Below are 57671 nucleotides of genomic sequence, written 5' to 3'. Positions count from 1 at the left end.
GTACCCTTAGTTTATGTATATAGGTAGGTATAAATTATGGTGTCGAATAGCTCCTATTTCAGTTGTCTATAATTACTTATGTGCACTCAAAGCATTGTATTTCTATGATTGTGAATTAGGCTACAAGTTGTTCGATTGGAAAAATTTAGTAAATTAAATGAAATTCTATTGGTACCTATCAGGTCATATTACGCAAGTCCGCTATGTTACCTTTTGGTATCAACGATTTTATAATTTTATTAAGAGAGGGAAGAGATATGAGTTCTGTTAAAAAGACTGCAGTTGCAGCTGCACTAGGTACTGTTGTAATGGGTTCTGCTTTTGCAGCTCAAGCTGGTCAAGCTGGAACTTTTGGCTTTGAAGAACTTCAACAAGGTTACCAAATTGTAGCTGCTGATGAAGGTAAGTGTGGTACTGGCAAATGTGGCAGCAAAGCTGAAAAGAAAACCCACGAAGGTAAGTGCGGCGAAGGCAAGTGTGGTGGTTCTGATGCTAAGAAACAGCACGAAGGCAAATGTGGCGAAGGTAAATGCGGCACTAAAGCTGATAAGAAAGCACACGAAGGCAAGTGTGGTGAAGGTAAGTGCGGCGGCAAAGCTGAAAAGAAAGCCCACGAAGGCAAATGTGGTGAAGGTAAATGCGGCGAAGGTAAGTGCGGTTCTAAAGCTGACAAAAAAGCCCACGAAGGTAAATGTGGTGAAGGTAAATGCGGTACTAAATAACTTGTACCTATCCTAGGGCACGCCCTAATGTTTACCCAAGGCCGGCATTTGCTGGCCTTATTTTTCTCAAAAAGTATTATTCTGAATGAAGAGCATTCAAAATAGTGCTAAGGAAGAGATGATGTCTATACAAAGTCATAATTTAGTGGGATTAGGTCTTCGTCGAGAAATGCTTGACGAATTTTGTGAGGCTACCCCAGAGCAAATAAACTTTTTTGAAGTTGCACCTGAAAATTGGATGACAATGGGAGGGAAGTTCGGTCGTCAGTTCCGTGAACTCACGGAAAAACACACTTTTTATTGTCACGGTTTATCGCTTTCAATTGGCAGCCCTGAGCCGTTAGACACTCAGTTTGTTCAAAATGTAAAAAGCTTCTTAGATCTCCATAATATCGATATTTACTCTGAACACTTAAGCTATTGTTCTGGCACAGGACATATGTATGACTTGATGCCTATCCCATTTACAGAAGAAGCCGTTCGTCACGTGGCTGCTCGTATTAAGCAAGTTGAAGACATTACAGAGCGTCCTTTTATTTTAGAAAATGTTTCTTACTACGCTGCACCTGGCTCTGAAATGACTGAGCTGGAATTCGTCAACGCAGTACTCAATGAAGCCGACTGTAAACTGCTACTGGATGTGAATAATATCTATGTAAACTCCATTAATCATGGTTATGACGCGAAAACCTTTTTAAGAAACATGCCAACAGAGCGCATCGCATATTTGCATGTGGCGGGTCATTATGTCGAAGATGTCGACCTTATTGTTGATACCCATGGTGCTGATATTATTCAACCTGTGTGGAAGTTACTGCAAGAGTGTTATGCCATTCATGGCGTCCACCCAACACTGCTAGAACGTGACTTTAATATTCCTTCAACCGAAACCTTGCTTAAAGAAATAGATCAAATTCATGCCATTCAGCAAGCAACGACAGAGCAAAGAAGGAGTGCATGATGCAGTTTATCGATGTGCAAAATGAATTTATGGCATTTATTCGTGATCCTTCACGTCCGTTACCAGAAGGTATGACGGAAAAACGGATGAAGGTGTATAGCGATTTATTTTTTAATAATGTTCACGGTTTTGTGAGCAATGGGTTTCCAGTTCTTCGAACCTTATATAGTGAAGACGATTGGAATGAAATCGTACGAGATTTCTTTATCAATCACGATTGTCATACTCCTATATTTGCTGAAATCGCCGAAGAGTTTTTAGTCTTTCTGCAAACCGAATATCAGATGAAAGACAGAGATCCCGTTTTTATGTTAGAGCTGGCTCATTATGAGTGGCTTGAATTAGTCGTATCGATTGCTCAGTCACAAAGAAGTCTTCAACACTTAGCATCTGAAAGTATTCAACAATTGCCACTGTGTTTGTCCGATTTTGCTCGAATCGCTCAATATTCCTATGATGTTCAGCATATCGACGAAGATTATCAGCCTACAGAACCGTTAGAAGTACCTTCGTTTTTCTGTGTTTATCGAGACTTGGAAGAACAAGTAAAGTTTCTTACGTTAACACCGTTAACTGCACAGGTGCTTTCCTATATTCAGCAAGCTGAAACCACCAACTTCACAGAGCTTGTGAATTGGCTTTCGGAAATTTACCCACAAATGTCACCAGAAAGTATTGAGCAAGGTTGTTTACAGTTATTAGGGCAAATGGCTGAAAAAGATATTGTTATGACTCGATAACTTTCCTTCTTCTGATGGATAAAAATAAAACCCTACTTTCTGTGGGTTTTTGGGGGGAGGATTAACAGGTAGAATGCGGCAAAAATTGATCTAGATCATAAAAATAAGCATTCTGGGAAGCATTATGAGCAGTAACGAGCCGTTTAAAGATCCATTTAATATTCTTCACTTCATTGGTTTCTTATGTGTGTTGTTATTACCAACACTGCCAGCGTCATTAACTTGGTTAAAGATGTCAGGCATTTTGTAAGTGCAATGAAAGGCTAGACCTAAAAGCTCACGCATGTCGTGAGCTTTTTTGTGATTTAGCCCCCCGAAAAAATATGAGAGTAGGCAGTAACCCCGCGCTCCCGCTATAATTCCCCCTTTGTCTATGATGTACAGTGGTTAGACGTTACATGGATTCTTTACTCGAAAAAATATATCACGATGTCACTCCCTTAATTGGCAAAGGCAAGGTTGCAGACTATATTCCTGCTTTGGCTAATGTTGATCCCAACCAGTTTGGAATCGCCATTTGCAGCAATGATGGCACAATAGATACCTTAGGTGATGCTCATAAACCATTTTCGATTCAAAGTATTTCCAAAGTGTTTAACTTAATTCTTGCTCTTGAGTTGAAAGGAGAAGAATTATGGACACGGATAGGACGTGAGCCTTCAGGTTTGCCATTTAATTCATTGGTTCAGCTTGAGTATGAACATGGTATTCCCAAAAATCCGTTTATCAATGCGGGTGCGCTGGTGGTTTCTGATGTAAACCAAACCCACTTTGCATCACCAAGAATTGCGGTAAGAGAGTTTGTAAAAAAGCTATCGGGTAATCCAAGTATTCAAATTGATAAAGTAGTTGCCGATTCTGAGTTTGAATATCGAGCCCGAAATGCGGCGATGGCGTATCTGATGAAATCATACGGTAATTTCAATAACGACGTTGAAAATGTGCTTTACAGCTATTTTTGTAATTGTGCCATTACCATGTCCTGTGTCGATTTAGCGAAAGCGGTAAACTTTTTAGCCAATAGAGGGTACAGTAATATTCTGAAAAAGCAGGTGCTTACTGAAAACCAAACTCGGCAAGTAAACTCGCTTTTGGCTACTAGCGGTATGTATGATGAAGCGGGCAGCTTTGCTTACAAAGTAGGCCTGCCTGGTAAAAGTGGCGTAGGTGGTGGCATTATTGCTATTGTTCCGGGTAAGTTTTCGATTTGTGTCTGGTCGCCAGCATTGAATGATGCGGGTAACTCTTTAGCAGGTGGTGCTGCTCTTGAATCTATGACCAAGCATATTGGCTGGTCCATTTATTAAAGTAAAAGGAAACAAGGTGCTAAAACGAGGATTATTTGCAGCCGTAGGTTTGCTCTCTGTGGCTTTAGGTGTTTTAGGGATTTTTCTGCCCTTACTGCCGACTGTGCCGTTTATTTTATTCGCCTTGTATTGTTTTGCTCGTTCAAGCCAAAGACTGCATAATTGGTTATTGAATCATCCTTGGTTCAGAGAGGCGATAGCCGACTGGCAGCAACACAAGGGGCTAAGGAAAAGCATTAAGAAGCGCGCACTGGTGTTATCAGCTCTTAGCTTTATGGTGAGCATTATTATCGTTCCGTTGCTTTGGGTTAAAGGCTTGTTATTGATTATGGCAACGTGCTTACTGACTTATCTGTGGCGTTTGCCGACACTGCCCGAGCGTTAAATAACCGATAATCACTCATTTTGTGACCTATTCCGATTAATATTGAGTGAGGTGAGTTGCAATACACATCGATCCACACTAACATTTGTCGGCAATTGAGGCCCTGTTCAAAATCTTATTCTGCGAAAAGCAAAAATAATAAGATGATTGCATAGGGCTTTTTTATTTTGTTTCATGGAAACAACCAAAAGAGAATTTAAGTGAAGTTGCTATGACTACTGAAACCTTAGCCTATATAAAGCAAAGCATTAAAACCATTCCTGATTATCCAAAAGTGGGCATCATGTTCCGTGATGTAACTAGTCTTCTTGAAGACGCTAAAGCGTATCAGGCTACCATCGCCTTACTGGTAGAAAAATACAAGTCAATGGGCTTTACCAAGGTTGTAGGTACAGAAGCTCGTGGCTTCTTGTTTGGTGCTCCTTTAGCACTTGAGCTAGGTATTGGTTTTGTACCCGTTCGTAAGCCAGGTAAACTTCCTCGCGCCACCATCTCTCAAGATTATGAACTAGAATACGGTACAGATACGCTAGAAATTCACACTGATGCTATCGTTGAAGGTGATAAAGTATTAGTGATTGATGATCTACTAGCCACTGGTGGTACGATTGAAGCGACCGTTAAGTTGATCCGTGAGCTAGGTGGTGAAGCCAAGCACGCTGCGTTTGTTATTTCATTGCCAGATCTTGGTGGTGAGCAGCGTTTAGAAGCGCTTGATTTAGAAATCTACAAATTGTGTGATTTCGACGGCGAGTAATTCGTCCAATAGATTTAAAATACTTCAAAGGATTGAAGGCTGTGATCGTCGAGGGTGTTAAAAATGAGCATCCTCGTTGATTACGAGTTACGACTCTGGTTTACGCATTAATAGCATGTTATCTTGCCCATAATAGTAAACCAGAGGATTTGCCTTAATCAAAAGGGCAAGTAGGGAGATACATGTCATATCAGGTGTTAGCCAGAAAATGGCGCCCTGCCACATTTGAGCAAGTCGTGGGTCAAGCTCATGTACTTAACGCATTAGTCAATGCGCTCACCCAGCAACGTCTTCACCATGCCTATTTATTTACAGGAACTCGCGGAGTGGGTAAAACCAGTCTGGCTCGCCTGTTTGCTAAAGGTTTGAACTGTGAAACAGGCGTAACGGCAACTCCGTGTGGACAGTGCGACAGCTGTGTTGAAATCGCTCAAGGACGTTTCGTTGACTTGATTGAAGTGGATGCCGCTTCAAGAACCAAAGTCGATGATACCCGTGAGATCTTAGATAATGTGCAGTATCGACCAACCCGAGGTCGTTATAAAGTTTATCTTATCGATGAAGTTCACATGCTTTCTCGTAGCAGTTTTAATGCGCTACTAAAAACGCTAGAAGAACCACCAGAGCACGTGAAGTTCTTATTAGCGACCACAGACCCTCAAAAGTTACCCATCACTGTTCTGTCTCGTTGCTTGCAGTTCAATTTGAAGAGTTTGACTCAGGATGACATCAGTAATCAGCTGAAATATGTGCTTGAGCAAGAGCAACTCAAACATGAGCAAGAAGCGTTAACACTACTAGCTAAAGCCGCAAATGGCAGTATGCGTGATGCTCTTAGCTTAACCGACCAAGCCATAGCATTTGGCGGTGGCGAAGTGATGTTAACACAAGTTCAAACTATGCTAGGCAGCATAGACGAACGTCATGTCATTGGTTTGCTTCAAGCTTTATGCAAAGCTGATGTCACCGAATTAATGACAGCCACAGCTAAGGTCATCAGCTTTGGTGCAGAGCCAGAAGAAGTGCTTAGAAGTCTGTTGGAACTGTTACATCAAATAACGCTTACTCAATTTGCGCCAGCTGCCTCTCAGCTTTCACTGTACGCGGAGCAAATTAAAGCCTTTGCTGAGCAATTGTCGCCAGAGCAAGTACAGCTTTATTATCAGATCTTACTTTCTGGTCGAAAAGAATTACCTTATGCTCCAGACCCTAAATCGGGTTTAGAGATGGCGCTACTCAGAGCAATTGCCTTTGTACCGCAGGCGCCAGTGACGAAATGGGAAGCTAAGCAAGCTGATGATTCACAGGTTTCTATTCCAGAGCCTGTAAAAGTTGAAGTTTCCAAAACTCCAGCGGTTCCAACGCAAACTGAATCAACAGTTGTTGCCCAACAGCAACAAACTAAGGTTAAAGTTGAAGCTCACGAGTTAGAAGCCGAGCAAGCTTTATTGATTAGCCAAGCAGAAAGCCAAGGTTATCAGTCTCAAATGGCTGATGTACCTCCGATTGAACTTGAAGCTGTAAATGCGGCTATGCAATCAATGGAGACAATGCAAGATGATGGTTTTGTTCCAGTTAATGAGCAGCCTCAAGGTATTATCGAGCCAACTATAGTTGACTCTAATCAAGCTAATACGGTACTCGTACCAGAACAGTCTCAAGAACAAAGTTCGGTAGAGTCATCCTGTGATGATCCGCTAGATCAAATATTGTCATCACGAGACGCTTTATTGTTTGATCTAAAGTCGGAACAAGAAGAAGAGGACGCTTCAGCAAAAAAGGCTGAACCTCGAAGCAAACGCAGTTTGTCTGTGGAGAGGAAACCTGTAGCCAAAACGCAAGAAACACCGAGTGAAGTAATACCTGAGCCAGTAGCTAAGGCAATACCTGAAGATACTCCCCTTGGGAAGAGCCTGTTGTAGAGCAGGCAAACGTTGAAACTGTAGAACCGGAATCGATTGCCCCTAAAGAGCCTGAAGTTGTTGAACAGCCTCAATACCAAGTGACAGAAGTGACTGGTGATGCTACAGACTTATACTGGTATAAATTAATGTCAGTACTAGAGCTCGGTGGGCGAATTAGGCAGTTAGCGGTAAATTCTGTGTGTCTCGACTTTTCAGAAAACCTGCAACTATTACTCAAACCTGATCAAAAGCACCTTGCGGCTCCAGTAGCCATAGAACAACTGAAGACAGAGTTGGAAAAGTATTTAGACCAAGCTGTTACTTTGAATGTTGAAGTTGGGGTTGATGATAAAAGAGAGACACCACTGGAAATTCGTAAACGTTTTCATCAGTCATTGCTGCAGGAAACTGAACAGTTGCTCAACCAAGACGAACATGTTTCTTGGTTAAAACAGAACATGGGAGCAAGTTTAAACATTGATAGCTTAGGCTTTCCACGAGAAAAAATGCTGGCGAAAGCTGAGAGCATAGCCAAATTAGATTTTAATAGTGCCAAAAATTAAGTAACATTGGCGCCAATATATCAACAGACCTTAGAGAAGAATTGTATGTTTGGAAAAGGTGGAATGGGCAACTTAATGAAGCAAGCCCAAATGATGCAAGACAAAATGGCAAAAATGCAGGAAGAAATCGCACGTATGGAAATTACGGGTGAATCTGGTGCAGGTCTTGTAAAAGTAACCATGACAGGTAACCACAACGTTCGTAAAGTTGAAATCGATCCTAGCCTTCTAGAAGATGACGACAAAGAAATGCTAGAAGATTTGATTGCCGCTGCTTGTAACGATGCAGCTCGCCGTGTTGAAGAAAATCAAAAAAGCAAAATGGCAGAAGTAACAGGTGGCATGCAGATGCCTCCGGGCATGAAAATGCCGTTTTAAAGCTTTTCTGCAACGACAGTTATACTTTTTTATCATGTTTTTAAGCCCACATTGTGGGCTTTGTTATGTAAGGCTATCTCTTAATGATGAAATTCAGCCCTCTTGTTGATGAGCTTATACAATCTTTACGTTGTTTACCGGGTGTCGGCCCTAAGTCGGCACAGCGCATGGCGTTTCAGTTACTTGAGCGCGAACGTTCTTCTGGTGCGCATCTAGCCGATACGTTGGCAAAGGCGATGCGTGAAGTAGGGCATTGTCAGTCTTGCCGTACATTTACTGAAGAAGAAAAATGTACCATTTGCGCCAGTAACAAACGTGGTAATTCAGAAACCATCTGTGTGGTAGAAACACCTGCTGATGTATTAGCGGTTGAGTCGGGTGGACATTACTCTGGTCGTTATTTTGTTTTACTTGGGCATTTATCCCCTCTTGATGGTGTTGGGCCTGATGAGTTAGGACTGGATTTACTCGAGCAGCATTTAGCTTCAGGTGATATAAAAGAGCTTATTTTGGCGACCAATCCAACGGTAGAGGGTGATGCAACAGCACATTTTATTGGTGACATAGCTGCAAGATATGAAGTGAAAGTCAGCCGAATTGCTCACGGTGTTCCTGTTGGTGGTGAGCTGGAATATGTAGATAGCACAACATTAGCATTATCATTTACTGGGCGAAGAAGTTTGTAAGTGATCAAGGAGTTAAATTTACTTAATTTGGCTTAATTTTGGTTTTTGCTGAGTTATATTTATGGTGAGTTTAAATTATGGTTTAAAGCAATGATTTGTTCAGAAAGAGCTTCGGAGGCTCGCTTCCACTTTTATGTCGATGAAAAGTGGGAGTTTATTCCAGAAAATGATCCTGTCGGTGTATTTAAAACCCTCCCGCCTGAAGCTGTAGATGACGGTGTTATATTCGTTTTTGAAGGTGTTGTCACTGATGGAGCTGAAAGAGTTTACACTCTCATGCTACCTGAGTTCTATGAATATCAAACATATTTTAGAAGTGAATTGCTTACCTATTTTTTAAACGACATTGAAGTTCGAAATGTTCATATTCAAAGAGAGTCTAAGCCACAATATTATCATTTTAGTGACTTTGTAATAGCCCCCACTCTTACAGAACAAAATACCAGTAAAGACATTCAAGACGTCCAATTTGAGTCTAAGTTAGCTGAGTTTGTAAAAAAACTGTAGACTAATACTTCAACTTTGAACGACTCGATAGGAGAGTTAGAAGATTCAATTACAGGGTTCCATCATAGATGCATTTGCAAGTTTTACGATATGAACTTAAAAGATCAAAGTAAACAGTTTCTCAATGATTTGATCTAGTTACTTTAATTAGATGCATTTATTTAGAAAAACTCACCAATCATCTTTATTCTTAATTTTTCCTCTTGAAATGAAAAAAACATCCCCCATCTATTAATTATTAGATTTTTAGAGCGGCTGTAGCCGTATAGTTTTTAGTTTCAAAAGGGTTTATTCATGTCTCAGCAAGAAACTCATGGTTTTCAAACCGAAGTAAAACAGTTACTCCAACTCATGATCCACTCTTTGTATTCAAACAAAGAGATCTTCTTACGTGAGCTTGTCTCAAACGCGGCGGATGCAGCAGATAAATTACGTTATAACGCTTTAACCAATGATGCTTTATATGAAGGCAACGGAGAGTTACGTGTTCGTGTAAGTGCGAACAAAGAGTTAGGTACAGTTACCATTGAAGATAACGGTATTGGTATGACTCGCGATGGTGTGATTGAGCACTTAGGTACCATTGCTAAATCAGGTACTGCTGAGTTCTTCTCTAACTTATCGGGTGATGCCGCTAAAGATTCACAACTGATCGGTCAGTTTGGTGTTGGTTTCTATTCCGCTTTTATCGTTGCTAAGAAAGTAACGGTTGAGACTCGTGCCGCTGGTCATGGCGCTGACGAAGGCGTTAAGTGGGAGTCAGAAGGTGAAGGTGAGTTTTCGGTAGAGAACATCTCTAAAGAAGATCGTGGTACTAAGATCACTCTTTTCCTACGTGACGAAGAAAAAGAATTTGCTGATGACTGGCGTTTGAAGTCTATCATCACCAAGTACTCAGATCATATCTCAATCCCTGTTGAAATGTGGGAAGAAGGTCAGCCTGAATCTGAAGGTCCTGACGGTGAAAAAATTGCTGCCACCGAAGGTGAGTGGAAAGGCATGAACAAAGCCACTGCGCTTTGGACTCGCAATAAATCGGACATCACTGACGAAGAGTACAACGAATTCTACAAGCATGTATCTCATGACTTTACTGATCCACTATTATGGGCGCACAACCGTGTAGAAGGTAAGCACGAGTATACAAGCCTGCTATATATTCCATCTAAAGCCCCTTGGGATTTATGGAATCGTGACGCTAAGCAAGGGCTAAAACTGTTTGTTCAGCGCGTATTTATTATGGATGACGCTGAATCATTCATGCCTTCATACCTTCGTTTTGTTAAAGGCTTGATTGACTCAAATGATTTACCACTAAACGTGTCTCGTGAAATCTTGCAAGACAACAAAGTGACTCAATCTATGCGAAGCGGTATCACTAAGCGTGTATTGGGTATGCTTGAAAAACTAGCGAAAAATGACGCTGAAAAGTACCAACAGTTCTACGCTGAATTTGGTCAAGTGCTGAAAGAAGGCCCTGCTGAAGATTTCGCTAACAAAGAGCGCATCGCTGGCTTACTTCGTTTCTCTTCTACCAACGAAGATTCATCAGCGCCAACCACATCGCTTGAGCAGTACATCGAGCGTATGAAAGAAGGTCAGGACAAGATTTACTATATTGTTGCGGATAGCTATGAAGCTGCGGCTCACAGTCCACACCTTGAGCTACTTCGTAAGAAAGGCATCGAAGTTATCTTGATGCACGATCGCATTGATGAGTGGTTAGTAAATCACTTAAATGAGTTTAAAGAGAAGAAACTGCACTCTGTAACTCAGGGCGATCTAGAACTGGGTGACTTAGAAGACAAAGAAGAAAAAGAAGCTGCTGAAAAGCTTGCTGCTGATTCTGAAGCGTTAGTTAAGCGCGTTAAAGACGTACTTGCTGATAAAGTGAGTGATGTAAAAGTGACGACTCGTCTAACTGATACTCCTGCTTGTGTGGTTACTGGTGAGGGCGAAATGTCTACTCAGATGATCAAATTAATGGAAGCTGCTGGTCAAGAAGTACCTGAAGTTAAGCCATTATTTGAGATCAATCCAGAACACCCTCTAATGGAGCGTCTGGATCAAGAGCAAGACGAGCAAGCCTTTGCTGATTGGGCGAACTTGTTACTGCAACAAGCTCAACTTTCTGAAAAAGGCAGCCTAGCCGATCCATCAAACTTCATTAAGTTGATGAACCAAATGCTAGTTGCTAGCTTGAAATAGTTGGCAATAGAGTGAGGCGGGATTTCCCGCCTTATTTTTTATCCGAAATTAGATTCGGTGTATAAATGGGATCGTTATGTCAAACATCATTGCCCTAACTAAAGAAAACATTCAACAAGTTGTCGATGCTTCTAAAGAGCATTTGGTCGTGATGGTCTTTACCTCACAACAGCAACAGGAAACCTTGGCATTTCAACAAGAAATGCAAACCATTGCCACTGAAAATAGCAGTCGTTTCATTTTGGCGACCGTAGATTGCGATACCCAAATTGAAATTGCACAGTATTTTCAAATTCAATCACTGCCGACAACCTTGCTGTTAAGCAAAGGTCAGCCAATTGACGGTTTTGCGGGTATTAAGCCTCGTCCTGAAGTTCTTGAAGTACTGGAAAAGCATTTACCGGCACAGTGGCAACTGAACTTGGCGCAGGCTAAGCAAATTTTGGCGAATGAAGCTCGTAGTACAGAAGACGTGACTCAAGCTTTAGAATTGCTAAAAGCGGCATATCAAGATTCGCAGGTTGCAGAAGTTGCTTTAGCTTTCGCAGATGCGTCATTGCTTGTTGGTGAAGTGGCACAAGCTGAAACTCTACTAGCAAGTATCGGTTTAGCCGATCAAGACAGTTACTACCATAGTTTGATGGCGAAATTAGATTTGGCTAAAGATGCGGCTGATACGCCAGAGATCAGAGAGCTTCAACAAGCTTTTGAATCTAACCCTACAGATTTAGCGGTTTTGATGAATCTAGCCAAAGCATTACATCAAGTGAATCGTAATGAAGAAGCGCTGGATTTACTATTTGCTGTGCTTCAGAAAGATATATCGGCTCAAGATGGTGAAGTTAAGCATGTGTTTATGGAAATCTTAACGGCGATTGGTCAAGGAAACACATTGGCTAACCAATATCGTCGTCAACTGTATACCTTGTTGTACTAGTTTCCGACTGACTAGTTATGTTCAAAAAGTGGGTGACTCTTCTCATATGAGGTCAGATGTGCGAAGATCACCGTTTCTTAATATTCACATGCCCGTTTTTAACTAGGGGCTGTTTATCTTTAAGGATGAAAAACCATCTCGAAAGATAAACAGCCCCTAATACAAATTCAAATTGTCACGGGTATCAATGCGAAAGAGGATTCTTGCAATGCGCATTATTCTATTAGGCGCTCCAGGTGCCGGTAAGGGAACGCAGGCTCAGTTCATCATGGAAAAGTATGGTATTCCACAAATTTCGACTGGAGACATGCTGCGTGCTGCGATTAAAGCTGGAACAGAGCTTGGCTTAGAAGCAAAAAAAGTGATGGATGCAGGTCAACTGGTGTCTGATGATTTGATCATTGGCTTAGTAAAAGAGCGTATTGCTCAAGATGACTGTGCAAAAGGTTTCTTACTTGATGGTTTCCCTCGTACTATTCCACAAGCTGATGCGATGACGGAAAATGGCATTGATGTTGATTACGTTATTGAAATTGACGTGCCTGACGAAGAAATCGTTAAACGTATGGGCGGACGTCGTGTTCACCCAGGTTCTGGTCGTGTTTACCACGTGGTTTACAATCCACCTAAGCAAGAAGGTAAAGATGACGTAACGGGTGAAGACCTAGTGATTCGTCCTGATGACGAAGAAGCAACAGTTCGCAAGCGTTTGACCATTTATCATGATCAAACTAAGCCACTGGTTGACTACTACACCAAAGTTGCTGAAACAACCAAAACTGAATACCACAAGTTTGACGGTACTAAGTCAGTTTCTGATGTAAGCACTGAATTGGCTACAGTTTTAAAATAAACGTTTTAAAATGTTGAATGAAAAGCCTGCCATTGAGCAGGCTTTTTTGATCTATTAAATGTCCCGTCCTGAAATGTGTTTACACATTTAGGACTTATTATGACAAACCCAGATCCTACCTATATAAAACGTACACAACGTGATTATTCATTAGGCTTTAAATTGCAGGTTGTTGCAGCTGTTGAAAAAGGTGATATGACCTATAAGCAAGCTCAAAAAATCTATGGTATCCAAGGTCGCTCAACAGTACTTACATGGTTGAGAAAACACGGTAAGCTAGATTGGTGTCAACCACCGAAAATAACCATGTCTAAATCACCTAAAGCCAAAGAAACACCAGCTCAAAAGATTAAGCGCTTAGAGCGAGAGTTGAAGGATGAAAAGTTACGTAACCTATTACTTAATGAAGTCGTCGATATTATTGATGCTGAACATGGTATAGGGTTGCGAAAAAAGCTTATAGCCAAGGAGCAAGAAACCTTCAGGTACAAAAGCAAGTAAGTTTAAGCAAGGCTTGTAAGCTTCTTGGCATGACGAGGCAATCAATTTATCAAAGGGAATATAGAGATAAAAAACGGGCTATCATGTTAGCTCCAGTAAAAAATATGGTGCTAGCGTTACGGCGATTTATGCCACGATTAGGCGGTAGGAAACTGTACTATCTTCTGAAGCCTCAACTTATGGAGGAAGGCATAAAGCTCGGGCGAGATGGCCTATTCGACTATCTGAGGGAAGAACACCTGCTAATTCAACCCAAGCGTAGTTATAGGAAAACGACTAACAGTAAGCATTGGATGAAAAAGCATCCGAATTTGTTAAAGGATTACACGCCACAAAGAGCTGAAGAAGTCTTGGTAAGTGATATCACTTATGTGGAAAGTGATGATGGTGTGCATTATCTCTCGCTTGTCACTGATGCTTATAGTCGAAAAATAATGGGCTATGAATTAAGTGATGGAATGAAAGCGACAGACGTGGTTAAAGCGCTAGATATGGCTGTTAGCCATAGGTGTTATAGACGTAACGCAATTCATCACTCAGACAGAGGGTTACAATATTGCTCTGCTATTTATCAGAATAAACTTAAGCAAAATAATATAATACCCTCAATGACTGATGGTTATGACTGCTATCAAAATGCACTCGCAGAGAGGGTGAATGGTATACTGAAGCAGGAGTTCCTTGTATATCAATGTAAAAATATTGATGAATTAAAGTTGCTCATCGATGAATCAATAGCGATATACAACGATATGAGACCGCATTTAAGTTTAGAGATGAAAACACCGAACCAAGTGCATAAAAAAATCCAAGAGCAAATGCTCTTGGATTTACATTAAAACCGTCAACGTATTTTAGGACGAGACAAAAAATGAAAAATTAGCCATGAATTATCTTTAATTAGGTGCGTTTAGATGTGGTGCTAGAGTTATTAATAACATTCATTTATTTTTTAATAATATGACTACCCGAGTAGAGTCAGTACAACAGTTAGACAACGCATATCTTGAACAGCAGTATTACCTTAGCATTGTGCGCGAGGGATTTGATCAAACTCATGATGCTTTAAAGTTGGGTGAAGCTAGCATTCATATAACATCTGAAATGTCTGTTGCAGAAAGAATGGCTATGAAAGATGACATATTTTTATTTAGAATGCCTTACCTTTCCACTGTGCCTGAAAAAGAAGGTAGCCCGAATCGATTAGGCGCATTTTTTATTGAAGACTCTGGTGATGTACCTATTAAATATGATCAAATACTTGAGCGGTTTGTTTGTATTATCAATCACCCTAATGTGAGAAATAATGCTTACCACTTTCAAGAGTTTCAACGATTACATCCCGAAGCCCAATGTGCTGAATTATGTGGTTTAATTAACGAATTACCTTCCAGTGTTTCTGTGATCGTTTGTCCTGATAGAGAAGATTTAATTGCTGCGTATATACAATCGCTGAAAATTAAAGGTGAAGAAACCAACAAATTTTTCTTCTGCAAAGGGATGTACTTCAAAATTGAACGTCAAGATAATCAGTATCAGGTACAGGTACTCAACCCTGGTTTGTTCTCAAAAGAGGAAGAAGCACAAGCAATCAAAGATCTTTCTGAATGGCTAAATGACGAAGGTACAGAAATTATTTTACGTCGAGCGAAAGTTCAACATAGGCATACTCTATTGATTGATACTAGCTGTTCAATTACGTCTGATGGTAAAGACGTAGCTATGTCAGATACATTTGAATTGATTAACATGGACGATTACCCTGATCTACCAACTGATAGTTTTGAATGGCAAACTAATGTAACCCCCGAGCACTCCGAATGACAATTGTGTTTGTTAGCGGAATAATTAAAACAACCCTTTACCGTTTCATCATTAATTGCCAGTTATGTTTCTGGACATTTTTGAGTAAAGACCTCGAGGGCAGCTACAAATTCTAATTGAAGATATACCGTTAGCTTGCTTTCGTGAATTTGAGTGTGAGTTGAACAAGTTAAGTGTTTTAATTGAAAGGTCTACTATCGAACAGGCTTTGTATATTAGAGTTAATTACTTTATAAGTCAGCGATGAATTATCTTTAATTAGGTGTACTAAATTTCAGTGCTAAACTATTGATAAAAATCACTTTATTAGTTTAGTTATGGCAACATGTTCTGAGTTAACTCAAGCTGTTGATAACACAGAATTTGAGCGAAGCTATTACCATAGTATTATTCACAACGGCCTTGAAAAAACACATGAATCATTAAAAGTTGGTGATGCTTATTTGTGTATAAAACCCAACTTGAAACAAGTTGGACAGCAACTGACTATTTTTGTAGAGGGCTTTGAAACTTCTCCAAGTGCTGTAAGTAGGCGTTTACACCCTCATAAAGCAGAGCGCTATGATCGTTTTAAGCTATCAGAAAGTGCGAAACTCCTTGATCAATATACCTGTATCATCAATCATCCGAATGTAAGAGCCAATGCGCTTCAATTTCAAGCTTTTCACTTACAACACCAATCTAAAAAATGTTCTGAACTGTGTCGTATGGTGAATGAACTTCCATCCAGTGTTAGTCAATCTTTATGCCCTAGTAAAGAAGAGTTAGGTTCTGCTTATTTAGTGTCGCTTAGAGTGAAAGGTGCGGCTAAGACAAGTCAGGCGTTTTATTGTAAAGGCATGCACTTTACTATTAAGCAACAAGGAAGTCGTTACCATGCTACTTTAATAAGTTCTCAACTATCAATTGAGACCGCTAATGAGCAAGCAACTAAAAATTTAATACAGTGGTTAAATGACGAATCATCGTCTGCTTCAATTAAACTAGCTGAACTTGAACATCAACGAGCGTTTTTATTAGATTGCCGCAGTGCTGTCACCACTGCTGATATAGAACCAGCGGGAGCAAACGTATGTACTACTGATGTCGGTGACTTTGAAATTATTAATATGGGAGGAGTGCCTCCATGTGAAGATTGTGTTTTCCCCCAGAGACAAAATTCAGATCATAGAGGCTCGAGTAATGGATTTCCTCCTCTTCTATCTTTCCTTCTCAATAATCAAAGGCAAGAAAGCGGTAGAAGAGACAGAACTTCAAGAATGACTACTCAGTCTCAGGTTCCCCCTCAGCAAAGGCGTACACGTCAAACTAGGAATATAGGTTTTTTATTGGGGCCATTATTACTAGGTGATAGTGGAGGAATGATGGGAGAGGTTCTAACTGCCTCATTAAATTTTTCTTTTCCACAACGAACTCATCCTACTGATAGAGAATTTTCGATAAGTTATATAGGGCGCGATGGGCGTTCAACAATTACAGAAAAGCGAAGCTTGCAGGGATTTATACGGTTAATTGATTCCTATAAGAATGAACACCCACAAGTTGCATTAGAGATAGTATTAAAAATTAAAGGAGAGTTACCGAGACAGCAATATCAAGAGTCGCACTTGGCTGAACTAGAACAAAGTCTTGAGAAAACTGTTGCAGAAAAAATAAAAATACCAGCCTTATTAGTGTATGTTAATAGTATTCCTAATACTGATTTTACACGAGTTCCTGTAGATAGTGAGTGCTGCATACTTTTTCATGATTTAGTAGGAGCTAAAGTGACTGATATCATTGAAATGAGAACTGGTAGCCAAGATGATAACTGGAAACTGACAACAAAAGATAGTGTTGAAAAAATGCTCAGTACTTGGAAGAAAATAACCAATCCATTTTATATGGAAGAAATGACCACGGATCACTTTAGAAAAGTCACGCTCAAAAAGCACTTACGCTAATAGCAATAGCAAAACTGACTTTTCATGTGATAAAATTCGGCAAATTTCACTTTAGGATAGCTTGCTATCACTACAGCTGCATGGATGCATAGATAAGAGAACCGAATATGAAGTTTCCTGGTCAGCGAAAATCCAAACACTACTTTCCCGTTACAACAAGAGATCCACTATTAAAGCAACTCAACCATCAAGCAAACACTGTTAGAACATACATCTGTGGTATCGATCAAACCTTAGTTGATATAGAAGCAAAAGTCGGGGATGAGCTCATTCAGCGTTATGGGTTACCAAAAGGAAATTCGACGCTGATTGACGATGAAAAAGCGGAGCGCTTGTACCAAGAGCTTAAAGCTCAAGATTTGATTAGCGATGAATTTGCAGGTGGGACCATAGGTAATACGGTTCATAACTATTCTATCTTAGCTGATGATCGCTCAGTGTTATTCGGTGTGATGAGTAAGAACATCGAAGTGGGCAGTTACTCTTATCGTTATTTATGCGATACCTCTTCAAAAGTTGACCTTAACTTTCTGCAACCTGTAGAAGGTTCAATGGGCAGATGCTTTACTTTGATTTCAGATTGCGGTGAGCGAACCTTTGCTATCAGTAAAGGGGTAATGGATAAACTTAGCCCTGAATACATCAATAAAGAAATGATCCAAAACAGTTCTGCGCTTGTTTTGACGGCTTACCTTATGAGAGCCAGCAAAGAAGATAGAATGACGGAATCTGCAATGGCGGCGATTGAATACGCCAAAGCAGCAGATGTACCTGTAGTATTGACGTTGGGGACTAAATTTCTAATTGCTGAAGATCCTCTGTGGTGGCAAGACTTTATTAAAGAACATGTCACCATACTTGCGATGAATGAAGATGAAGGCGAAGCATTAACAGGCCACGCTGATCCATTATTGGCAAGTGACGCTGCTCTTGAATGGTGCGATATGGTACTCACTACTGCAGGGCCTGTAGGGCTTTACACTGGTGGTTATACTGAAGAATCACAAAAGCGCGAAACTCGTCACACACTATTGCCGGGCGCTATCCCTGAGTTTAATCGCTATGAGTTTTCTCGCCCTAAGCGTAAACAAGATTGTGAGACGCCGATCAAAGTCTTCGCTCACATCTCTCCTTATATGGGGGGACCAGAGAAAATCCGCAACACCAACGGTGCGGGTGATGGTGCACTTGCTGCATTGCTCCATGATTTGTCTGCAAATGAGTATCACAAAGAGAACGTACCGGGTTCAAGTAAGCACGACACCAACGGATTATGCTACTCCTCATTCTCACAAATTTGTAAGTATGCAAACCGTGTAGCGTTTGAAGTGTTAGCACAACATAGCCCACGTTTATCAAGAGCGTTACCAGAAAGGGAAGACAGCTTAGAAGAAGCGTATTGGGAAAGGTAAGCAGCCACAAAACGTTTATGCGCCCATTATGGGCGCATTTTTATATCAATATAAAGCAAAATAGCGTGATAAGGACAGATAACAGCAGGCTAAACATAACCCCATTTTTTATCATATCTTTCATTTTTACCCTTCCAGAACCAAAGACAATGGCATTGGGTGGCGTGCCAACAGGTAACATAAAAGCCGTACTCGCTGCCATAGCAGCTGGCGCCATCAATAGCTCTGGATTACTTTCAGTTGCGATTGCAGCAGAGGCCATTACTGGCATGAGAAGAGTTGCTGTAGCTGTATTACTGGCAACTTCAGTGAAAAGAGTAACGGCCAGACAGATAATTAAAATCATAACCAATGGGTTTAGATGTGTTAGAGAGTGTAACCATAACGCTAAAGAGTGACTAAGCCCTGAAGTATGAAAGGCATAAGCAATGCAAAGGCCGCTAGCGATGAGTAATAAGACATCCCAAGGGATATCTTTTGCTGTTTTCCAGTTCATGAGTTTGCCATTTTTACCATCAGAAATTACAAACATTGCGATGACAGCGACTAACAAAACTGAGCTTTCTCCTATGTTTGGTAACTTAAGCCAATGGCTCCAGCCACCAAAAGGTGTATGAGTTGTTATCCAAGCAATAATGGTAATACTGAATATCAATAGAGTACGTTTTTCTGCTTTGCTCCAATTCATTGGTTTAATCATGTTCAATCGGATTTCATCATTTATTGTTTTAGTTAACCAATATGCTCCTATGGGAAGTGCGATAAGAACAATTGGCAACCCCATTTTTAGCCAATCGAAGAAATCAAATTCATTGCCCGTTTGCTGCCTGAACATTCCATCGAAGATGATATTTGTTGGCGAACCTAAGATGGTTCCAATGCCACCAATGCTTGCAGCATAAGCAATAGCGATGAGTAATACAGAGTCGCATTTTTTGTTATTTAAGGTATTTAAAATAGCTAAAGTAACAGGAAGCATAACCAAGGTCGCCGCGGTATTTGAAACCCATAAACTTAAAAATGCCGTTGCTGACATAAACCCAAGAACCAGCCCTCTGAAATTATTGGGATTTATTAGTTTAAGAATGAAAAAAGCCATTTTTTCATGAACACCACTCTTCTCTAGTGACTTTGAAAGCATAAATGCAGCCATTAATAACAATACAATGTCATTTCCTAGGAAACTTGCAGCTTGTTGGTGGTCCATAACGTCAAAAGTGGGAAATAAAACAAGTGGAATAAGTGCTGTTATTGGGATAGGAAGCGCGTTAGTCATCCATAGTATTAAGGTAAGAAACGTTATCGAGGCGACAATAGTCGCTTGGTGCTGTAACCCGAGAGTGGTTAACAAAAAATAACATGAGATAGAAAATATTGGTGCACTAATAATTGCCCAAGACTTTAATGTCATTTGAAGTTTGTGGTGGTTGGGGAATTGATAAAATTAAGATTGGTACATAAGTAATCAGTTAGCAAACCAGTCTGATTAAGAAAAGCTGTTAGGGAAGCAAGATGACGAAAAGGGAAGTTTGTCTGAGTGGAAAAACATTTTCCACTCAGACAACATGTGTTACGAATTAACTTGGTCAGTCAGGTTGCCTTTCAGCTTGCCTGCTTCAGGGTTATGGAAGGTTTCTGAGTCAAACTCGCCTTCGGATTTCGCAACAATCAAGGTAACAACACTATCACCCGTTACATTAACCGCAGTTCGAACCATATCGAGTAAACGGTCTACACCAATAATTAACGCAATACCTTCAACAGGAAGACCTACTTGGTTAAGTACCATTGCTAACATGATCAAACCTACTCCCGGAACACCTGCTGTACCAATTGAGGCAAGAGTCGCAGTTAAAATAACCGTTAGGTAGTCAGTAAGCGTTAAATCAATACCAAACACTTGAGCGATAAATACCGTCGCAACGCCTTGCATGATTGCCGTTCCATCCATATTGATGGTGGCTCCAAGCGGCAATGTAAAAGAAGCAATTTTGTTGCTCACACCCATGCGGTGTTCAGCTGTTTCGACCGTTACAGGTAAGGTTGCATTAGAACTTGCTGTACTGAACGCAAATAATTGAACGTCGCGAAGTTTTCTCAGGAAGATAATTGGGTTTAGCCCTGAAAGCAGCTTTAGCAGAGTAGGGTACACAATTAATCCATGTACGATTAACGCACCTAAAACGACGAGGAAATACATCAGCACTGATTTGAAAGCACTTGCATCAACTGTGAGCGCTAATTTCGCTATCAATGCGAAAACACCATACGGCGCTAACTGCATCACTAAGGTTACCACTTTCATGATCACTTCATTGAGATCTTCAAATAACGCTGCAACACGTTTTCCACGCTCGCCTAAGTGAGAGATTGCAAAACCAACTACTACGGCAAAGATAATGATCTGCAGCATCTTGCCTTCGGTCATCGCCTTAATTGGGTTGGTTGGAACCATATCAATTAGTACTTGGCTCAAGCTTGGTGCCGTTTTAGCCGCAAACTCCATATGTTCGCTGGCTAAAGATGCATTGCCAGGGTGAATCATTACCGCAGCAAAGATGGCTAATGAGATCGCAATCGCGGTTGTTGTCAGATAAAACGCAATGGTTTTTCCGCCTAAGCGCCCCAAGCTACTAGGATCGCTTAACGAGCAAGTACCACAAACCAGTGAAACTAAAACAAGAGGAACAACAAGCATTTTCAGCGCACTGACAAAAATGGCGCCTATGACGTGAAATAATCCGTTTGATAAATAATCGGTTACCCATTGGCTTTCAGGGAAGGCCGTTCGCAACGCAAAGCCGATTAGAAAACCAAGCACCATACCGATTAAGATTTTAGACGTAAGTCCAAGTTTTTTTGATTGACTCAAAATTCAGCCCCTTATTTTAAAAATTTGTTAAGGCATCGAAGTTATTGCGAGAGATGCTATCAAGAAACTTATAAAATTGAAATCTACGTCTAAAAAATACTCAACACAAAAGGTGGTATTTTTTGTTGAAAAATGTACTCTAAAGGTTGATTTTGGTTTTCAATCTGATCACAAAAAATCAATAGACTTTACAATAATACATTGACAGGGAGTCTGACATGAAGTCAGGTTACAAATTAATAATTACATTATTAAGTTCATTTCTTCTTTTCGCCTGTGGTGGCGGGGGAGATATAAAAGATGAGCCAGGAAATGGGGGAGGCAGTGGTGGTGGCACTCCACCACCTGTCAAAACAATTACGCTGGATATTTCAAATCAGGATATAACCAAAGACACTCCTGCAACATTGACTGTCACGGTTAAAGACTCATCCGGCAATCTTGTTAAGGATGAGCTTGTTTCATTCTCCCTAGAGCCATCTGAGATTGGAACTTTCCTTAATAATGAAACAGGAAAGAAAAGAACCAATGAACAGGGTGTAGCGATAGTTCAACTTGCGGCGAAAACTCTGGAAGGGGATGGCCAAGTAACCGCTTCTATTGTTGATGGAACAGAAACAAAAACGGTAACCAAAAACTTTTCGATGGTACACCTGATTTCGCTTTTCTCTTTAGAGCTTCAAGTTCAAGATAATCAAGGTGATGAATTACGTAATATCTCTCTCGATAAACCTGGGAGAGTCGTTGCTACCCTTCAAAAAAATAATGAGCCAATTTCAAACGAAATTATTAAGTTTGAGTTAGATGGAGAAGGGAATATTAACCCGTCTACAGGGACTGCATTAACAAATGGTGATGGCAAAGCTATTATCACTCTTTTAACTGGAACTCAGGCTGGTGCGGGGACAATTACAGCCAAATACCTGTTAGACACAAAGGAAAAAGCAGAGCAATTTAATTACCAAGTTGCGGGTGATGCACCGAAAAATGATGGAAATACCAACAAGCTATCTATAGGGCTTGTGAACAATAATACAGACCAGCAAACAAGCCACATTTCTGAAGCACAGCCCGGTAAAGTCATCGTTAATCTTACGGATGAAAACTCTCAGCCATTAGTAGGTAAAGTGGTCAGTTTTTCTTCTACGTTAGGTGACTTTATTCCAAACAGAGCAACCGCCTTAACCGATGCAAATGGTCGTGCATCTATAACAATAACTGCAGGTAGCATTGAAGGTGCTGGTGAAATTACTGCAACTTATGGTGATAGCAGTGTTCTGGTTGGTTTTACTACTGCAGGTGATGACATAGATCCAATCGCTGCAAGACCAGTGGTTAGCTTTAAACTGTATAACTGTAACGGTGTTTCTGCTTGGGATAGAAGTATTAAGAACTTTGAAGTTTGTACTGAAACCAATAACGTGACGAACAAAGAACCTGCAATTGTTGGAGTTACAGTTCGACATTCAGGAAGTAATCAGCCTATTAAACAAGTGCTTGTTTCTGGTACATCGACATTAGGAACCATAAGCCCAGAAACAGGGACTGCACTTACTAACGATGATGGTAAGGCAATTTTAGATTTACTTTCTGGTGAAAAAGTTGGAGCCGGTGAGTTAACAGTTACGGTTAAAGATATTTCCTCTAGCAAAGCTTTCGAGGTTGGGCGTTCTGATATCAGACTCAGGTTGACTCGTCATCAAGGCTCAGGAAGCTTACCAGCAGGTTCATCTACAGTACTTGCGGTACTCGTAGAGAATATCGATGGAACTGTGGCAACAGATCAACCATATTCAGTAGAACTCAACTCGTCTTGTAAAACAGCAGAAAAAGCGACCATTGATTCTCCTGTAGTAACGAATGCTGGTCGTGCGTTTACCACTTATACCAGCACTGGTTGTGATGGTGAGGATATCATTACCGCATCAATCCAAGGTGCGAGTATTTCATCTGAACCATTATCATTAACAACTGAGTCAAGAAAAGTTGGCTCTATCCAATATGTTTCAGCTACCCCTAAACAACTAGCCATAAAAAGCAGTGGTGGTATTCAGGGTGCTGGTAGCCGTAGTGAAACATCTGTAGTTACCTTTAAATTAGTTGATGAAGCAGGGCAACCAGCGACTCAAGAATTGGTTTGTTTTGAATTGAGTACCGCTTTAGGTGGGATGACTTTAAGTCCACAACCATTAGCGGCTCATTATGATGAGTGTTCTAATTTACCTGATGCACCAGCAGATCCTACGTTACCAAATAAATACGCGACAGCATTTACAAATGGTGACGGTGAAGTGTCAGTGACCGTTAAGTCTGGTTCAGTTCCAACGCCTGTAAAAGTATACGCGCAATGGAGTGGTAGTAACGGGCAAGGACTCGATACGGTCATTTCAAACATTTCTGATGAGTTAAGCGTTTCAACGGGGCTTGCTGACAATGATAGTTTTTCATTGGCTGGAGATGTATTAAATCCAGAAGCTTGGAGTATCGACGGTGAAGAGGTCACTGTTACAGTTCGCTCTGCAGATCACTTCAATAATCCAGTACCTTCAGGTACTAAGATTAATTTCAGATCTGAAGGGGGAACTATTGCCTCTTCTTGTGCAACAGGGTCCAATGAAGATGATTCGCCCAATGGTACTTGTGAATTAAAGTGGGAAAGTACAAATCCAAGACCTTTTGAAACCACGGCAGTAGTTTGTCCAAGTAGTTTTAATGGCAGCACTATTCCACCATGTCACGGCACTACAATGACTGGCTATGTTAACGGAACTAACTCTGTGATTGCGGAACCAAGACCTGGGCGTGCCACTATTACGGCTTGGGCAATTGGAGAAGAAAGCTTCGTAGATCTTAATGGTAATGGCTTATACAACAGCGGTGAACCATTTTCAGATATAGGTGAAGCCTTTACTGACCACAATGAAGATGGACTCTACAGAGGTTCTCCATTACCTGCAGGTGCAGTAAAAGAAGAGTTTATCGATTACAATACTAATGAAACCCGTGATGCTGGTGATGGCAAATATACAGGGCTTTTATGTGCTGCAGGTTCTCAAGATGCTTGTTCACAAACAGGCGTAGACAACCTTCAATCACAATTAAATGTATATCGAAATATGGTGATTGTGATGTCTGGTAGTCAGTCAATGGTTCGCTTGGTGAACATTGATGGCGATAATATAACGCCAGCCACTAACATTGACTTAGTAGCAAATCCACGACCTCATACTGTCTATGTATTTGTATCGGATCAAAACAACAATACATTGCCAATGGGCACAACTGTCACTGCACAAACTGATAACGGAGAGATTAGTGGAGCTAGGGAATTTGTAGTTGGCAACAATATTTCTAATCGACCATTGTTGTATTCGTTTACTGTTGGTCTTGAGTCTTCTGGTAACCAAAAAACGGTAGGTCAATTATCGATTACGGTTAAAACACCAAAAGGGTCTCCAACAATTGCAACTCTCCAGGTTAGAGATAACGGATAGACTTTTATGCTGTTAGAAAAAAAGGCGCTGAATTAGCGCCTTTTTTGTCAATTAAAAGGTAAACTACTTACTCATCTCTTCAATCAACAAAGCCGAAATTTCACCACCGACTTCTAACGTCTTTTCCGATGCAGAAACGCCACGACCAGAACTGTCAGTAAATGGGGCGATTTCCATCATATCTGCACCAGTGACAGGGTAAACTGTGGCAAGCTCTTTAATGATCAATAACGCTTCTTCTGGGAACAATCCGTCTGGCTCAGGCGTGCCTGTAGCCGATGCAAACTCATCATCAATCGCATCAATATCAAAACTTACATAAAGCTCATCAATATTTTGTTCTTTTAAGTGAGCAAGAATGGTTTCAAGAACGGCTTCTGCACCTTGCTCGCGAACTTCATGTGCCCAATGTTGTTTGACACCGAAGGTGCCTTCCCAATGAGATTTAGGCTTGCCACTTGAGCGAATACCAATTTGTACTAGGTGAGAGTTATCGTGAAGATCATCAAGAATATGAGTACACCAAGAACCAAAACACAAATCGATACCGAGACGCTCAACTAACAAGTCGGTATGAGCATCAAAATGAATGATAGCCGCACGCTTACCTTGTTTCTTTTTCGCCTGTAAATAGGCTTTAGTAAGCGGATAACTGTTCGAGTGATCCCCACCAATACCGAAAATGCCTTTTTCAGGAAACTCCGCATAAAAATCATGCAGTACGTTTTCAGTGATACTCAATGGACTGATAGGGTATTCAGACTGCTCGTCTTGATATAACGCTTTACGACAATTCGAAATAGTCGGGTCATTTAAGTATTTGTCGTGCAGAAGGTGTGGAATAACGCGCACATCACCCATATCAAAGTGTGATAATTCAGAGTGATTCTTTAACAACGTATTTCTGAGGAATAATGGACCCCAGTTTGCACCACGAAGAATACCGCCACCGCAGTCGGATGCAATGCCTAGCATAACCGCTTTAGAATTCGATTCTGGCAGAGTAGAAAGGATTTGCTTCCACTGAGATTCAATATCCGAATTTTCGCCGTACAGAGCGTTATGGAGCACTTCTTTACGCTCTTTGGCTGTGTTTACAGTAAACACGCCATTACCAGCAGGACATAAACAGTGCTCAAGTTTTTGTTGTAGTTTTTTCCAGCTATCGCTCATTTTACACCTATGTTTGATATCGTTTTGCGAGGCATTATACCAATCTATATCACGTTTTTCTCTTTTGGTTTTTGGACGGTTGAACCAACTAAATCCTAAGAAATTACAGTTTATAAATATGATTATTTGACTTGATAATGTTCATTAAATCGTAAAAGGTTTGCTGTTTTAAATATGCCGCAATTTGTTTTGAGTATTTGTCATTCAGGAAAAATTAGGATATTAATGAAAAAAGAAACGGAATAAAGTGACCGTTCAAACACTGCACGATTGTTTTCACAAATAAACAACAATCGAGTAAAAAGTGAGTTGGTAACATATATATGTGTGGAATCTGCTTGAAACTGATTGCATAACCCTCTATATATGAAGCCAATTTTATCTTCACCTGCATTTTTGGCGTAAATCATATTATGGGAAAATCGCTAGTTATTGTCGAATCACCGGCTAAAGCCAAGACGATTAATAAGTATCTTGGTAAAGACTTTGTGGTCAAATCCAGTGTGGGTCATATTCGTGATCTGCCGACCTCTTCATCTGCTAAATCGACGACTGCAACTAAAACCGCAGCAGAAGTCCGAAAGATGTCCCCAGAAGAAAAAGCCAAATATAAAAAGCAAAAAGATAAAAAAGCATTAGTAGCCAGAATGGGGGTTGACCCTGAAAATGGCTGGAAAGCGAATTATCAAATCCTTCAAGGTAAAGAAAAAGTCGTCCACGAATTGCAAACCTTAGCTGAAAAAGCCGATTGCGTTTATCTCGCAACGGATTTGGATAGAGAAGGGGAAGCCATCGCATGGCACTTACAGCAAATCATCGGTGGTGATGAATCCCGCTATCAGCGTGTTGTGTTTAACGAAATCACTAAGTCTGCCATTCAAGATGCCTTTAGTAAGCCATCAGAGCTTGATACCAATATGGTGAATGCTCAGCAAGCTCGCCGTTTCCTCGACCGTGTGGTTGGCTTTATGGTGTCGCCACTGCTTTGGAAAAAAGTGGCAAGAGGCTTATCTGCTGGTCGTGTTCAGTCAGTAGCTGTTCGCCTTGTGGTTGACAGAGAAACCGAAATTAAAGCTTTCGTTCCTGAAGAATATTGGGACGTTTTTGCAAAGCTAAATACCGCTGGTGGTGAAACCTTTAAGCTTGAGGTGGCCAAACATCTTGGCGAATCTTTTAAGCCTAAGAACGAAGCTCAAGCTCAAGTAGCCGTCGATGCGGTTCAAGCTGCTTCAAATATCTCTGTCAGTACTCGTGATGTTAAAGGCACTCAAAGCAAACCTTCTGCACCTTATATCACTTCAACCCTACAGCAAGCAGCAAGTACTCGCTTAGGTTTTGGGGTTAAGAAAACTATGATGATGGCTCAGCGTCTATATGAAGCGGGCCACATCACTTATATGCGTACCGATTCTACCAATTTGAGCAAAGAGGCGGTGGATAGTGTTCGTGAAATGATTGCCAAAGAATACGGTGATGCATATTTACCTGCTCAGCCAATTCGTTATGGAAGCAAGCAAGGCGCACAAGAGGCTCACGAAGCGATTCGCCCTTCAAATGTATCCGTTGAAGCTGCATTCCTAAATGATATGGAGCGTGATGCTCAGCGCCTTTATGAATTAATTTGGCGTCAGTTTGTGGCGTGTCAGATGACTAACGCGCAATACGATGCAACCAAAATTAAAGTTCAAGCGGGTGATTACGAGTTAAAAGCCACGGGTCGCACATTAAAATTTGACGGTTGGACACGTGTTCAGCCAGCGCTTAAGAAGAAAAACGAAGAAGAAAATGATCTGCCAATGCTTGCAGTTGGCGATGCACTTTCTCTTAAGAGCATAGAGCCGAATCAGCACTTTACTAAGCCGCCTGCGCGTTTCAGTGAAGCGTCATTGGTTAAAGAACTTGAAAAGCGTGGGATTGGTCGACCATCAACCTACGCGACAATTATTTCTACCATTCAAGATCGCGGTTATGTGAAGGTTGAAAACCGCCGTTTCTACGCTGAAAAAATGGGTGAGATTGTTAGCGAACGTTTGCTAGGCAGTTTCCCTGATTTAATGAGTTACGACTTTACCGCAGGCATGGAGCAAACGCTCGATGATGTGGCTCACGGTGAGTTAGAGTGGAAGTCAGTTTTAGACGGTTTCTATAAAGACTTTACTGGCAAAATTGAAGATGCAGAAAAAGAACCAGAAGAGGGCGGAATGAAGCCCAACCATATGGTTCTTACTGACATCGAATGTCCGACCTGCGAACGCCCAATGGGGATTCGTACAGGTACTACAGGTGTTTTCTTGGGCTGTTCTGGTTATGCACTACCACCTAAAGAACGCTGTAAGACAACGATGAACCTGACACCGGGCGAAGAGGCCATTAGCAGTAATGATGAAACCGCTGAGGTTGAAGCGTTACGTGCAATGCATCGTTGTAAGATTTGTGGCACTGCAATGGATAGCTACTTGATTGATGAAGGGCGTAAATTGCACGTCTGTGGTCAAAACCCAACTTGTGAAGGCTACGCGGTAGAAAAGGGCGAATTTAAACTTAAAGGTTATGATGGTCCAATTATCGAGTGTGATCGCTGTGGTCAGGACATGGAGCTGAAAAACGGTCGCTTTGGTAAATACTTTGGTTGTACTTCTGAAGCCTGTAAAAATACGCGTAAGCTACTTAAAAATGGTGAAGTGGCGCCACCAAAAGAAGATCCAATCCAAATGCCGCATCTGCCTTGTACTAAGTCTGATGCTCACTTCGTGTTGCGTGATGGCGCAGCTGGGATTTTCTTGGCGGCAAGTAACTTCCCTCGTTCAAGGGAAACTCGTGCGCCATTAGTGTCTGAGTTAGTGGAAATCAAAGAGCAAATTTGGCCTAAATACAGTTTCCTAGCTGATGCACCCGTGCAAGATGATTTAGGTAACAAAACCGTAGTTAAGTTCAGCCGTAAGACTAAAGAGCAGTATGTGGTTGGTGAGCGTGATGACGGAAAAGCCAGTGGCTTTATCGCCAAGTATATTGATGGAAGTTGGCAGGTAGAAGCTAAAGCTAAAGTGCCGAAAAAATAATCGTTTTACGATAGATACAAAAAAAGCTGCAACTTGTGCAGCTTTTTTGTTACTTCCACTTTTATCGTGCATATTTAACTGCAAGCTCGTGATAATATTTCTGCATTGATTCTATGATATTTCCTGATACCCTAGCTCGTTCTAAGCATACGGTCATTTTCTTGGTGAGCTGCTCGATAGTCATTTTTGATCTATAGCCGTCTTTTCTTATTTGTAAAAGTACATCATACATGCATTGATCTTCAGGTTGAGGCTGGTTGCCGTTTTTCATTTTGGTTATTTTAAGAAAGTTATCTTCTAAACCGAAATATGTGCCAACCGCATGCCAATGAGCTGAAAATTCATAACCAATTTCCTGTACTTCAAACTCAGTCAGCGAATTTACTGCCACCCTTGCTAAGGAGCCATCAAAACGTGGACCACTGTAATTGGTCGCTTCATAGCCAGGGGCTGTAGGTGGCTGAGGAGCTAGAGTTGTAGGCATTTTTTCGGGTGGAAGTGGAGCTGACGGGCTTGCTTGAGACTCTAGCGTCAGTTCTACATTTTGTGCTTTAGCTTTTTCTTTTTCCTCAACAGCATTAGCTGCAGCTTGTATTATTTGTTCAGCTTGTTCAGGCAGAACTTTTCGTAGTTCATCTATTAAACTGGCATAGTTTAAAGCGACAAAGTCAAATTCATCCGAAGAAGATTCTTGTTGTGTACTTTTAGTTGGACATTCCGACTCTGCAACTTGCTGTCTTAATTGCTGATTTTGCACACTCAAGTCAGTTACTTTCTGATCTCTCTCTGCAAGTTGAGCCACTTTTTCTTTGTTTTCTTTTTCAAGCCTGAGGTTCACTTCATAAGCAGATTGTAGTTTCTGTTCTTTTTCAGTTAATTCAGCTTTTAAGGTACTTGCAGTGTCTACAGATTTTTTTAGCTCGGCTTCCAATCGCTGTACAGTTGCCTGAGATTTTGCCAGTTGAGTTTCTAATTGCTGTTTTAACTGCTGAGATCTTTGTTGCTCTTGATTGAGAGTCTTAACATGACTTTGTAGAGTACTTAACTCTTCTTGTAGAACTTCTTGTGATTGTTTTTCTGTTTGCCATTGCGATAATTCATCGTATTCCTGTAATGTAGGTATCACTGTCAAATCCTCTAAATACGAAGATTGTTTGGTGGGTTTTGCTTCAGTCATATATTTTGCTTTAAAAGCTTTAGGAGTCAGTTGTTTTCCCAATGATTTAGACTGGTTTTTTGTGGCAGAGTGAAACTGTTCAAGATTACAGCCAGAGCTTTCCCAAGTACTTAAAACCCAATGAAATTTTGTACTATTTGAAACGAAAGTTGCCTTTTCTAGCATATTAATTTGTTCTGGAGATATGCTTAAATCTGTTGCGAACTGTTTCCACTTAGGGGCTAAAGTATCTACGGTATCGAAATAAAGAGCATCAACTCTAACGTTTGAAAAATTTGAAGTGGCCATAATGAAAAACATATAAGTAAATGATAAACAAAACATAACCCAGAACTAGGGTTCTTCAAGATTCATAAAGTTATTTTCATTTAAAATTAAACTTTGGGAGCGGAATAAAATGGGTTTCAGATTCGGTGAAGTATCTGGAATTGTTTAAGTGGGGATGAAATTAACGACACAAGTTATTGAATTGTGCCGTATTTATTATACTAACAACTAGCATTGCTGAGGTTCTATTAGACAGGCTTTAGTTTTACCGCAGTACCAAATACCATAAGCTCAATTGAGCCGTCCATTACTGAGCTAGTGGTGAAACGGATCCCGATTATTGCATCAGCCCCTTTAGCTTGAGCTTGTTCTACTAGCCTTTCAACGGCAATGTTTCTTGCCTCAGTGAGCATTTCCGTATAACCGCGGATTTCTCCACCGACTAAGCTCTTCAAGCCTGCCATAATGTCACGGCCAATGTGCTTAGTCTGGACAACATTACCAGTGATGACAGAAAGTACTTCAGTGACTTGGTGATTAGGAACGGTTTCTGTGGTGGTGTATATCATTATTTTTCTCTTTATTTTTATTAAGAACTTGTAGTCGCTACCGCGGCTCCAGATGCAGAGGCGGCCAAGATTGCTGTGGCTTGGGTATTCATCTGGTTGGAAATAACGGCACTATTCTCGCGCTCGCTTGCAATAATACAAGCTCCATAACCAAGGCCTTTAAGAGAGTTTTCCCAAATCTTTTCACCATCTTGGGCATTCAAACAAAATAGGTGCCCACCTGCATAGGCAAACACTTTATTGTCTTCAAAATGAACATTCGTAATATTGGATGATTTCAGTTTGGTTTTCCAAATGATTTCACCATCACTTTTTTTAACACAAACAGCGTGGTTACCTATGCCAAGAAATAATCGTTCCATGATTTGTATTCCTTATGATTTAGGCTTGCCTATGTTTACGAGGTGATCTGACTGCTCTTTGGTTAAAGGGTAAATGCTATCGACGTAACATTTCAAATTCATTTCACCAACGGGTTTGATGGTATCGCCCATTTTATCGAAAACAAGGTCGGTAAACTGCTGGATTTTGATGCTATTCGCAAAATCTAAGCCTTGGCAGTTGCTTCTAAATTTAACTAAGTAATCTTTGTTTAACGAAACCGTCAAAATGAGATAGCGTTCAGTCAGCTCTTTCCAGCCCGAATATCGAAAGCTACGGATTTTATTTACATCGGTGATGTTTTGCTGCTTGACGTAATTAGCATAAGCAGCATTTTTTTCTGAATCAGGCACTCGGTTAGCCGTGGCACAACCCAGTAACAAAATAGCGGTGAGAGAAGCAATGAGTAGGTTTCTCATGATGGTCTCCAAATTACATTCACAATATGTAAACATTAGACCTAATAATGAATGATAAGTTTCATTTATTCAATGAGATGACAAGCACAAGCTAATTTATATCTGGGAGGAAAATAAGGGATATTTGATTTTGTTAGCTTGTGCCTGTCGCGCAGATTTTATTAACTTTCTGTGACGAAAATATGATGGTCACTTTAAGTTCTGACTAATTTCATCATTTCAATGAATGTACAAAAGCTCGGTGAATATACCATGAATTAATTATGGTTCATCATTGATTGAATAAAGGTATATTTTTTTTAAATATATTAACTTTCAATTAGTTTGGAGTTTCAATGGCGTCATCAAGTGGAGTTACCGAAGGTATTCAGCAATTAATAGATTGTTTTCAAGTGGTAAGTCATGAGTTGTTGATTGCTGAGGCTGGTAAGGTTTGTGCGACAGTTACAGGCAGTAACGGAGTTCCCATAAAATACCCAAATGGTAAACACTATTTCTATAAAACTGCAGAACCTATTTCTGAAGAAGAAAGAATATCACTATCCAAATGGCTTAGCCTGGTTCATTTTGATGGTGATATAACAGAACTAAGTCAATTACCTAGCGACATAGTCAGAAGATATAAAATAACAGAAATTCAAGAGCTTAAATTCTCAGAGAAGTATAACTCTCTGCTTACAAAAGAATTGAAAGAAATTAGTCAACAGGATTCTGATGACTTTAAACCATTACCAGAATTCAAATTTGCGCAGCCTTTATATAATGATTATCAAGGCTGCGTGAGCGACAGCTTTTTACAAACAATAGTAGACGCTGCTCGAAAAGGTGGCCTTTATAGTACTCATGAAGCTGTTCCTGCAAGTAGTGATTTGATCTTTATGATTGAAGCTGTGAGAAGCTTTGCTCTCAAAGGTGAGTTAAAAGAGCATGAAATTACGGCTCTTTCAGAGTTTTATCAACAAGTCTATATGCTGATTAATCATGAGCTTCCAGAAACTGTAACACCAGTTATTGCGGTGGCCGCCAAATTAGGTCTTAGGGAAAAATTACCCAAAAAAGTGAATGACGAAGAAGATTTTACTGGGGCAACATTTAAAAGATCCTTGTTAATGTTTCCTCTAGGTTTACTTGAGGCGAAATTTGGAATACTTGAGCCTTTTGGTAATGCATTTACGGTAAATATAGCTAAGTGTATAGCCTCATTCGAGCGAGGTGTTATTGAACTAAATGCAAGGAGCGGTGTGCTTTCTCATGCTTTAAGAAGACAAGGAATTAGAGTGAAAGCCACTACTGATAAAACCGTTAATTCAACCATTGTCTGGCCAGAAGTACATGTAAGTCAGCAATCACCGATAGAGGCGATTGCCAAGTACGGAGAGAGGTGGGTGTATGTTATGGTTGAACCTAAAGCGACCGACTTTGTTGAGCTGATGAAGTCAGGTTGCGGACCGTTTGTGGTTTTAAAAATTGGTCGTAGCCTTAAAAGTGCTTTAAAACCAATTGCAGGTAGACATTTGTATCAAGTCGTTAAGCTAAGAATTCCTGAGTACTCAGCACATTTCTCTGACCATGAGGTCACCCTATATTTTGTTGGTTATCCAGCAAGTAAATTTATTGAATTAAAAAACAAAATTCCAAGTGCTTTTTTAGATGAACCGATGGCAACACATAGCGCAAGGGGGAAGAACGTTGCAAAAGGAAAGGAGGGCGGTCGGCATCAAAGGAAAGGTAGAAGAAGATAAGTACATAAAGTTAATGTACTTATCTTAAATAGGCCGTGTTACTGAGTCGCTTGAATCGCGGTTAGAGCGATGGTGTAGACGATGTCATCAACCAATGCACCACGAGACAAGTCATTTACTGGTTTACGCATACCTTGAAGCATAGGGCCAATACTGATCAAATCAGCACTTCTCTGTACCGCTTTATAAGTCGTATTACCCGTATTCAAGTCAGGGAATACGAATACAGTAGCTTGACCTGCAACAGGGCTGTTTGGTGCTTTTGATTGTGCAACGTTTGGCATAACCGCTGCATCGTATTGAAGTGGTCCGTCGATGGTTAAGTCTGGACGTTTTGCTTTTGCAATCTCAGTGGCTTCACGCACTTTTTCAACATCCGAACCCGTACCAGAAGTACCCGTTGAGTAACTGATCATCGCCACTTTAGGGTCAATACCAAAGGCCTTTGCAGAATCGGCAGATTGAATTGCGATATCAGCAAGCTGCTCTGCATTTGGATCTGGATTAATCGCGCAGTCACCATAAACCAATACTTGATCTGGCATCAACATAAAGAAGATAGATGATACAAGGCTTGAACCCGGAGCCGTTTTAATGAGCTGTAATGGTGGACGAATGGTGTTAGCTGTGGTGTTCACTGCACCGGAAACGATACCGTCAACTTCACCTTGCTCCAGCATCATGGTTCCAAGAACCATATTGTCTTCTAGCTGCTCACGAGCAACAACTTCGGTTAAGCCTTTGTGACGACGCAACTCAACCATAGGAGCAACGTATTTTTCACGTACTTCTTCAGGGTTGATGATGGTGATGTTGTCACCAAGTGTCACTTGTTGCTGCTCAGCGATTCGATGGATTTCATCTGGGTTACCTAATAGCACACAACGAGCAATATTACGCTCGGCACAAATGGCTGCCGCTTGAACGGTTCTTGGTTCTTCACCTTCAGGAAGAACAACGGCTTTACTGGCTTTACGAGCCAGTTCAGTTAGTTTGTAACGGAACGCAGGTGGCGATAAACGGTTTTCACGCTGTGAATCTTTGGTGATGCTTTTCACCCACTCTTTATCGATTTGACCAGCTACGAATTGTTGTACCGATTCAATACGAACGGAGTCATCAATCGGGACTTCGTGGTCGAAGCGTTGAATATTTAGTGAGGTTTGCCAAGTGTTAGTATCGGTTAAAAATACAGGTAGCCCGGTTTCAAATGCTTGTTGGCACAGTTTCAAAATTTCAGGCTCTGGCTCATAGCTACCAGTTAGCAACAATGCACCAATTTTGACACCATTCATCGAGGCTAAACAGGCTGAAACAATCACATCAGAGCGATCGCCAGAGGTTACCAATAGTGAGTCAGCTTTTAGGTGAGTCACCATATTTGGAATACTGCGAGCACAGAAAGTCACTTTTCTTAAACGGCGAACATTCATATCGCCAGCGTTAAGAATCTTAGCTTGTAAATGCTTGGCAAGATCAGAAGCTCGCGGCGCCATCAAGTCGATATTATATGGCACCTTACCTAAAATCTTCACAGGTGTTTTTTTAGGGAGTTCGTAGTTTTGCTCAATGATTTCAGAATTGTCAGGATCAAATACTTCAGACAAATCAGGGCGAGTGCGACCTTCCTCATCTACTGGAGCATTGACTTTGTTGACGATAGCACCAACTAAACGTTTATTCTTTTTTCCGCCCCAATGTTTATGGGTGATATCAAGACGATTAACAAACTCGCTTGGAGTATCGTTTGCAGGAGTACCAACAAAGATAATGTCTGCATCTAAAGCTTTTGCGATTTTGATATTTATCTCATCAGCAAATTGATGTTGACGGGTTGGTACCAAGCCTTCAACCACTAGAATTTCAGTATTGTGAGCACATGAGTCAGCGCGAGCAATGACTTGCTCCAGTAACACATCTACATGCTCTGCACGGATAAGCTCTTCAGCATGAGCCATATTGAATGGCTCAAGAGGATTTACCGTTGGGGAGGTACTTAAAATCGTGGTTGAACGTTCAGGACCATGATCGTTTGGTCTCAATTGTGCAATGGGTTTGAAAAATTGAACTTTAACCCCGTGCTGCTCAAGCGAGCGCACCATACCAAGGCTAACCGAAGTTAGACCAACGTTGGTTCCCATTGGAACCAGCATGATTTTGCGTGTCATAGTTACCTCTAATGACAAAGCACCACGATTACGCGGTGCTTTAATTCGATTATTTAACCAGTTTAATAGAGTCTTGAGCGATTACCCATTCTTCGTTAGTTGGGATAACCATAGCAACTGGGCTGTCATCTGCGGTAATGATGCCTTCATTACCAAAGCGTGCTGATTGATTTCGTTCATCATCAACAGTGAAGTTGAAGATTGACAATAAGTTAAGCACTTTTTCACGGATCAATGATGAATTTTCACCGATACCGCCAGTAAAGATGATGGCATCTAAACGACCTAGTGGAACTGTGTATGAGGCAATGTATTTAGCAAGGCGATAGCAGAAGATTTCTAGTGCCAGAGTTGCGCCTTTATGACCTTCAGCGAAACCATCTTCAATACCGCGGCAATCGTTCGTCAGCTCAGAAATACCCAGTAAACCGCTTTGCTTATTCAGTAAGTTGTTTACTTCTTCAAGGGTATAACCTAATTGGTTTACTAAGTGGTAGATGATGGACGGATCTAAATCACCACAGCGTGTACCCATAACTAATCCCTCAAGAGGGGTTAGACCCATAGAGGTGTCGACACTTTTGCCACCTTTAACTGCGGTCACAGACGCACCATTACCAAGGTGTGCACAGATTACATTTGTATCATTTAGATCTTTTCCAAGTGCTTTTGCAGCTTCACGGCTTACAAATAAGTGACTTGTCCCGTGCATACCATAACGACGTACCGCATGTTCACGATAAAGTTTATAAGGAAGTGCGTAAATGAACGCTTCTTCAGGCATTGTTTGATGGAATGCAGTATCGAATACAGCTACTTGAGGAAGGCTAGGGAATGATGCTTGCGCTGCGCGAATACCGATCAAGTGAGCAGGGTTGTGAAGTGGCGCTAAAGATACACACTCTTCGATACCTTTTAGCACTTGGTCATCAATAATCACTGAGTGAGTGAATTTTTCACCACCGTGAACAATACGGTGACCGATAGCTTGAATTTGTTCAGCGAGCTCTGGTTGCTTACCAAGGATATCGTTAACGATAAACTCAATAGCTTCTCGGTGTGCGGTAAACGCTCCTAAATTGGCTTGATGTTTTTCGCCCTGTGATTTCCATTTAATGCGAGAGTCTTCCAGACCAAAACATTCGGCTAAACCTGAAATTTTGTCGTCACCAGTTTGGGCATCCATAACTGCAAATTTCAGTGATGAGCTACCGCAATTTAGAACTAATACGAGTTGACTGGACATGGTTAAACCTTTTGAATGTAGCTAGTTACTTAGTTAATGACGGATTTATGTAAATTACATAAACATCGCCAGATGATTAAATCATTTTTAAGACCGCTGTTAGAGCTAGGGAGCGAAAGGCTCTTATGCTATGCTCAGTAAAAGTTGTCTTTTTAAGGAGAGTGTTTTAACCGTGAAATTTTTTACAAAATTACGAGATGGCTATCGTTACATGAAAACTTGGCCAATGGTTAAACAACTCGGTTATTTTTTTCCTGAATATCGTGTTGTTAAAGCAACACAAATTGCTATTTTTTCAATGCCTTTAATTGCTGTTTTGGTCAGTGCTACTCAGCTGTATATTGTCGGCTGGGACGCATTACCACAAGCAATTATTTATGCTTTGTTCTTTTTGAGCCTTCCTCTCCAAGGATTAATTTGGCTAGGTTGGCGGGCTAAACACCCTTTGCCTTTGTCCCTGTTTAGTTGGGGGCAAAAACTTTCTGAAAAAATCTCATCTGCTGGTGTTGAATGTAAACCTTTAACATCGAAAGCCTGCTACTTTGATATGGCTGTTTTATTAAAGGTAGCGTTCGAACAGCTGGATAACAGCTATTGGGAAGAGCTTTAATGCTCTTCCTATCTTTTCAACAGACAGTCTAATAAACAGCATTGATCCCCATATCGGTGAAGACTTTTTTTACTTCTTCCATTGTTTCTTTAGATGGTGGAGAAATGGTATCTAGCTGGTAGTGATCGCCTAACGCTTCCCATTTGTGTTTACCCAGTTCATGGTAAGGAAGTAATTCCACCTTCTCTACGTTTTTCATTGGCTTTATAAAATCAGCTAATTTTTGGGCTGATTCAATATCATCGGTGTAACCGCCAACCACTACGTAACGGATCCATGTCGGTTGGTTTCGTTTAGCAAGATATTCTGCGAACTGAAGTGTTCTATGATTGCTTACTTTGGTCAACAAAATGTGCTTATCATCATCCATTTGTTTGATGTCAAGCATGACTAAATCAGTATTGTCTAATAAGTCATCAATGGCTTTGGTGTATTTACGCACAAACCCATTGGTATCTAAGCAAGTATGAATGCCTTCTTTTTTACACGCTGCAAACCATTCTGCGACAAACTCCGGTTGTAAAATGGCTTCACCACCACTGGCGGTAACCCCGCCATTACTGGCATCAAGAAAAGAACGGTAACTGAGGACTTGCTCCATCAACTCTGAAATTTCAATATCTTTTCCGCCATCCAAATCCCAAGTATCACGATTATGACAATATTGGCAGCGCATTAAACAACCTTGAAGAAAGGTGATAAAGCGTATGCCTGGTCCATCAACAGTACCAAAAGACTCCACTGAATGAATGTGACCTGTAGTTGGCATTTAATAATCCTATAAACAGAGTATTTTTTGGAATAGTGATTTAATTTTACTATTTCAAAAAATACTAAAAAGGCCGACAGATGCTGCCGGCCAGTAATCATATTACAAATTACTAGTGAAAGTACGAGTAATTACATCTTGTTGTTGCTCTGGTGTTAGCGCATTAAAGCGAACGGCATAACCAGATACGCGAATGGTTAGCTGAGGATATTTATCCGGATTAACCACCGCATCTTCAAGCATTTCACGGTTTAGCACGTTGACGTTCAAGTGTTGACCACCTTCGTGTCCTTCTTTGTGATTGAAGTAACCGTCCATTAGTGCCGCTAAATTCTTACGACGACCTGTCTCATCTTTACCTAGTGCGTTAGGTACAATTGAGAAGGTGTAAGAAATCCCGTCTTGAGCGTGTGAAAATGGCAGTTTAGCAACAGAAGTTAATGAAGCTACAGCGCCTTTTTCATCGCGACCATGCATTGGGTTTGCACCTGGAGCAAATGGAGCGCCAGCTTCACGACCATCAGGTGTATTACCAGTTTTCTTACCGTATACCACGTTTGAAGTAATGGTTAAGATCGACTGCGTTGGGATTGCGTCGCGGTACATTTTCTTATTACGGATCTTAGACATAAAGCGTTCAACAAGATCACAAGCAATATCATCAACACGTGCATCATTATTACCGAACTTCGGATATTCACCTTCAATTTCAAAATCAACGGCAATGCCGTCTTCATCACGGATTGGCTTAACTTGAGCGTATTTAATGGCTGATAAACTATCGGCTGCGATAGATAAACCAGCAATACCGCATGCCATAGTACGACGAACATCACGATCGTGCAGTGCCATTAGCGCAGCTTCGTAGCTGTATTTGTCGTGCATAAAGTGAATAGCATTCAGTGCAGTTACGTATTGAGTGGCTAACCAATCCATTAGACCGTCTAAGTTAGTCATCACTTTGTCGAAGTCTAATACTTCGTCAGTCATAGGTACTGCTTTAGGGCCAACCTGTGCTTTTGATTTTTCATCAATACCGCCATTGATGGCATAAAGCATGGTTTTTGCTAAGTTGGCACGAGCACCGAAGAACTGCATGTGCTTACCTACTACCATTGGGCTTACACAGCAAGCGATAGCATAGTCATCAGATTCGAAATCTGGACGCATTAAGTCGTCGTTCTCGTACTGGATTGAGCTGGTATCGATAGACACTTTCGCACAGTATTCTTTGAACGCTTGAGGAAGAGCTTCTGACCACAATACAGTGATGTTTGGCTCAGGGCTTGCGCCCATGGTGTAAAGAGTGTTCAAGAAACGGAAGCTGTTTTTGGTGACTAAAGTACGGCCGTCTAAGCCCATACCTGCAACAGATTCAGTTGCCCAGATTGGGTCGCCTGAGAACAACTCATCGTATTCTGGAGTACGTAAGAAGCGCACCATACGAAGCTTCATTACCATGTGGTCAATCATCTCTTGAGCTTCTTGCTCTGTGATAACGCCGTTTTTCAAGTCACGTTCAATGTAGATATCTAAGAAGCTTGAAGTACGACCTAAAGACATTGCCGCACCGTTTTGGCTTTTAACAGCCGCTAGGTAACCAAAGTAAGTCCATTGAATGGCTTCTTTAGCCGTTACCGCTGGTCTTGAAATATCACAGCCATATTTAGCAGCCATTTCTTTCATTTGACCTAAAGCGCGGTGTTGCTCTGCGATTTCTTCACGCAAGTTCATTACGTTAGCAACATCTTCACCTGATTCGAACTGAGCTTGTAAAGATTGGAATTGCGCGTACTTGTCTTTCATCAAGTAGTCGATGCCGTATAGTGCGATACGGCGGTAATCACCAATGATACGACCACGACCATAAGCGTCTGGTAAACCTGTTAGTACACCTGATTTACGGCAAGCTAGGATTTCTGGAGTGTAAACATCAAATACGCCTTGGTTGTGTGTTTTACGCAGCTCTGAGTATACGTATTTGATGGTTGGGTCTAATTCTTTGTCGTAGGCTTTACAAGAGCCTTCAACCATACGAATACCACCATTTGGCAAAATGGCGCGCTTTAGTGGTTCATCAGTTTGAAGCCCAACGATAGTTTCAAGGTCTTTGTTGATGTAACCTGCATCGTGAGAGGTGATGGTTGATACTTTATCAGTATCGAAATCTAGAGGAGCGTGAGTGCGGTTTTCTTCACTAATGCCTTCCATCACTTTTGCCCAAAGTGCTGAAGTCGCTTCTGTTGCTTCAGCTAGAAAGCTTTCATCGCCTTCATATGGGGTATAGTTGGCTTGAATAAAGTCACGAACATTAACTTCAGACTTCCAATCACCACTTGAGAAACCTTCCCAGGCTTTTTGAAATAGCTCAGTTTTTTCGGTTGTCATACATCTACCTACAAGCTTTATCGTTAAAAGTGTCTGATAGGCAAATATAAGTTTCAATGCCTATCAAAATTATGAATTCTTTTCGCCAAAACTCATTATTCAAATGATAAAAAACGATTCTAAAAGAGTTGAATAGAGCTTTGGTTAATTGGTCTTACCATTCTATGTGTTCGATGCTACCACAGTTATTTTTGTCGTAAATGGTTATAGATCAAATTACCTATAATTTTTGGAAAAGTTTGTTATCTGGGTATCACTTTTTAGACATTTTTGACTCAGACTAGAAATCGAGAATGCCGAATCATCTACTGCTTCAGTTATCGACATGAATTCCTATGGTGAATTTTTATAATTAGCCTATCTTTATCACAGAAGTTACCGCGAGTCATTTTCGTATAGCTCAAGTGATTTCTATAAAGTACCAAAACTCATTTTTCGTGTCATTTGTGTTCGTTTAGAAGTTGTTGGGGGAAGTCATAACTGATTTTGCGACGACAATTGAAGCTTGGTTGTTTCAAGACAATATGTCATTAACGATGCTATTTATAGGTATCGTTCTGCTTGCTTATTTACTAGAAGATCTTGCAATTGTGACTGCGGCAACGCTAGCCGTTGAAAAGGCTATGCCAACTTCACTTGCGCTGACTGCGATTTTTGTTGGCATTATTACTGGCGACTTTGGGCTTTATTTTATAGGAAAAACAGCACAAAAAGTTCGCTTATTTCGGTATCGCTTATTCCGGCATAGTCTTGCTAGGATGATGAAGCGTAGGTTGCATAAGCAAGTGTTTTTTACACTGTTCATCGTTCGATTTATTCCTGGGCTGAGGACTGTTGGTTTCACATTGAGTGGGTTTCTTGATGTTCCTAAAACCAAGTTTTTTTTTACGGTAGTAACGGCCACTGGATTATGGACTATACTTGTTTTTGGCTCATTTTTTCAGCTAGGCACCGCACAATGGTTTCAAGATAACCAAATCAGTTGGTTGCTTATTCCGCTTGGTTTCTGTTTGATTTTATTGCTAAACAAACTGGTAATTAAAGTTTTTTTTAAGGGATGCAGGGATGCGCATGACTCGACTCGCTAATGTAGAAATGATCCCACAAGGAATGGTGAATGCAGGAATGCCTGTTCTCCAAACACCTAAGCGACCCATTTCACCATTTGAATTCTTACCCTCGTGGTTCTTTTACACCCCAGTAGTATTACAAAGTGCTGTTTTAAGTCTTATTCATCTGGACTGGGCACTGCCATTGATTGCCAATCCAGCCATTAAATTGAGTGGCATGGTGGGGGAATCCAAACACGATATTTTCACTTCAGCAGGCAAAAATACTAGAGAGTGGATTCTTCCTTATATTGCCTTAACTAAAGATCAAAACAAGATTGAGAGTCTGTTGATAGATGCGAAGGATCAGCTTGCAAAAAGAAAACTTTCATATCCATTGGTTGCTAAACCTGATTTGGGTTGTAGAGGGGTCGGAGTCAAGTTAATTCGCTCAGACGAGCAACTAAGAAGCTATATTGAAAGCTTTCCTCTCTCCGGTCGTTTTCTATTACAAGAAAAATCCAAATACAGTGCAGAAGCGGGGGTGTTTTATGTTAGGCAGCCTGGTGAGTCACGCGGAAAAATTATCTCGATGACATTGAAATACTCTCCCAGAGTCATTGGAGATGGAAAAACCACTTTGAAGGAGCTGATTGAGCGGTGTCCGCGAGCGGGTAAATTACAGCATCTTTATCTCCCTCGTCACAGTGAGAACCTTGATTTTGTTGTTGGTAAAAAAGATGAATTCCAGCTGGCTTTTGCTGGTAGTCATACGTTCGGTGCTATTTTCCGCGATGGCAATCAATTCATTACTCAAGCTCTTGAACAAAAACTCGATGAAATTCTATCCGACTTTGAAGGTTTTCATTACGGTCGTCTCGATCTTAAATTTCAAGATATCCAAACTCTGATGAATGGCGAGTGTTTCGATATTTTAGAAATAAATGGTGCGAGTAGTGAAGCTGCACATATTTGGGATAGCGATGCTGCACTAAGTGATATTTTCTCAACACTTTTAAAGCAATATCGCCTTCTTTACCAGATTGGTTCTAAACATAAAAAGAAAGGCCATAAAACCCCCAATCTTAGTGCATTAATTCAAGCTTGGCGGAAAGAAAAGCTCTTAACTCAACTTTATCCTATGACAGATTAACTGACTCGTTTAGGAAGATATCGATGATAAATGTGGAAACACGCTTAGCTTCAAACGATCAAACACAAGTCCCGCAAGCCATACTGGGATGTATTGAAACACTAAATCAGGGTTATGAATTTTTGGAGACGCTTACTCAAGAAGACTATGTTTTTATCGCTCAGCCTCATGTTACAAGCTCTATTGGTGAACATTTTCGTCATTGGCTCGATTTGTTTCATGCAATCAAACTTAATTCTGTGCAAATTGACTATAACATCCGTCGTCGTGGGCATTTGGTAGAACGCAGTTTAGACGTCGCTCAACAAGAAATAACGGAACTGCTTGAGTGGTTGTCTACATTACCTTTTGATCAATTGAATCAAACCGTCAGAGTTAAGACGGAAGTCATGCTCTCTCAAACCCATGTAGAACAAGTCTTTTCTAGTTTTGTTCGCGAGATAACCTTTGCTGCACTTCATGCCACTCACCATTTTGCTATGGCTAGAGTTGTAGCATCTTTACGTGGTGTCGAGTCAGGCAGTGATTTTGGTGTTGCACCAACAACAGCAACTTATTTGAGGGCTCAATAGAGATGTGTACTCTGTCTTGGTTTTACTATGATGATAATTGCTATGAGGTCTTTTTTAATCGCGATGAACAGCGCTCTCGCTTGCCTGCCATTGAACCTCAAAATTTACTGATAGATGGAGTGCAATGCTTAATGCCCATTGATCCTGTTGGTGGCGGAAGCTGGATTTCAACTAATGAACATGGAGTGACGGTTTGTTTACTCAATTTTTATCAAGGTCAAACGCCGGCGGGCAAATTGACTAGCCGAGGATTTATAATAAAAAACCTTGCCAGTAGTCGCTCAAGTCAAGTAGCGGATAAACGCTTACTAAGAATCGATTTACGTTCATTTGCTCCTTTTACTGTTATCTCTCTAGATACTCATCGCAGTGCTAATGAAATAGTACGTTGGACTTGGGATGGGAAACAACTTAGCCGTACTTATACAAGTTCACCGATTATTTCAGCTGCAATGTATTTTGAAGAAGCACAAGGATACCGCTTAAAGCTTTTTAATCAATTGCTTGCAACAAAGCCACGCCATGACATTGGGCGATTATTCCATCAAACTCATGACGATAATTATCCACACCTCTCACCACTTATGGAAAGAAATGATGCTCGCACGGTAAGTCTTACCTCGGTTACCTCGTCATCTACAAAGCAAGAAATGGATTACCAATCGATAGATAATCAGCGCAGTGTTGATTTTCGTATTTGTTTAAGTTGTCTCAAAAATGATGTTGTTGAACAAGGAGTTCTCAAATGAAAAAATTATTTGTATTTTTCATCATGTTGATCAGTTTTTCATCCTTTGCAGAAGATGAAATTTATACTGGAATTTTCAGTAATAAAGCTGTTAGTGGGTATGACACGGTTGCCTATTTTACTGAGGGCAAACCGGTGAAAGGTAGTAGCAAATGGCAAACAGAATATAAAGGGGCTGACTGGTATTTTTCATCACAGGAGAACCTCAAAAAATTTAAAGCAAATCCAGAAGCTTACGCACCACAATTTGGTGGCTATTGCGCTTGGGCTATAGCGGCCAAAAATGATTTTGCTTCTGGTGATCCCAAGCAATGGGCTATTGTTGATGGCAAGCTTTATCTGAACTATGACGCAGAAATAAAAAGCAGATGGGATGCTGACCGTAAAGGTTTCATCGAGACTGCGGAAAAAAATTGGCCAAAACTCATTCAGAAATAAGGATATCTCTCATGAAGTTTACCCCGATAAAACACATTCCATCTGCATTTATTGCATTTGTTTTTATTCAATCATTGTTTTTTAAATTTACTGGTTCATACGAAACAGAGCATATTTTTGGAACACTCGCTAATTGGTCTGGCTTCCAATGGTTTGGTACGTATGGCGGCTATTTAATTGGAAGTGCAGAGTTAATTGCTTCTATCTTGCTATTCACTCGCTTGCATGGCCTGGGGGCTGCAATGAGCGCAGGTATTATGACTGGTGCTATTTTCTTCCACTTGTTTACTCCGCTAGGCGTAGTAATGCCTGAATTTAATTCAGCAGGAGAAATCATTGGAAATGATGGTGGCTTGCTATTTGGCATGGCATGTATCGTTTGGAGTTGTGGTGTCTTTCTATTTATTCGGGACATAAAAACTCAAGGCACTTTTACAAACAACCTACTTGCAAAAGGAGCTTAATTTGATTGATAGCCCTTTTCGATTACCACGTAAAACTCCATTTGGTATAGGTGAGGCGGTTGTAGAGTGGGCAACTGGCCTCTCCAAATTGGAAGCATTGTATACGCAAGACGTGCTGCCTGAAGACAGCTTTGAATTTATGCATGAAGCTTTAACAAGAATTGGTACAGAATATCAGGTTGATCATGGTTGTATTGAAAATATCCCCAATGAAGGTGCTGTATTAATTGTTGCTAATCATCCGTTTGGTGGAATAGAAGGGATTATTCTCGCATCTTTGATTTCTAAGGTACGTAGAGACGTTAAGGTGCTCGCCAACGAGTTACTTAAACGTATTCCTGAACTGGATGAATTATTCATTGGTGTCGATGTATTTGCTGGAGAGCAAGCTAAGCGAACCAATAGAAGTGCGATTAAGGAGGCGAATCATCACTTAAAACATGGTGGGGTTCTGATTGTGTTTCCAGCAGGGGAAGTGTCTTCATGGCAAGCCTGTGAAAACAAGATCACAGACAAAGCTTGGAGTAAGTCTGTAGCAAAATTTGTTAAACACGCAGAAGCGACAACTGTTCCGATATTCATTAGTGGAATGAATAGTAAGTTTTTTCATCAAATTGGGAGAGTACACCCATTACTCAGGACTGCTTTGCTTGGTCGAGAGCTTCTTAATAAATCTGGTGAGACCATATCAGTATCTGTAGGTAATCCAATACCTTATAGTGAAATAAAAGATTTTGAAGATGATGAAAATATTACTCAGTACTTTAGGCTAAATACATATTTGATGGGGAGTGTGAGTCATAAGCAAGCACGCTCACCTCAAATTAAAGAAGTTGAACAACTAATTGAGCCTGTATCACTAGAATTATTAGAGAGTGAATTACTGGGTTTAGAGCAATATAAGTTATTGGAGCAAGGTGACTTTGAAGTTTATTGTGCACCAACATCCACAATACCAAACATGATGCTTGAAATCGGAAGAGTTCGAGAAGAATCTTTTAGGAGCGTTGGCGAAGGAAGTGGATTTGATTGCGATATTGACCAGTTTGATCAGCGCTATTATCAGTTATTTGTGTGGAATAAAGTGAATCGAGATCTGGTTGGTGCTTATCGTTTAGGATTAGTTGATAAGCTAATGGCCGAGGGAGGAATTCATTCTCTTTACTCCGCGAGTTTATTTAAATACGGTGAAGCGTTTATAGAGAGTTTAGGTCAATCGATTGAATTAGGACGTTCAGTCGTTGCTAAAAAATACCAGCGTAATATGCATTCTTTGCTGCTTTTATGGAAAGGTATTGCCTGCTTTGTGCAACAAAACCCTAAGTATACCCATCTATTTGGGCCTGTAAGTATTAGCAATGATTACAGCCCTGTTGCAAGGCAACTTATCGCTTCAGTGATGTCAGTTCATTACTATGATGATGAAAAAGCGAAATTGGTCGCCCCTACAACACCCTTGCAAAAAAATGGGCAAGAATTTTGGCGACCAAGCATGCTCAGCTCATTATCCAAGTTACCACTTCTGTCGAAAGTGCTGATGCGACTTGATCAAGGAATGGGGTTGCCAGTTTTGCTAAGGCAGTACTTAGGGATGAACGGTAAGTTAGTTTGTTTCAATGTTGACCCAGCTTTTAATTTTGCTTTAGATGGTTTGATTGTCGTTGATTTAACAAGTGTACCTGCTAAAACGTTAGGTAAATATATGGGGAAAGAGCAGGCGAAAATCTACTTGGCTAAGCACCTTCAATCGAAGTAATGATCGGTATTATATGTTTCGGTCAAAGCAAAAAAGGTTAAAGTTTTAAGTGCAAAGTAAACTGCTCACTCGTAGAGAGCAGTAATGAAAAAAAGCTGACAATATTTCCTTTTAGCAATAATGAAAGAAATGTCTTTAAATCAAGGTCTGAGCATATAGCCCTATAATGTTTTGGTGTTTGATACAGACATTACTGTTTCAACAACAAGGAATTCATATGTTCATCGTTAATTATTATCATAAGTTTTTAAACTCAATAAAGTGCATTGAAGGCTTCGCCCCTTTGATGTTACGCATATATCTTGCTCCGGTGTTGATACAAGCGGGATACAATAAGTTTGAACATTTCAATAACACGGTCGCTTGGTTTGGAAACCCTGACTGGGGTTTAGGGTTACCATTACCTGCAGTAATGGCAACACTTGCAATTGCTGCTGAAATGATAGGTGGAGTGCTATTGTTGATTGGTTTGCTTACAAGAGTAATAGCCATTCCATTAATGATAACCATGCTGGTGGCTGCATTTAGTGTCCACTGGGAAAATGGATGGTTAGCCATTGCAGATAGTGGTTCATGGTTGGCTCATGACCAAGTTTTGGCTGCGGCGGAAAAACTTGAAAAAGCCAAAGAGATCTTACAACAGCATGGTAATTATGAGTGGTTAACCTCTTCAGGCAATTTTGTGATACTTAATAACGGAATAGAGTTCGCTATTACTTACTTCATGATGTTATTTGCTCTATTGGTAATGGGGGGTGGGCGCTATACCAGTATTGATTACTTTATCGGTAAAAAATTCTGCCCGAAAGTAAACTAAAGCAATTTTAGTTTACTTCTTGATACCTGCTTTCAACATTTTTGGAGCAGGTATTTTTGTATTTGTAGACTGCAAAATGAGGTATATTAACGTTCAACTAACATTCAGCAGTTTATGGGTATTATTTTGAATGCAAAAGAGCTTTTATTAACTAGGCAATCAACACCTCGCTTAACTTCTCCGGCACCAAGTGAAGAGCAATTGCAATTTATTTTAGATGCAGGTGTTCGGGTTCCAGATCATGCTGGGTTGACTCCTTATGAGTTTATTATTGCTCAGGGTGAAGGTTTAGAACGACTCGCGAGCATATACAAAAGTGCCGCGATTGAAGCAGGGGCTGATGATACGGTGATCGAAAAGGCATCAAAATTACCGTTTCGAGCACCTATGGTTATTACTGTCGTTACAAAATATTCAGAACACCCTAAGGTTCCTGAAGTTGAACAAACCATTACAGCTGGCTGTTGTGTTATGGCAATGCAACAAGCCGCTTTCTCTATTGGGTTAGGTGGAATTTGGCGTACTGGCAGTTACGCTTTCAACGATAAAGTTAAAGCCGAGCTTGGTATTAATTCTAAGGATCAAATAGTAGGTTTTTTATATTTAGGTACTCCTGCTGTAAAAGCTCCGATAAAGCCTAACAAATCAGGCACTGACTTTGTGAGATATTTATAGCTCAATGAACACGCCCTAGTTAATTGATTTAGCTATAAATGCCAACCATACTTGAATGACGTTTATAGATTTAAGGCAGTATTTATGGCGTTTCTGACTACCGAAAGACTTTCCATTCGTCGGGTTGAAGAATCTGATCTAGAATTTATTTTTCGTATTGTTAATACGCCAGGCTATATTCGATTCATTGGTGATAACAAAGTTCGCACATTGGATCATGCTAGGGCTTATATAATGAATGGACCAAAAACCAGTTATCAACAATATGGGTTTGGTCTTTTTCATGTCAGCATAACCTCTACGGGTGAAGCAATTGGACTTTGCGGTTTGACTAAGCGTGAATTCTTGCCTTTCGTTGAAATTGGTTATGCTTATTTTCCCTGTTATTGGGGCAATGGATACGCCAGAGAAGCGGCGCAAGCCATTTATCGCTATGGATACGATAAACTAAAAGTTCATCGGATAATGGCTGTAGTCCGCCCTGATAATCCGGGTTCAAAAGCTGTATTAAGCGGTTTAGGGTTCAAATATATCCGTGATATCATGCTGCCCGATGAAGAAGAGTATATGGATTTAATGGGCTAGTAAACACCCGTTAAATCTGGTTTGAATTTAGTATGGTTTCCACATCTTCTTCAGTTAGCCCCTCCATATAGTCAATGATGTAGTCTACAAATTTACTGGCGGCATGACTTAGAAATGCCCGTGATGGGTAAGCAATACAGTATTTTCCGGAATAAAAATACTTACTGGGTAACACTTGAACTAATTTTCCTTCCTCTACCTCTTTTTGAACATACTCTAACGGCAAATCAATAATACCTTTGTGTTTCAATGCAGCCTGCTTAGCAAATTCAAGATTATTGGTATGGACACACCCCTTCATTTTAATACCACTGATGCCATCTATTTCTGGCAAAATGTCAAATTGACTGGAGTCTAAAAACCTATGAACTATAAATGTATGGTTTTGTAAATCTTCAAGATCTGATGGTTGACCATGTTGTCTTATATATTCAGGTGTTGCAAAGAAGTAGACCTTTGTTTCAAATAATGGGCGAGCAACTAACTCTGCATCTCTCACTTGAAAATCGGCTCTAAATGCAACATCAATCCCGTATTTTACAATATCTAATGATTCCGCTGATGAATATAACTCTACATTTACATCTGGGTTTTGTTCTATGAACTCCAAGATAACTTCATACAAAGGTGTTGAGTTAGGAACAGGAAATAGCTGTATTCTCAATGTTCCTTTTAATGGTGTATCTTCGTGTTTGATTTCGCTGATGGTTGTTTCAAGCTCATTGAGCATAGATAAGGTTTGTTGATAGAAGGTACTACCTGCTGAAGTCAGAGTTAATTCTCTTCCTGCTCGATGAAACAGTTTGACAGAGATTTCATTTTCTAAATTTTTGAGTCTACGACTGATGGTCGATTTAGGTAAATACAAAAAATTAGAAGCTTCATTAACTCCACCGTGTTCTACGATTTTATGAAATAGCGCAATATCTTCAGTTTTCATTTAGCTAAACCATTATATTTGGTACTTATCTATCAGTACGATGTAAGTGTAACGATTATATTTTATGACTTTCAGACTTTGTATCAAAGCGGAAACATTTTCATAATACAATCATCCATATCAGTTGGACTTAGTTTGCTTATTTCCTCAATAACGTAATCTATAAACATATTGGCGGCTTGGCTTAAGTACATTCGAGAAGGATAAACAATATAATAAGAGCCTTTATCTACAGTTGTATCAGGTAACAATTTCACTAACTCATGTCTTTCAAGAGCGCCTTTAGCATGATCCTCAGGTAAACACACAATTCCTCGACCTTGAATCGCAGCTTGCCTTGCAAAAATAATGTTGTTGGTGTGGATTTGTCCTGACACTTTCATGCCTATTATGTCGTCAATTTGGGGGATTTCATTGAGAATATGCGAATCTAAAAATCGATAGATGATAAATTCGTGACTAGCAAAATCAGCCGCTTTTTGAGGTTCTCCGTGCTTTGCTAAATAATCCGGGCTTGCATAAAAGAAGAGGTTAGATTCTAAAATAGGCTTGGCGACTAAATCGATACCTTCGACCTGAGCTTCAATTCTAAAAGACACATCGATACCATGTTTGATCATATCGATAGCTTCTGGAATGGTATATAGCTCTAACTCTAAGTCGGGGTGCTTTTCCATAAATTTCAATATGATATTAAACAGCGGGATCATATCTGGTAGAGGCAAAATCTGAACCTTCAGGCTACCTGTAAGATTCGAGTCTTTGTGAGCAATATCACTAACCGCAAGTTCTAACTCTTTTATGGTGTCGAGCGTTGCTTGATAAAATTTACTACCTGCGGTGGTTAAAGTTAGTTCTCTGCCGGAGCGGTGAAATAATTTTGTAGAAAGCTCATCTTCTAAACTTTTTAAGCGCCGACTGATGGTTGATTTTGGTGTGTTAAGCAGGCTTGCTGTGTCACTTATACCGCCAGACTCCACGATACGGTGAAAAAGTGAGATATCTTCTGTTTTCATTTTATTTGCAGGTTGTACTTCGTTGCGCTTATTGCAACAGATGTTCCCATTAAACTCCATTTTGTGCAACAGCACTCTTGCGTATACTTTAGGGCTATTACTTTAAACTCTGGAAAATTAACTATGAAATCAGCGCTCAATGCGGTACTTATTCTTACTGCTACAGCGTGGCTTACTGCTTGTGGAAATGAAGAGCAAACAGTCACAGAACAACATGTTGTCCAACCGGTCAAGCTCTATACCATTCCAAGTTCGAAGCAATTAACTCAAAGGAATTTTCCAGCTAAGGTTACTGCAAATTTAGAAGCTGATTTATCTTTTCGTATTGCAGGGGTTCTTGAACAAAGGCCACCGTTTCAGGGGGTAAAGGTCAAAAAAGGGCAGTTATTAGCGAAGCTTGAGCAGAAAGATGCTAAGAACACCTTAAAAAATCGCGAAGCTGATTATGAATTGGCTTCAGTAGATTTTAAGCGTAAACAAAAACTACTAACCAAGAAACTGATATCGAAAGCTGAGTTTGACGTTGCTCAAGCAAAGTTAAAATCAGCCAAAGCCGCACTGGCTTCATCGAAAGACCAGCTCAGCTACACAAATTTATACGCACCTTTTGATGGCATCGTTGCTAAGGTCAACATCCATAACTACCAAGTGGTTGGTGCGAATCAAGCCATTTTGACTTTACAAAAAAATGATACTGTGGATTTAGCGGTTCAAATTCCTGAGCTGATTGTTGCAAACTACATCAGCAATGAGCGATATAAGGCAATTAAAGCAACCGTTAACTTTTCTGGTCAGTCTTTCCCTGTTTCGCTAAAAGAGTTTGCCACGCAAGTGACACCAGGTACTCAAAGCTATGAAGTGGTTTATAGCATGTCACAACCCAAAGATATAACGCTTTTACCGGGGATGACTGCCGAAATTACGTTTGCACTACCATCAGATCAAGCCAACAAAATACACCCTATTGTCCCACTTACTTCCATCGTTAACACTGACGAGTCGGGTAATAGTGCTGTCTGGGTGTTTACTGATGGAAAAGTCGCTCTTAGAAAAGTTGTTCTTGGAAATATCAAGAAAAATGGAATTGAAGTCATCAGCGGCGTGTCTGCTAACGAACAAATCGTTACAGCAGGAGTTAACGAATTGACTGAAGGACAAAATGTTAAGCCACTAAAATGGGAAAGAGGGGTTTAACAGATGAATATCGCTGAATATTCGATTAATAACAAAGTCATCTCATGGATGTTTGCATTAATTTTGCTCATCGGTGGTGTGATTTCATTTACAGGGCTTGGACAGCTTGAGTTTCCTGAGTTCACCATTAAACAAGCATTAGTTAATACGGCTTACCCAGGGGCTTCACCTCAACAAGTTGAAGAAGAAGTCACGCTTCCTATTGAAGACGCACTTCAGCAAATGGATGCCGTGAAGAAAGTAAAATCCATTAACAGTGCTGGTTTGTCACAAATTGAGATTGAAGTTTATGACTCTTATGACAAAAACAAACTTCCGCAAGTTTGGGATGAAGTGAGACGTAAAGTACATGACGTAAAAGGTCAACTCCCTAAAGGGGCTTATGAGCCTCAGGTGATTGACTATTTTGGTGATGTATTTGGTTTGCTTTACAACCTCACGGGTGATGGCTACACCGCACGAGAAATGCGAAATTATGCTGACTTTTTGCGTCGTGAGCTAGTGCTGGTAAAAGGCGTGAAAAAAGTCTCTGTGGTAGGGAATACGCCACAGCAAATAGTGATTGAGATATCACAGCAAAAATTGAAAAGTTTGGGTATAAACCAAAACTTACTTTATAACGCCATCGCTAAGCAAAATGTTGTTTCTAATGCGGGAAGTGTCCTTATGGGCTCTCAGCGTATTAGGATTCATCCAACTGGTGAGTTTAAAGATATTTCAGATCTAGAGAACTTATTGGTTAGTCCGCCTAATAGTCAGAAATTGGTTTACCTAAAAGACATTGCCAAGGTTTATAAGGATTACTCAGAAACACCTCGAGTGCTTTATCACAACCAAGGTGATAAAGCACTGTCAGTTGGTATTGCCTTTGCTTCAGGTGTTAACGTTGTTGATGTGGGAAAAGCGGTTCAGGAAAGAATTGCTGAGCTTAAAGACCATCAACCTGTCGGCATGAAACTGCATAAAATCTATGATCAATCGACTGTAGTTGAAAAGACGGTAACAGGTTTTGTGATTAACCTTGCCGAGTCGGTGGCAATTGTAATTGCCGTTTTGCTTATCTTCATGGGAGTGAGATCAGGCATTCTTATGGGCTTGATTTTGTTGCTGACTATTTTAGGTACTTTCATTGTGATGAAAGTGATGGATATTCAACTGCAAATCATCTCTCTCGGAGCCTTGATTATTGCGCTTGGTATGCTGGTGGACAACGCCATTGTTATTACCGAAGGGATCATTATTGGGCTTAAACGAGGGCAAACGCGCTTACAAGCTGCCAAGGGAATCGTTTCTCAAACACAATGGCCGTTATTGGGGGCGACAATCATTGCAATTATTGCTTTTGCGCCAATTGGTTTAGCTGAAAATGCGGCGGGAGAGTTCTGTCGTTCATTGTTCTATGTGTTGTGTATCTCGCTATTTATTAGTTGGATCACCGCAATGACGCTAACGCCTTTCTTCTGTAATCTTGCATTTAAAGATGGAGTGAAAGTAGAGGGGGAAGACCAAGACCCTTATAAAGGCATTGTATTCACTATTTATCGTTTTGTTTTAGGTAAGGCGATACATCATAGAACTGTAACCATTATATTGGTTGTAGCGGCCTTGTTTGGCGCGGTATCTGGCTTTGGTTATATCAAAAACGTGTTTTTCCCTGCTTCAAACACACCAATATTCTTTGTTGATGTTTGGTTACCAGAGGGAACAGATATTAAAGCCAATGAGGCTTTCATTTCTAAATTAGAAAAAGATCTTCTCGCCAAAGAAGCCAAGCACGATGACGGTTTAGTTAATTTAACTTCTGTTATCGGCCAAGGTGCGCAACGTTTCGTGCTTCCCTATGCGCCTGAAAAGGGATACGCCTCATACACGCAGTTAATTCTTGAGATGAAAGATTTACCTCAGCTTTATGCGTTTATGCCAAAACTGGAGCACTATTTAAGATCCAACTACCCTGAAGCTCAATTTAGGTTAAAAAATCTTGAGAACGGTCCGTCGCCAGCAGCAAAAATTGAAGCTAAGTTTTATGGTGATAACCCTGAAGTTCTTCGCTCACTAGCAGCCAAAGCTGAAGAAGTGCTTCGTAAAGAGCCGACAGCTGATAATGTAAGACATAATTGGCGTAATCAGGTTCGTATCATTCGTCCTCAAATTGCAGATGCTCAATCGCATGAACTGGGGATAACCAAAGAAGATATTGATAATGCTTTACTGACTCATTTTAGTGGTCGAGTGATTGGCAGCTTTAGAGATACTAGCCATATCTATCCAGTTATTGCTCGTGGTTCGGATGAAGACAGACGTGACGTTGATAGCGTTTCTAAAATTCAAATTTGGAGTCAAAAGACCAACAGTTATGTGCCATTGACTCAAGTTGTCACCGAGTTTAAATCTGTATGGGAAAACCCGCTGATTGTTCGTCAAGATCGAAAACGCATGATATCGGTAATGGCCGATCCAAAAATTGGTTCAGGTGAAACCGCTGATTCTGTTTTCCGTAAAATCCGCAGCCAAGTTGAGGCTATCCCTTTACCTCATGGCTACAAGCTAGAGTGGGGAGGTGAATACGAAACAGCAGGAGATGCTCAGGCAGCGGTATTTAGCTCAATTCCAATGGGTTATTTAATGATGTTTTTAATAACAGTATTGCTGTTTAACTCAGTTAGACAACCATTGGTGATTTGGTTAACCGTTCCACTGTCATTAATTGGTATTGTAGCCGGTCTACTATTATTCGATGCCCCATTTAGTTTCATGGCCTTACTTGGGTTATTAAGTTTGACGGGGATGGTGATCAAAAATGGCATTGTACTTGTCGATCAAATTAACATCGAATTGGCGAGTGGCAAGAATGCTTACTATGCTGTAATGGACTCTGCAGTAAGCCGTGTACGACCAGTTCTTATGGCTGCACTTACGACCATGCTAGGAATGTTGCCATTACTGAATGATGCATTCTTCGGTTCAATGGCGATTACCATCATATTTGGCTTAGGGTTTGCGTCAGTTTTGACGCTGATTATCTTGCCTGTCTTATATACGATATTTTTCAGGATCAAAATTCCTGAATAACAAGGAGAGATTTGATGGACTGTTCGATTGCTCAAGCGACACTAACGGAACTAGATAATGTAGCTAAGCTTTTTGACGAGTATCGACAGTTCTATCATCAATCCAGTGATATCAATTCAGCAAAAGAGTTTATTAAGAAAAGGATCGCTGACGACAGTTCGGTGATCCTTTATGCTTCTGATAGCAACGGAATAGAGCTTGGATTTGCACAACTTTATCCTAGCTTTTCATCTGTTGGAATGAAGCCTATTTATATACTTAATGACCTTTATGTCAGTCAACATGCACGTTGCGTAGGAGTCGGTGGGGAACTTATAGAGCACTGCATGAAATTTGCTGTGAAGCAGGGCGTCAACAAATTAACCTTAGCGACACATCAAGAAAATATGCTTGCTCAGAAATTGTATCGCAAGTATGGCTTTGTTCAGGAACAAGAGTTTTTATCCTTTCACCTTGTGATATGATGCGTTTTTATAAAACACCCAAGTATCTGAGCATAAGTTTTTTAATAGTTTTGATGTTCAGATCAAGCTCTATATAAGGCGGTCTTGAGAAATCATATTGGTAATATGACAAGCAAGATCAACGTAATAGAGTGCTTGAGAAGGGCGTCAAAAAATCAAAATAACTTATGTTCGGGTACTTACATATGCGCATCTTAAAATCCCTTTTTTTAATCGGTTTATTGCTTCCTACAATTGGTTTTGCCAAATCTCCACAATCCCAACTGGTAAATGAATTAGTACAATGTGCCGCCTATTATCAAATTAGCAGTAACATTTTAAGTGATATGAATGCACCGAGAATGAAAGGTGTAGCTGAAAAACTAAAAACGCAATACAAAGCTTCAATGGATCTTGCGAATAAATATGATGAGCATGCTATTGATAAGTTTGATGTAGCAAAAGCAACGTTACTAAGTGTTTTGCCTAATAAGCAGAATTTAAGCGAATTAATGGCTGCATACAAAGATAAGTGTCCAATGATTATTTCAGATCCTGAAAAACGTTTAAGTTACTGGCAAATGGCTGATATGTGATCCTGACTGCATCAAAGCTTCAATATCTTCAACTGTCCTTGGAATGGAAGATGATAGGTTTTCATGACCAGATTCCGTAACTAAAATATCATCTTCAATTCTTACCGCTATACCGCGATACTGCTCAGGAATGTCGGGAACGTCTGAAGGAATATAAATGCCCGGTTCAATGGTAAATACCATATTGGGCTTCAGTGTTATCCAATTGCCTTCATCATCATGATATGGACCAACATCATGTACGTCCATGCCAAGCCAATGACCTGTTTTATGTACCGTAAAACGCTTATAGGCTTCTGTCTTCATTACATCATTGAATTCACCTTTTAATATTCCTAATTCAATGAGACCTTTTGCTAATATAGTCATGCAAGTTTCGTAAAGTTCATTCCAAGCTAAACCTGGAGTAACTTTTGCAATAGCAGTATCTAATGCCAATAAAACTAAGTTATAGATTTGACTTTGCGCCTGAGAAAAGGTGCCTGATATAGGATAGCTGCGAGTAATATCTGAGGCATACATTTGATATTCAGCACCTGCATCAATAAGTAGAATGCGATTTTCATCGAGTATCGAGTTATTGTCTTCATAATGAAGGCACATAGCGTTGTCAGCACTGGCGACAATACTCGGATAAGCCACTTCAGTACAACCGTGGTTAGCAATAGACTGCATAAAAGTGGCAGCAAGCTGGGACTCGTTCTTTGCATGAGGGCAATGCTGCATAACAGCACAATGAGCATCTACTGAGGCTGCAACAGCTTTGCGTATAGATTCTATTTCGGCAGTACTTTTTATTAGTCGATGTTGGTGAAGAATTTTTGCTAGTGGCTGTACACTTCGGAATTGTTTGATTTGATCAAATTTAGCCGTATGACGTTGCTGATTTAGTAAAGGGATGACCTTGTTCGAAAAAAGGTTGCTTTCATCAGAAAGGAAAACATGCTCAATCTGATCAAGAGCTAGTGATAATTGGTTTTCAAACTCGTTAGTACAAAATGCTTGATCTGCACGGTATGTATGAATAGCACCATCAATTCCTGCACGAGAACCAAAGCTTGTTTCTAACTCTATATCTTTTGGCTGACAAAAAAGAGAATAAACACTCCCTCCAATACCTTTCTTTAGCAGAGCAAAAGCATTAGGTTCATTGAACCCTGTGAGATAGAAAAAATCATTGTCTTGTCTGAAATGGTACTTAATATTTTTACTTCTGACTTTTTGCTGATAA

The 57671-nt window shown here is 40.4% G+C and carries 50 protein-coding genes and 1 pseudogene (1 of these 51 cut by a window edge); 37 read left to right on the top strand and 14 right to left on the bottom strand.

Features of this window, described 5'->3' with window-relative positions:
* Positions 1-257 precede the first annotated feature (257 nt).
* From E2H97_RS12585 to E2H97_RS12505, 19 genes and pseudogenes are all read left to right on the top strand, one after another.
* On the top strand, positions 258-722 hold the full coding sequence (locus E2H97_RS12585; protein WP_133407455.1) for an HvfA family oxazolone/thioamide-modified RiPP metallophore: 465 nt from the start codon (positions 258-260) through the stop codon (positions 720-722).
* Between the two features lie 121 nt (positions 723-843).
* Positions 844-1683, top strand: a complete 840-nt coding sequence (locus E2H97_RS12580) for an HvfB family MNIO-type RiPP peptide maturase (protein ID WP_133408645.1) — start codon at positions 844-846, stop codon at positions 1681-1683.
* Positions 1683-2423, top strand: a complete 741-nt coding sequence (locus E2H97_RS12575) for an HvfC family RiPP maturation protein (protein WP_133408644.1) — start codon at positions 1683-1685, stop codon at positions 2421-2423. The genes E2H97_RS12580 and E2H97_RS12575 overlap by 1 nt, the downstream gene beginning before the upstream one ends.
* Before the next feature lie 124 nt (positions 2424-2547).
* Positions 2548-2673, top strand: coding sequence for a hypothetical protein (locus E2H97_RS19065; RefSeq protein WP_281279914.1), 126 nt, complete (start codon positions 2548-2550; stop codon positions 2671-2673).
* Between the two features lie 148 nt (positions 2674-2821).
* The gene (gene glsB / locus E2H97_RS12570) at positions 2822-3730 is read left to right on the top strand and encodes a glutaminase B (RefSeq protein WP_133407454.1); all 909 of its coding nucleotides are present in this window, start codon (positions 2822-2824) and stop codon (positions 3728-3730) included.
* A gap of 16 nt (positions 3731-3746) precedes the next feature.
* The gene (locus E2H97_RS12565; RefSeq protein WP_133407453.1) at positions 3747-4115 is read left to right on the top strand and encodes a YbaN family protein; all 369 of its coding nucleotides are present in this window, start codon (positions 3747-3749) and stop codon (positions 4113-4115) included.
* A gap of 211 nt (positions 4116-4326) precedes the next feature.
* On the top strand, positions 4327-4872 hold the full coding sequence (apt, locus tag E2H97_RS12560) for an adenine phosphoribosyltransferase (protein WP_133407452.1): 546 nt from the start codon (positions 4327-4329) through the stop codon (positions 4870-4872).
* A gap of 182 nt (positions 4873-5054) precedes the next feature.
* Positions 5055-6725, top strand: a pseudogene (gene dnaX, locus E2H97_RS12555) (DNA polymerase III subunit gamma/tau); the annotation flags it as partial.
* A gap of 149 nt (positions 6726-6874) precedes the next feature.
* Positions 6875-7339, top strand: a complete 465-nt coding sequence (locus E2H97_RS19010; RefSeq protein WP_246028997.1) for a DNA polymerase III subunit gamma/tau C-terminal domain-containing protein — start codon at positions 6875-6877, stop codon at positions 7337-7339.
* Positions 7340-7384: 45 nt separating this feature from the next.
* Positions 7385-7717, top strand: coding sequence for a YbaB/EbfC family nucleoid-associated protein (locus tag E2H97_RS12550; protein WP_133407451.1), 333 nt, complete (start codon positions 7385-7387; stop codon positions 7715-7717).
* 86 nt (positions 7718-7803) lie between these two features.
* Positions 7804-8403, top strand: coding sequence for a recombination mediator RecR (gene recR / locus E2H97_RS12545; RefSeq protein ID WP_133408643.1), 600 nt, complete (start codon positions 7804-7806; stop codon positions 8401-8403).
* A gap of 90 nt (positions 8404-8493) precedes the next feature.
* Positions 8494-8910, top strand: coding sequence for a hypothetical protein (locus E2H97_RS12540; RefSeq protein WP_133407450.1), 417 nt, complete (start codon positions 8494-8496; stop codon positions 8908-8910).
* A gap of 294 nt (positions 8911-9204) precedes the next feature.
* Positions 9205-11118 carry a molecular chaperone HtpG gene (htpG, locus tag E2H97_RS12535; protein WP_133407449.1) on the top strand — a complete coding sequence of 638 codons (1914 nt, stop codon included), beginning with the start codon at positions 9205-9207 and terminating at the stop codon, positions 11116-11118.
* Between the two features lie 76 nt (positions 11119-11194).
* Complete coding sequence (locus E2H97_RS12530) at positions 11195-12055, top strand: tetratricopeptide repeat protein (RefSeq protein ID WP_133407448.1); 861 nt, start codon at positions 11195-11197, stop codon at positions 12053-12055.
* A 208-nt stretch (positions 12056-12263) separates the two neighbouring features.
* Positions 12264-12908, top strand: coding sequence for an adenylate kinase (gene adk / locus E2H97_RS12525; RefSeq protein ID WP_133407447.1), 645 nt, complete (start codon positions 12264-12266; stop codon positions 12906-12908).
* A 99-nt stretch (positions 12909-13007) separates the two neighbouring features.
* Positions 13008-14248 (top strand): IS3 family transposase gene (locus E2H97_RS12520; RefSeq protein ID WP_133406468.1). Its coding sequence is split into 2 segments (ribosomal slippage): positions 13008-13368 and positions 13368-14248, totalling 1242 coding nucleotides; the frame shifts between segments, so codons are not numbered across the junction.
* Positions 14249-14369: 121 nt separating this feature from the next.
* On the top strand, positions 14370-15233 hold the full coding sequence (locus E2H97_RS12515) for a hypothetical protein (RefSeq protein ID WP_133407446.1): 864 nt from the start codon (positions 14370-14372) through the stop codon (positions 15231-15233).
* Between the two features lie 317 nt (positions 15234-15550).
* On the top strand, positions 15551-17176 hold the full coding sequence (locus E2H97_RS12510; RefSeq protein ID WP_133407445.1) for a hypothetical protein: 1626 nt from the start codon (positions 15551-15553) through the stop codon (positions 17174-17176).
* Positions 17177-17283: 107 nt separating this feature from the next.
* Positions 17284-18588 carry an inosine/guanosine kinase gene (locus E2H97_RS12505; protein ID WP_133407444.1) on the top strand — a complete coding sequence of 435 codons (1305 nt, stop codon included), beginning with the start codon at positions 17284-17286 and terminating at the stop codon, positions 18586-18588.
* A 40-nt stretch (positions 18589-18628) separates the two neighbouring features.
* Here E2H97_RS12505 and E2H97_RS12500 read toward each other — a convergent pair whose 3' ends face one another.
* Together E2H97_RS12500 and E2H97_RS12495 are read right to left on the bottom strand one after the other, a co-directional pair.
* Positions 18629-19999 carry an SLC13 family permease gene (locus E2H97_RS12500; protein WP_133407443.1) on the bottom strand — a complete coding sequence of 457 codons (1371 nt, stop codon included), beginning with the start codon at positions 19997-19999 and terminating at the stop codon, positions 18629-18631.
* 159 nt (positions 20000-20158) lie between these two features.
* Entirely contained in the window at positions 20159-21460 is a 1302-nt protein-coding gene (locus E2H97_RS12495) for a dicarboxylate/amino acid:cation symporter (protein WP_425466789.1), read from the bottom strand.
* A 218-nt stretch (positions 21461-21678) separates the two neighbouring features.
* On the opposite strand from E2H97_RS12495, the gene E2H97_RS12490 reads away from it, so the two are divergent.
* The gene (locus E2H97_RS12490; protein ID WP_133407442.1) at positions 21679-24954 is read left to right on the top strand and encodes an invasin; all 3276 of its coding nucleotides are present in this window, start codon (positions 21679-21681) and stop codon (positions 24952-24954) included.
* Between the two features lie 63 nt (positions 24955-25017).
* Here E2H97_RS12490 and E2H97_RS12485 read toward each other — a convergent pair whose 3' ends face one another.
* A complete protein-coding gene (locus E2H97_RS12485; protein WP_133407441.1) occupies positions 25018-26127 on the bottom strand; it encodes an arginase family protein in 1110 nt (369 codons plus the stop codon).
* A 413-nt stretch (positions 26128-26540) separates the two neighbouring features.
* On the opposite strand from E2H97_RS12485, the gene topA reads away from it, so the two are divergent.
* The gene (gene topA, locus E2H97_RS12480; RefSeq protein WP_133407440.1) at positions 26541-29186 is read left to right on the top strand and encodes a type I DNA topoisomerase; all 2646 of its coding nucleotides are present in this window, start codon (positions 26541-26543) and stop codon (positions 29184-29186) included.
* 61 nt (positions 29187-29247) lie between these two features.
* On the opposite strand, the gene E2H97_RS12475 is transcribed toward topA, so the two are convergent.
* The 4 genes from E2H97_RS12475 to E2H97_RS12460 all read right to left on the bottom strand — a co-directional run bounded on the left by E2H97_RS12475 (position 29248) and on the right by E2H97_RS12460 (position 31999).
* Positions 29248-30651, bottom strand: a complete 1404-nt coding sequence (locus E2H97_RS12475) for a hypothetical protein (RefSeq protein WP_133407439.1) — start codon at positions 30649-30651, stop codon at positions 29248-29250.
* A 227-nt stretch (positions 30652-30878) separates the two neighbouring features.
* On the bottom strand, positions 30879-31199 hold the full coding sequence (locus tag E2H97_RS12470; RefSeq protein ID WP_133407438.1) for a heavy metal-binding domain-containing protein: 321 nt from the start codon (positions 31197-31199) through the stop codon (positions 30879-30881).
* A 20-nt stretch (positions 31200-31219) separates the two neighbouring features.
* Positions 31220-31561 (bottom strand): outer membrane protein assembly factor BamB family protein, encoded by a 342-nt coding sequence (locus E2H97_RS12465; protein WP_133407437.1) that lies wholly within the window; start codon positions 31559-31561, stop codon positions 31220-31222.
* Between the two features lie 12 nt (positions 31562-31573).
* Positions 31574-31999 carry a DUF6491 family protein gene (locus E2H97_RS12460; RefSeq protein WP_133407436.1) on the bottom strand — a complete coding sequence of 142 codons (426 nt, stop codon included), beginning with the start codon at positions 31997-31999 and terminating at the stop codon, positions 31574-31576.
* A 407-nt stretch (positions 32000-32406) separates the two neighbouring features.
* Here E2H97_RS12460 and E2H97_RS12455 point away from each other — a divergent pair, with 407 nt between their 5' ends.
* Positions 32407-33741 carry a hypothetical protein gene (locus tag E2H97_RS12455; RefSeq protein ID WP_133407435.1) on the top strand — a complete coding sequence of 445 codons (1335 nt, stop codon included), beginning with the start codon at positions 32407-32409 and terminating at the stop codon, positions 33739-33741.
* A 38-nt stretch (positions 33742-33779) separates the two neighbouring features.
* On the opposite strand, the gene pta is transcribed toward E2H97_RS12455, so the two are convergent.
* Complete coding sequence (gene pta / locus E2H97_RS12450; protein ID WP_133407434.1) at positions 33780-35909, bottom strand: phosphate acetyltransferase; 2130 nt, start codon at positions 35907-35909, stop codon at positions 33780-33782.
* A 49-nt stretch (positions 35910-35958) separates the two neighbouring features.
* Positions 35959-37155, bottom strand: coding sequence for an acetate kinase (gene ackA, locus E2H97_RS12445; RefSeq protein WP_133407433.1), 1197 nt, complete (start codon positions 37153-37155; stop codon positions 35959-35961).
* 130 nt (positions 37156-37285) lie between these two features.
* Between ackA and yfbV the strand changes: the two genes are divergently transcribed.
* The gene (gene yfbV / locus E2H97_RS12440; protein ID WP_133407432.1) at positions 37286-37765 is read left to right on the top strand and encodes a terminus macrodomain insulation protein YfbV; all 480 of its coding nucleotides are present in this window, start codon (positions 37286-37288) and stop codon (positions 37763-37765) included.
* Positions 37766-37793: 28 nt separating this feature from the next.
* On the opposite strand, the gene pflA is transcribed toward yfbV, so the two are convergent.
* A complete protein-coding gene (pflA, locus tag E2H97_RS12435; protein ID WP_133407431.1) occupies positions 37794-38534 on the bottom strand; it encodes a pyruvate formate lyase 1-activating protein in 741 nt (246 codons plus the stop codon).
* A gap of 102 nt (positions 38535-38636) precedes the next feature.
* On the bottom strand, positions 38637-40922 hold the full coding sequence (pflB, locus tag E2H97_RS12430; RefSeq protein WP_133407430.1) for a formate C-acetyltransferase: 2286 nt from the start codon (positions 40920-40922) through the stop codon (positions 38637-38639).
* Between the two features lie 464 nt (positions 40923-41386).
* Here pflB and E2H97_RS12425 point away from each other — a divergent pair, with 464 nt between their 5' ends.
* The 10 genes from E2H97_RS12425 to E2H97_RS12380 all read left to right on the top strand — a co-directional run bounded on the left by E2H97_RS12425 (position 41387) and on the right by E2H97_RS12380 (position 49179).
* The gene (locus E2H97_RS12425) at positions 41387-42010 is read left to right on the top strand and encodes a DedA family protein (RefSeq protein WP_218938215.1); all 624 of its coding nucleotides are present in this window, start codon (positions 41387-41389) and stop codon (positions 42008-42010) included.
* On the top strand, positions 41994-43124 hold the full coding sequence (locus tag E2H97_RS12420; RefSeq protein ID WP_133407429.1) for a D-alanine--D-alanine ligase: 1131 nt from the start codon (positions 41994-41996) through the stop codon (positions 43122-43124). The genes E2H97_RS12425 and E2H97_RS12420 overlap by 17 nt, the downstream gene beginning before the upstream one ends.
* Positions 43125-43147: 23 nt before the next feature.
* Positions 43148-43696 (top strand): hypothetical protein, encoded by a 549-nt coding sequence (locus tag E2H97_RS12415; RefSeq protein ID WP_133407428.1) that lies wholly within the window; start codon positions 43148-43150, stop codon positions 43694-43696.
* A 2-nt stretch (positions 43697-43698) separates the two neighbouring features.
* Positions 43699-44445: an NRDE family protein gene (locus E2H97_RS12410; RefSeq protein WP_133407427.1), complete on the top strand. Its 747-nt coding sequence runs from the start codon at positions 43699-43701 to the stop codon at positions 44443-44445.
* Complete coding sequence (locus E2H97_RS12405; protein ID WP_133407426.1) at positions 44442-44882, top strand: YHS domain-containing (seleno)protein; 441 nt, start codon at positions 44442-44444, stop codon at positions 44880-44882. The genes E2H97_RS12410 and E2H97_RS12405 overlap by 4 nt, the downstream gene beginning before the upstream one ends.
* Positions 44883-44893: 11 nt before the next feature.
* Complete coding sequence (locus tag E2H97_RS12400) at positions 44894-45346, top strand: hypothetical protein (protein WP_133407425.1); 453 nt, start codon at positions 44894-44896, stop codon at positions 45344-45346.
* Between the two features lies 1 nt (position 45347).
* Positions 45348-47102 carry a bifunctional lysophospholipid acyltransferase family protein/GNAT family N-acetyltransferase gene (locus E2H97_RS12395; RefSeq protein ID WP_133407424.1) on the top strand — a complete coding sequence of 585 codons (1755 nt, stop codon included), beginning with the start codon at positions 45348-45350 and terminating at the stop codon, positions 47100-47102.
* 217 nt (positions 47103-47319) lie between these two features.
* Complete coding sequence (locus E2H97_RS12390) at positions 47320-47919, top strand: HvfX family Cu-binding RiPP maturation protein (protein WP_133407423.1); 600 nt, start codon at positions 47320-47322, stop codon at positions 47917-47919.
* Between the two features lie 126 nt (positions 47920-48045).
* A complete protein-coding gene (locus tag E2H97_RS12385; RefSeq protein WP_133408640.1) occupies positions 48046-48594 on the top strand; it encodes an NAD(P)H nitroreductase in 549 nt (182 codons plus the stop codon).
* An 84-nt stretch (positions 48595-48678) separates the two neighbouring features.
* Positions 48679-49179, top strand: coding sequence for a GNAT family N-acetyltransferase (locus tag E2H97_RS12380; RefSeq protein ID WP_133407422.1), 501 nt, complete (start codon positions 48679-48681; stop codon positions 49177-49179).
* Between the two features lie 10 nt (positions 49180-49189).
* Here the strand turns inward: E2H97_RS12380 and E2H97_RS12375 are convergent, their stop codons facing one another.
* Together E2H97_RS12375 and E2H97_RS12370 are read right to left on the bottom strand one after the other, a co-directional pair.
* Positions 49190-50119: a LysR family transcriptional regulator gene (locus E2H97_RS12375; RefSeq protein WP_133407421.1), complete on the bottom strand. Its 930-nt coding sequence runs from the start codon at positions 50117-50119 to the stop codon at positions 49190-49192.
* Positions 50120-50202: 83 nt separating this feature from the next.
* Entirely contained in the window at positions 50203-51135 is a 933-nt protein-coding gene (locus E2H97_RS12370) for a LysR family transcriptional regulator (protein WP_170308300.1), read from the bottom strand.
* 123 nt (positions 51136-51258) lie between these two features.
* On the opposite strand from E2H97_RS12370, the gene E2H97_RS12365 reads away from it, so the two are divergent.
* The 4 genes from E2H97_RS12365 to E2H97_RS12350 all read left to right on the top strand — a co-directional run bounded on the left by E2H97_RS12365 (position 51259) and on the right by E2H97_RS12350 (position 56440).
* Entirely contained in the window at positions 51259-52329 is a 1071-nt protein-coding gene (locus E2H97_RS12365) for an efflux RND transporter periplasmic adaptor subunit (RefSeq protein ID WP_133407419.1), read from the top strand.
* 3 nt (positions 52330-52332) lie between these two features.
* Positions 52333-55401, top strand: coding sequence for an efflux RND transporter permease subunit (locus E2H97_RS12360; protein WP_133407418.1), 3069 nt, complete (start codon positions 52333-52335; stop codon positions 55399-55401).
* 14 nt (positions 55402-55415) lie between these two features.
* Positions 55416-55865: a GNAT family N-acetyltransferase gene (locus E2H97_RS12355; protein WP_133407417.1), complete on the top strand. Its 450-nt coding sequence runs from the start codon at positions 55416-55418 to the stop codon at positions 55863-55865.
* Between the two features lie 185 nt (positions 55866-56050).
* Positions 56051-56440 carry a hypothetical protein gene (locus E2H97_RS12350; protein ID WP_133407416.1) on the top strand — a complete coding sequence of 130 codons (390 nt, stop codon included), beginning with the start codon at positions 56051-56053 and terminating at the stop codon, positions 56438-56440.
* Here E2H97_RS12350 and E2H97_RS12345 read toward each other — a convergent pair.
* Positions 56411-57671, bottom strand: partial view of an aminopeptidase P N-terminal domain-containing protein gene (locus tag E2H97_RS12345; protein WP_133407415.1) — the 3' portion only. Its footprint extends 77 nt past the window's final position; the window shows 1261 of its 1338 coding nt (coding positions 78-1338); the start codon falls outside the window, past its right edge — the gene reads right to left on this strand; the stop codon is at positions 56411-56413. The two genes, E2H97_RS12350 and E2H97_RS12345, sit on opposite strands and share 30 nt — an antisense overlap.

The sequence above is a fragment of the Parashewanella tropica genome, assembly GCF_004358445.1.
GTDB lineage: Bacteria > Pseudomonadota > Gammaproteobacteria > Enterobacterales > Shewanellaceae > Parashewanella > Parashewanella tropica.
The sequence above is the reverse complement of the archived record's forward strand: the minus strand, read 5'-3'. Positions and strand labels throughout refer to the sequence as shown.

Bases quoted from the DNA above. Each gene is read 5' to 3' on its own strand.
- E2H97_RS12360 (WP_133407418.1), top strand. From the start codon at position 52,333: ATGAATATCGCTGAATATTCGATTAATAACAAAGTCATCTCATGGATG.
- glsB (WP_133407454.1), top strand. From the start codon at position 2,822: ATGGATTCTTTACTCGAAAAAATATATCACGATGTCACTCCCTTAATT.
- E2H97_RS12365 (WP_133407419.1), top strand. From the start codon at position 51,259: ATGAAATCAGCGCTCAATGCGGTACTTATTCTTACTGCTACAGCGTGG.
- E2H97_RS12415 (WP_133407428.1), top strand. From the start codon at position 43,148: ATGATAAATGTGGAAACACGCTTAGCTTCAAACGATCAAACACAAGTC.
- E2H97_RS12370 (WP_170308300.1), bottom strand. From the start codon at position 51,135: ATGAAAACAGAAGATATCTCACTTTTTCACCGTATCGTGGAGTCTGGC.
- E2H97_RS12515 (WP_133407446.1), top strand. From the start codon at position 14,370: ATGACTACCCGAGTAGAGTCAGTACAACAGTTAGACAACGCATATCTT.
- htpG (WP_133407449.1), top strand. From the start codon at position 9,205: ATGTCTCAGCAAGAAACTCATGGTTTTCAAACCGAAGTAAAACAGTTA.
- E2H97_RS12540 (WP_133407450.1), top strand. From the start codon at position 8,494: ATGATTTGTTCAGAAAGAGCTTCGGAGGCTCGCTTCCACTTTTATGTC.
- E2H97_RS12375 (WP_133407421.1), bottom strand. From the start codon at position 50,119: ATGAAAACTGAAGATATTGCGCTATTTCATAAAATCGTAGAACACGGT.
- E2H97_RS12390 (WP_133407423.1), top strand. From the start codon at position 47,320: ATGTTCATCGTTAATTATTATCATAAGTTTTTAAACTCAATAAAGTGC.
- E2H97_RS19065 (WP_281279914.1), top strand. From the start codon at position 2,548: ATGAGCAGTAACGAGCCGTTTAAAGATCCATTTAATATTCTTCACTTC.
- E2H97_RS12580 (WP_133408645.1), top strand. From the start codon at position 844: ATGTCTATACAAAGTCATAATTTAGTGGGATTAGGTCTTCGTCGAGAA.
- E2H97_RS12465 (WP_133407437.1), bottom strand. From the start codon at position 31,561: ATGGAACGATTATTTCTTGGCATAGGTAACCACGCTGTTTGTGTTAAA.
- apt (WP_133407452.1), top strand. From the start codon at position 4,327: ATGACTACTGAAACCTTAGCCTATATAAAGCAAAGCATTAAAACCATT.
- E2H97_RS12550 (WP_133407451.1), top strand. From the start codon at position 7,385: ATGTTTGGAAAAGGTGGAATGGGCAACTTAATGAAGCAAGCCCAAATG.
- yfbV (WP_133407432.1), top strand. From the start codon at position 37,286: ATGCTCAGTAAAAGTTGTCTTTTTAAGGAGAGTGTTTTAACCGTGAAA.
- topA (WP_133407440.1), top strand. From the start codon at position 26,541: ATGGGAAAATCGCTAGTTATTGTCGAATCACCGGCTAAAGCCAAGACG.
- E2H97_RS12505 (WP_133407444.1), top strand. From the start codon at position 17,284: ATGAAGTTTCCTGGTCAGCGAAAATCCAAACACTACTTTCCCGTTACA.
- E2H97_RS12420 (WP_133407429.1), top strand. From the start codon at position 41,994: ATGACTCGACTCGCTAATGTAGAAATGATCCCACAAGGAATGGTGAAT.
- E2H97_RS12460 (WP_133407436.1), bottom strand. From the start codon at position 31,999: ATGAGAAACCTACTCATTGCTTCTCTCACCGCTATTTTGTTACTGGGT.
- E2H97_RS12380 (WP_133407422.1), top strand. From the start codon at position 48,679: ATGGCGTTTCTGACTACCGAAAGACTTTCCATTCGTCGGGTTGAAGAA.
- pflB (WP_133407430.1), bottom strand. From the start codon at position 40,922: ATGACAACCGAAAAAACTGAGCTATTTCAAAAAGCCTGGGAAGGTTTC.
- recR (WP_133408643.1), top strand. From the start codon at position 7,804: ATGAAATTCAGCCCTCTTGTTGATGAGCTTATACAATCTTTACGTTGT.
- E2H97_RS12410 (WP_133407427.1), top strand. From the start codon at position 43,699: ATGTGTACTCTGTCTTGGTTTTACTATGATGATAATTGCTATGAGGTC.
- E2H97_RS12350 (WP_133407416.1), top strand. From the start codon at position 56,051: ATGCGCATCTTAAAATCCCTTTTTTTAATCGGTTTATTGCTTCCTACA.
- E2H97_RS12500 (WP_133407443.1), bottom strand. From the start codon at position 19,999: ATGACATTAAAGTCTTGGGCAATTATTAGTGCACCAATATTTTCTATC.
- E2H97_RS12470 (WP_133407438.1), bottom strand. From the start codon at position 31,199: ATGATATACACCACCACAGAAACCGTTCCTAATCACCAAGTCACTGAA.
- E2H97_RS12475 (WP_133407439.1), bottom strand. From the start codon at position 30,651: ATGGCCACTTCAAATTTTTCAAACGTTAGAGTTGATGCTCTTTATTTC.
- pflA (WP_133407431.1), bottom strand. From the start codon at position 38,534: ATGCCAACTACAGGTCACATTCATTCAGTGGAGTCTTTTGGTACTGTT.
- E2H97_RS12575 (WP_133408644.1), top strand. From the start codon at position 1,683: ATGCAGTTTATCGATGTGCAAAATGAATTTATGGCATTTATTCGTGAT.
- E2H97_RS12405 (WP_133407426.1), top strand. From the start codon at position 44,442: ATGAAAAAATTATTTGTATTTTTCATCATGTTGATCAGTTTTTCATCC.
- ackA (WP_133407433.1), bottom strand. From the start codon at position 37,155: ATGTCCAGTCAACTCGTATTAGTTCTAAATTGCGGTAGCTCATCACTG.
- E2H97_RS12585 (WP_133407455.1), top strand. From the start codon at position 258: ATGAGTTCTGTTAAAAAGACTGCAGTTGCAGCTGCACTAGGTACTGTT.
- E2H97_RS12355 (WP_133407417.1), top strand. From the start codon at position 55,416: ATGGACTGTTCGATTGCTCAAGCGACACTAACGGAACTAGATAATGTA.
- E2H97_RS12510 (WP_133407445.1), top strand. From the start codon at position 15,551: ATGGCAACATGTTCTGAGTTAACTCAAGCTGTTGATAACACAGAATTT.
- E2H97_RS12490 (WP_133407442.1), top strand. From the start codon at position 21,679: ATGAAGTCAGGTTACAAATTAATAATTACATTATTAAGTTCATTTCTT.
- E2H97_RS12400 (WP_133407425.1), top strand. From the start codon at position 44,894: ATGAAGTTTACCCCGATAAAACACATTCCATCTGCATTTATTGCATTT.
- E2H97_RS12485 (WP_133407441.1), bottom strand. From the start codon at position 26,127: ATGAGCGATAGCTGGAAAAAACTACAACAAAAACTTGAGCACTGTTTA.
- adk (WP_133407447.1), top strand. From the start codon at position 12,264: ATGCGCATTATTCTATTAGGCGCTCCAGGTGCCGGTAAGGGAACGCAG.
- pta (WP_133407434.1), bottom strand. From the start codon at position 35,909: ATGACACGCAAAATCATGCTGGTTCCAATGGGAACCAACGTTGGTCTA.
- E2H97_RS12530 (WP_133407448.1), top strand. From the start codon at position 11,195: ATGTCAAACATCATTGCCCTAACTAAAGAAAACATTCAACAAGTTGTC.